At 64.6% G+C, this 54653-nt stretch carries 55 protein-coding genes and 1 tRNA gene (2 of these 56 only partly in view); 22 read left to right on the forward strand and 34 right to left on the reverse strand.

The genetic code is table 11. The features are described 5' to 3' along the window. Nucleotides 1–401 carry the 3' end of a polyamine aminopropyltransferase gene (gene speE, locus AC5P8R_RS17745; RefSeq protein WP_008268330.1) on the forward strand. 454 nt of this gene lie to the left of the window's left edge, so only the last 401 of its 855 coding nucleotides appear in the window; the start codon falls outside the window, past its left edge; its stop codon occupies nt 399–401. A gap of 124 nt (nt 402–525) precedes the next feature. Here speE and AC5P8R_RS17750 read toward each other — a convergent pair whose 3' ends face one another. After that, entirely contained in the window at nt 526–1431 is a 906-nt protein-coding gene (locus AC5P8R_RS17750; protein ID WP_032954620.1) for an aspartyl/asparaginyl beta-hydroxylase domain-containing protein, read from the reverse strand. A gap of 436 nt (nt 1432–1867) precedes the next feature. On the opposite strand from AC5P8R_RS17750, the gene AC5P8R_RS17755 reads away from it, so the two are divergent. Then, a complete protein-coding gene (locus AC5P8R_RS17755) occupies nt 1868–2527 on the forward strand; it encodes an RIO1 family regulatory kinase/ATPase domain-containing protein (RefSeq protein ID WP_032958814.1) in 660 nt (219 codons plus the stop codon). A gap of 125 nt (nt 2528–2652) precedes the next feature. Here AC5P8R_RS17755 and AC5P8R_RS17760 read toward each other — a convergent pair whose 3' ends face one another. Continuing rightward, nucleotides 2653–2991 (reverse strand): P-II family nitrogen regulator, encoded by a 339-nt coding sequence (locus AC5P8R_RS17760; protein WP_005411374.1) that lies wholly within the window; start codon nt 2989–2991, stop codon nt 2653–2655. Nucleotides 2992–3145: 154 nt separating this feature from the next. On the opposite strand from AC5P8R_RS17760, the gene ubiK reads away from it, so the two are divergent. Both ubiK and arr read left to right on the forward strand, forming a co-directional pair. Beyond that, nucleotides 3146–3397 (forward strand): ubiquinone biosynthesis accessory factor UbiK, encoded by a 252-nt coding sequence (ubiK, locus tag AC5P8R_RS17765; protein WP_169411303.1) that lies wholly within the window; start codon nt 3146–3148, stop codon nt 3395–3397. A 132-nt stretch (nt 3398–3529) separates the two neighbouring features. After that, entirely contained in the window at nt 3530–3958 is a 429-nt protein-coding gene (arr, locus tag AC5P8R_RS17770) for an NAD(+)--rifampin ADP-ribosyltransferase (RefSeq protein WP_212577309.1), read from the forward strand. Here arr and AC5P8R_RS17775 read toward each other — a convergent pair. Together AC5P8R_RS17775 and AC5P8R_RS17780 are read right to left on the reverse strand one after the other, a co-directional pair. Continuing rightward, nucleotides 3951–4397 (reverse strand): DUF4279 domain-containing protein, encoded by a 447-nt coding sequence (locus AC5P8R_RS17775; protein ID WP_495223680.1) that lies wholly within the window; start codon nt 4395–4397, stop codon nt 3951–3953. The two genes, arr and AC5P8R_RS17775, sit on opposite strands and share 8 nt — an antisense overlap. Before the next feature lie 145 nt (nt 4398–4542). Continuing rightward, nucleotides 4543–4908 carry a hypothetical protein gene (locus AC5P8R_RS17780; RefSeq protein ID WP_134971920.1) on the reverse strand — a complete coding sequence of 122 codons (366 nt, stop codon included), beginning with the start codon at nt 4906–4908 and terminating at the stop codon, nt 4543–4545. Nucleotides 4909–5217: 309 nt separating this feature from the next. Here AC5P8R_RS17780 and AC5P8R_RS17785 point away from each other — a divergent pair, with 309 nt between their 5' ends. Both AC5P8R_RS17785 and AC5P8R_RS17790 read left to right on the forward strand, forming a co-directional pair. Further along, nucleotides 5218–5805 (forward strand): hypothetical protein, encoded by a 588-nt coding sequence (locus tag AC5P8R_RS17785; protein WP_329855483.1) that lies wholly within the window; start codon nt 5218–5220, stop codon nt 5803–5805. Nucleotides 5806–6108: 303 nt separating this feature from the next. After that, complete coding sequence (locus tag AC5P8R_RS17790; protein WP_329890578.1) at nt 6109–6567, forward strand: hypothetical protein; 459 nt, start codon at nt 6109–6111, stop codon at nt 6565–6567. Between the two features lie 283 nt (nt 6568–6850). Here the strand turns inward: AC5P8R_RS17790 and AC5P8R_RS17795 are convergent, their stop codons facing one another. The 4 genes from AC5P8R_RS17795 to AC5P8R_RS17810 all read right to left on the reverse strand — a co-directional run bounded on the left by AC5P8R_RS17795 (nt 6851) and on the right by AC5P8R_RS17810 (nt 10503). Continuing rightward, the gene (locus AC5P8R_RS17795; protein ID WP_134971912.1) at nt 6851–7144 is read right to left on the reverse strand and encodes a hypothetical protein; all 294 of its coding nucleotides are present in this window, start codon (nt 7142–7144) and stop codon (nt 6851–6853) included. A gap of 703 nt (nt 7145–7847) precedes the next feature. Next, entirely contained in the window at nt 7848–9254 is a 1407-nt protein-coding gene (locus AC5P8R_RS17800) for a hypothetical protein (RefSeq protein ID WP_197561252.1), read from the reverse strand. A 225-nt stretch (nt 9255–9479) separates the two neighbouring features. Further along, the gene (locus AC5P8R_RS17805) at nt 9480–9845 is read right to left on the reverse strand and encodes a hypothetical protein (protein ID WP_134971908.1); all 366 of its coding nucleotides are present in this window, start codon (nt 9843–9845) and stop codon (nt 9480–9482) included. A 55-nt stretch (nt 9846–9900) separates the two neighbouring features. Then, on the reverse strand, nt 9901–10503 hold the full coding sequence (locus AC5P8R_RS17810) for a DUF998 domain-containing protein (protein WP_329890579.1): 603 nt from the start codon (nt 10501–10503) through the stop codon (nt 9901–9903). 771 nt (nt 10504–11274) lie between these two features. On the opposite strand from AC5P8R_RS17810, the gene AC5P8R_RS17815 reads away from it, so the two are divergent. From AC5P8R_RS17815 to AC5P8R_RS17830, 4 genes are all read left to right on the forward strand, one after another. Continuing rightward, on the forward strand, nt 11275–12330 hold the full coding sequence (locus AC5P8R_RS17815) for a radical SAM/SPASM domain-containing protein (RefSeq protein ID WP_329890580.1): 1056 nt from the start codon (nt 11275–11277) through the stop codon (nt 12328–12330). Beyond that, the gene (locus tag AC5P8R_RS17820; RefSeq protein WP_154582516.1) at nt 12327–13367 is read left to right on the forward strand and encodes a hypothetical protein; all 1041 of its coding nucleotides are present in this window, start codon (nt 12327–12329) and stop codon (nt 13365–13367) included. Before AC5P8R_RS17815 ends, AC5P8R_RS17820 begins: the two co-directional genes overlap by 4 nt. A gap of 17 nt (nt 13368–13384) precedes the next feature. Then, complete coding sequence (locus tag AC5P8R_RS17825) at nt 13385–13900, forward strand: hypothetical protein (protein ID WP_053495272.1); 516 nt, start codon at nt 13385–13387, stop codon at nt 13898–13900. A gap of 276 nt (nt 13901–14176) precedes the next feature. Continuing rightward, complete coding sequence (locus AC5P8R_RS17830; protein WP_014648717.1) at nt 14177–15682, forward strand: YifB family Mg chelatase-like AAA ATPase; 1506 nt, start codon at nt 14177–14179, stop codon at nt 15680–15682. A gap of 25 nt (nt 15683–15707) precedes the next feature. On the opposite strand, the gene AC5P8R_RS17835 is transcribed toward AC5P8R_RS17830, so the two are convergent. The 4 genes from AC5P8R_RS17835 to yidA form a co-directional block, all read right to left on the reverse strand. Continuing rightward, nucleotides 15708–16142, reverse strand: coding sequence for an NUDIX hydrolase (locus tag AC5P8R_RS17835; protein WP_032958800.1), 435 nt, complete (start codon nt 16140–16142; stop codon nt 15708–15710). A gap of 93 nt (nt 16143–16235) precedes the next feature. Beyond that, nucleotides 16236–16625 carry a hypothetical protein gene (locus AC5P8R_RS17840; RefSeq protein ID WP_041863926.1) on the reverse strand — a complete coding sequence of 130 codons (390 nt, stop codon included), beginning with the start codon at nt 16623–16625 and terminating at the stop codon, nt 16236–16238. 177 nt (nt 16626–16802) lie between these two features. Continuing rightward, on the reverse strand, nt 16803–19121 hold the full coding sequence (locus tag AC5P8R_RS17845; RefSeq protein WP_169411291.1) for a TonB-dependent receptor: 2319 nt from the start codon (nt 19119–19121) through the stop codon (nt 16803–16805). Nucleotides 19122–19546: 425 nt separating this feature from the next. After that, a complete protein-coding gene (gene yidA, locus AC5P8R_RS17850) occupies nt 19547–20380 on the reverse strand; it encodes a sugar-phosphatase (protein ID WP_014648720.1) in 834 nt (277 codons plus the stop codon). Nucleotides 20381–20529: 149 nt separating this feature from the next. Here yidA and AC5P8R_RS17855 point away from each other — a divergent pair, with 149 nt between their 5' ends. After that, complete coding sequence (locus AC5P8R_RS17855; RefSeq protein WP_014648721.1) at nt 20530–21192, forward strand: exopolysaccharide biosynthesis protein; 663 nt, start codon at nt 20530–20532, stop codon at nt 21190–21192. 131 nt (nt 21193–21323) lie between these two features. Here AC5P8R_RS17855 and AC5P8R_RS17860 read toward each other — a convergent pair whose 3' ends face one another. The 3 genes from AC5P8R_RS17860 to AC5P8R_RS17870 all read right to left on the reverse strand — a co-directional run bounded on the left by AC5P8R_RS17860 (nt 21324) and on the right by AC5P8R_RS17870 (nt 23706). Beyond that, nucleotides 21324–22634 carry a PQQ-dependent sugar dehydrogenase gene (locus AC5P8R_RS17860; protein ID WP_014648722.1) on the reverse strand — a complete coding sequence of 437 codons (1311 nt, stop codon included), beginning with the start codon at nt 22632–22634 and terminating at the stop codon, nt 21324–21326. Continuing rightward, the gene (locus AC5P8R_RS17865; RefSeq protein ID WP_041863928.1) at nt 22627–23067 is read right to left on the reverse strand and encodes a DUF2231 domain-containing protein; all 441 of its coding nucleotides are present in this window, start codon (nt 23065–23067) and stop codon (nt 22627–22629) included. The genes AC5P8R_RS17860 and AC5P8R_RS17865 overlap by 8 nt, the downstream gene beginning before the upstream one ends. A gap of 108 nt (nt 23068–23175) precedes the next feature. Beyond that, nucleotides 23176–23706, reverse strand: a complete 531-nt coding sequence (locus AC5P8R_RS17870) for a hypothetical protein (RefSeq protein WP_239504080.1) — start codon at nt 23704–23706, stop codon at nt 23176–23178. Between the two features lie 129 nt (nt 23707–23835). Here AC5P8R_RS17870 and AC5P8R_RS17875 point away from each other — a divergent pair, with 129 nt between their 5' ends. Next, nucleotides 23836–25602 (forward strand): S8 family serine peptidase, encoded by a 1767-nt coding sequence (locus AC5P8R_RS17875; protein ID WP_169411287.1) that lies wholly within the window; start codon nt 23836–23838, stop codon nt 25600–25602. Then, nucleotides 25602–26180: a DNA breaking-rejoining protein gene (locus tag AC5P8R_RS17880; protein ID WP_069117696.1), complete on the forward strand. Its 579-nt coding sequence runs from the start codon at nt 25602–25604 to the stop codon at nt 26178–26180. The genes AC5P8R_RS17875 and AC5P8R_RS17880 overlap by 1 nt, the downstream gene beginning before the upstream one ends. 259 nt (nt 26181–26439) lie before the next feature. Here AC5P8R_RS17880 and AC5P8R_RS17885 read toward each other — a convergent pair whose 3' ends face one another. The 5 genes from AC5P8R_RS17885 to cyoA are packed head-to-tail and all read right to left on the reverse strand — an operon-like array spanning nt 26440 to nt 30985. Next, on the reverse strand, nt 26440–27120 hold the full coding sequence (locus AC5P8R_RS17885; protein ID WP_169411285.1) for an SCO family protein: 681 nt from the start codon (nt 27118–27120) through the stop codon (nt 26440–26442). 11 nt (nt 27121–27131) lie between these two features. After that, nucleotides 27132–27464: a cytochrome o ubiquinol oxidase subunit IV gene (gene cyoD, locus AC5P8R_RS17890; RefSeq protein ID WP_006399830.1), complete on the reverse strand. Its 333-nt coding sequence runs from the start codon at nt 27462–27464 to the stop codon at nt 27132–27134. Between the two features lies 1 nt (nt 27465). Continuing rightward, nucleotides 27466–28101, reverse strand: coding sequence for a cytochrome o ubiquinol oxidase subunit III (gene cyoC, locus AC5P8R_RS17895; RefSeq protein ID WP_080281857.1), 636 nt, complete (start codon nt 28099–28101; stop codon nt 27466–27468). Next, nucleotides 28098–30074 carry a cytochrome o ubiquinol oxidase subunit I gene (gene cyoB / locus AC5P8R_RS17900; RefSeq protein WP_032958781.1) on the reverse strand — a complete coding sequence of 659 codons (1977 nt, stop codon included), beginning with the start codon at nt 30072–30074 and terminating at the stop codon, nt 28098–28100. The genes cyoC and cyoB overlap by 4 nt, the downstream gene beginning before the upstream one ends. Before the next feature lie 5 nt (nt 30075–30079). Then, nucleotides 30080–30985, reverse strand: a complete 906-nt coding sequence (gene cyoA, locus AC5P8R_RS17905) for a ubiquinol oxidase subunit II (protein ID WP_495223681.1) — start codon at nt 30983–30985, stop codon at nt 30080–30082. A gap of 182 nt (nt 30986–31167) precedes the next feature. On the opposite strand from cyoA, the gene AC5P8R_RS17910 reads away from it, so the two are divergent. The 4 genes from AC5P8R_RS17910 to AC5P8R_RS17925 are packed head-to-tail and all read left to right on the forward strand — an operon-like array spanning nt 31168 to nt 35040. Next, on the forward strand, nt 31168–32583 hold the full coding sequence (locus AC5P8R_RS17910) for an aminotransferase-like domain-containing protein (RefSeq protein ID WP_014648732.1): 1416 nt from the start codon (nt 31168–31170) through the stop codon (nt 32581–32583). A gap of 55 nt (nt 32584–32638) precedes the next feature. Beyond that, on the forward strand, nt 32639–32917 hold the full coding sequence (locus tag AC5P8R_RS17915) for a hypothetical protein (RefSeq protein WP_169411283.1): 279 nt from the start codon (nt 32639–32641) through the stop codon (nt 32915–32917). Further along, the gene (locus AC5P8R_RS17920; protein ID WP_046432980.1) at nt 32917–33516 is read left to right on the forward strand and encodes a DUF6436 domain-containing protein; all 600 of its coding nucleotides are present in this window, start codon (nt 32917–32919) and stop codon (nt 33514–33516) included. The genes AC5P8R_RS17915 and AC5P8R_RS17920 overlap by 1 nt, the downstream gene beginning before the upstream one ends. A gap of 9 nt (nt 33517–33525) precedes the next feature. Continuing rightward, the gene (locus tag AC5P8R_RS17925; RefSeq protein ID WP_495223682.1) at nt 33526–35040 is read left to right on the forward strand and encodes an aminotransferase-like domain-containing protein; all 1515 of its coding nucleotides are present in this window, start codon (nt 33526–33528) and stop codon (nt 35038–35040) included. Between the two features lie 367 nt (nt 35041–35407). Here the strand turns inward: AC5P8R_RS17925 and AC5P8R_RS17930 are convergent, their stop codons facing one another. The 3 genes from AC5P8R_RS17930 to AC5P8R_RS17940 all read right to left on the reverse strand — a co-directional run bounded on the left by AC5P8R_RS17930 (nt 35408) and on the right by AC5P8R_RS17940 (nt 39730). After that, nucleotides 35408–36709 carry an aminotransferase class V-fold PLP-dependent enzyme gene (locus AC5P8R_RS17930; RefSeq protein WP_014648736.1) on the reverse strand — a complete coding sequence of 434 codons (1302 nt, stop codon included), beginning with the start codon at nt 36707–36709 and terminating at the stop codon, nt 35408–35410. Continuing rightward, a complete protein-coding gene (locus AC5P8R_RS17935) occupies nt 36709–39111 on the reverse strand; it encodes a TonB-dependent receptor plug domain-containing protein (protein WP_014648737.1) in 2403 nt (800 codons plus the stop codon). The genes AC5P8R_RS17930 and AC5P8R_RS17935 overlap by 1 nt, the downstream gene beginning before the upstream one ends. A 217-nt stretch (nt 39112–39328) precedes the next feature. Continuing rightward, a complete protein-coding gene (locus AC5P8R_RS17940; RefSeq protein WP_014648738.1) occupies nt 39329–39730 on the reverse strand; it encodes a hypothetical protein in 402 nt (133 codons plus the stop codon). Between the two features lie 186 nt (nt 39731–39916). On the opposite strand from AC5P8R_RS17940, the gene AC5P8R_RS17945 reads away from it, so the two are divergent. Genes AC5P8R_RS17945 through AC5P8R_RS17955 form a run of 3 tightly spaced genes read left to right on the forward strand, consistent with a single transcriptional unit; the run spans nt 39917 to nt 42563 of the window. After that, on the forward strand, nt 39917–40744 hold the full coding sequence (locus AC5P8R_RS17945) for an AraC family transcriptional regulator (protein WP_014648739.1): 828 nt from the start codon (nt 39917–39919) through the stop codon (nt 40742–40744). A 13-nt stretch (nt 40745–40757) separates the two neighbouring features. Continuing rightward, a complete protein-coding gene (locus tag AC5P8R_RS17950; protein WP_495223683.1) occupies nt 40758–41837 on the forward strand; it encodes an alpha/beta hydrolase family protein in 1080 nt (359 codons plus the stop codon). 54 nt (nt 41838–41891) lie between these two features. After that, nucleotides 41892–42563, forward strand: a complete 672-nt coding sequence (locus AC5P8R_RS17955; protein ID WP_014648741.1) for a VOC family protein — start codon at nt 41892–41894, stop codon at nt 42561–42563. Between the two features lies 1 nt (nt 42564). On the opposite strand, the gene AC5P8R_RS17960 is transcribed toward AC5P8R_RS17955, so the two are convergent. From AC5P8R_RS17960 to AC5P8R_RS17970, 3 genes are all read right to left on the reverse strand, one after another. Further along, nucleotides 42565–43965 (reverse strand): TPM domain-containing protein, encoded by a 1401-nt coding sequence (locus AC5P8R_RS17960; RefSeq protein WP_041863931.1) that lies wholly within the window; start codon nt 43963–43965, stop codon nt 42565–42567. 2 nt (nt 43966–43967) lie between these two features. Then, complete coding sequence (locus AC5P8R_RS17965; protein ID WP_495223684.1) at nt 43968–45806, reverse strand: M3 family metallopeptidase; 1839 nt, start codon at nt 45804–45806, stop codon at nt 43968–43970. Between the two features lie 73 nt (nt 45807–45879). Next, nucleotides 45880–46392, reverse strand: coding sequence for a hypothetical protein (locus AC5P8R_RS17970; protein WP_032958753.1), 513 nt, complete (start codon nt 46390–46392; stop codon nt 45880–45882). 82 nt (nt 46393–46474) lie between these two features. Between AC5P8R_RS17970 and AC5P8R_RS17975 the strand changes: the two genes are divergently transcribed. Beyond that, on the forward strand, nt 46475–47101 hold the full coding sequence (locus tag AC5P8R_RS17975; protein ID WP_495223685.1) for a YiiX/YebB-like N1pC/P60 family cysteine hydrolase: 627 nt from the start codon (nt 46475–46477) through the stop codon (nt 47099–47101). Nucleotides 47102–47155: 54 nt separating this feature from the next. Here AC5P8R_RS17975 and AC5P8R_RS17980 read toward each other — a convergent pair whose 3' ends face one another. The 3 genes from AC5P8R_RS17980 to ubiA form a co-directional block, all read right to left on the reverse strand. Then, nucleotides 47156–47338, reverse strand: a complete 183-nt coding sequence (locus AC5P8R_RS17980; protein WP_495223686.1) for a hypothetical protein — start codon at nt 47336–47338, stop codon at nt 47156–47158. Between the two features lie 273 nt (nt 47339–47611). After that, the gene (locus AC5P8R_RS17985) at nt 47612–49036 is read right to left on the reverse strand and encodes a short-chain fatty acid transporter (RefSeq protein WP_495223687.1); all 1425 of its coding nucleotides are present in this window, start codon (nt 49034–49036) and stop codon (nt 47612–47614) included. 477 nt (nt 49037–49513) lie between these two features. Then, complete coding sequence (gene ubiA / locus AC5P8R_RS17990; RefSeq protein WP_495223688.1) at nt 49514–50407, reverse strand: 4-hydroxybenzoate octaprenyltransferase; 894 nt, start codon at nt 50405–50407, stop codon at nt 49514–49516. A gap of 149 nt (nt 50408–50556) precedes the next feature. Here ubiA and AC5P8R_RS17995 point away from each other — a divergent pair. After that, nucleotides 50557–50633: transfer RNA gene (locus tag AC5P8R_RS17995), tRNA-Arg, on the forward strand. 126 nt (nt 50634–50759) lie between these two features. On the opposite strand, the gene AC5P8R_RS18000 is transcribed toward AC5P8R_RS17995, so the two are convergent. The 5 genes from AC5P8R_RS18000 to AC5P8R_RS18020 all read right to left on the reverse strand — a co-directional run. Further along, nucleotides 50760–51209 (reverse strand): adhesin, encoded by a 450-nt coding sequence (locus tag AC5P8R_RS18000; RefSeq protein ID WP_495223689.1) that lies wholly within the window; start codon nt 51207–51209, stop codon nt 50760–50762. Next, the gene (locus AC5P8R_RS18005; protein ID WP_495223690.1) at nt 51206–51640 is read right to left on the reverse strand and encodes a hypothetical protein; all 435 of its coding nucleotides are present in this window, start codon (nt 51638–51640) and stop codon (nt 51206–51208) included. The genes AC5P8R_RS18000 and AC5P8R_RS18005 overlap by 4 nt, the downstream gene beginning before the upstream one ends. A gap of 959 nt (nt 51641–52599) precedes the next feature. Then, on the reverse strand, nt 52600–53097 hold the full coding sequence (locus AC5P8R_RS18010) for a hypothetical protein (protein ID WP_495223691.1): 498 nt from the start codon (nt 53095–53097) through the stop codon (nt 52600–52602). A 563-nt stretch (nt 53098–53660) separates the two neighbouring features. Next, the gene (locus AC5P8R_RS18015) at nt 53661–54041 is read right to left on the reverse strand and encodes an ankyrin repeat domain-containing protein (protein ID WP_495223692.1); all 381 of its coding nucleotides are present in this window, start codon (nt 54039–54041) and stop codon (nt 53661–53663) included. 286 nt (nt 54042–54327) lie between these two features. Next, nucleotides 54328–54653, reverse strand: partial view of a hypothetical protein gene (locus AC5P8R_RS18020; RefSeq protein WP_141098646.1) — the 3' portion only. It continues 79 nt past the right edge of the window; the window shows 326 of its 405 coding nt (coding positions 80–405); the start codon falls outside the window, past its right edge; the stop codon is at nt 54328–54330.

Genomic DNA, 54653 nt, shown 5'->3' on the forward strand with positions numbered 1-54653 from the left:
GCAGCGTGGACGTGGTGATCGTCGATTCGACCGACCCGGTCGGCCCCGGCGAAGGCCTGTTCAACAAGGCCTTCTACGAGAGCTGCTTCAAGGCCCTGAAGGACGACGGCATCCTGGTGCAGCAGTCCGAATCGCCGCTGATGCAGCTGGACCTGATCAACGAAATGCGCACCGAGATGGGCAAGGCCGGCTTCGGTTCGTTCAAGACCCTGCCGTTCCCGCAGCCGTGCTACCCCACCGGCTGGTGGAGCGTGACCATGGCGCGCAAGGGCGACAGCAGCTTCGACTTCCGCCAGGCCGACTCGGCCGCCAAGACCTTCAACACCCTGTACTACACCGCCGCGCTGCACACCGGCGTGCTGGTGACCCCGCCGTTCGTGCAGGCGGCACTGAAGGGTTGATCCAAACAAAAACCCGCGCTGGCGACAGCGCGGGTTTTCTGCTTTCTGTAGAGCCGAGCCCACGCTCGGCTGCTCTTCGGACAGGTTGCGGTAAACCCAGCCGAGCATGGGCTCGGCTCTACAGTCAAAGCGCCCAGATACCGGCGATCACCGCCACCACCAGGCCCCACTTGATCAGCTGGTAGGCCACCACGCTGCGCTCGCGCAGCGCCTTGGCCTTCAGGCGCACCTTGTAGACACTGCCGAACGCCTTGTTGACGCCACCGGTCGGGTCACCCGGCAGGTTCGGCGATGCACCACCGGCCAGCAGCGTGGCCGCCACCGCGCGGTTGAACAGGCCCGGCAGGCCGAAGCGCAGCGGGCGGGCGATGTCGCAGAACAGGATCACCCGGTCCTGCTGCGTCTCGTTGTGCGCATGGTGGATGTAGGTCTCGTCGAACATCATCCACTCGCCGTCGCGCCAGCTCTTCTTGATGCCGTCCACTTCGATGTAGCAGGCATCGTCGTTGGGCGTGCTCAGGCCCAGGTGCAGGCGCAGCGAGCCAGCGAACGGGTCGCGGTGCGGGCGCAGCTCACTGCCCGGTGGCAGCTGCGCGAACATCGCCGCACGCACGTCCGGGATCGACTCGATCAGCGCCGTGGTCTTCGGGCACAGCGTCTTCGCCGACGGGTGCGACGGGCCGTACCACTTCAGGTAGAAGCGCTTCCAGCCACGACGGAAGAACGAATTGAAGCCGGCATCGTTGAACGTGCTGGAGGCAGCGATCTTCTGCGCGTCGCGCAGCGCCAGCGCCTCGTCGCGGATCATCTGCCAGTTCTGGCGCAGCGGCTCCAGCTGCGGGAACTCCTTGCCCGGGTCCAGGAACGGCGTGGTCGGCACCTTCGAGAACATGTACATGACCACGTTGATCGGGGCCATGAAACTGGAGTGGTCCAGCAGCTGGCGCGACCAGCGCGCGCGGACCTTGCCACGGAAGTGGATGTACAGCACGCAGGCCACGAACAGCGCTGCAATGACGATTTTGATGATCAAAGCACTTTCCTCCAGCCGCGGCCGGAACGGGAAACGGGGCGATGCACGGCCAGGCGGCCAGCACCGGTTCGGAACGCGGCAGGGGACGGGGACGTGCCGGAGGGGGGCGGCCGCCGATGTCGCGGGTTAACAGCTTATGGTCGGCAGGGCGTGCGCCGGGGTCAAGCTGGACGTGCGTGGCGTTCAGCGCGCCGCCGATGAATGGGCTGGAAGCGCGCCCAACTCATTGATCCAGCGGGGCAATCCTTATAAGTGAGACGTAATTGTCCGATTCTGCGTGACGAACTGTTCCAGCCACGACCCCGACATTTCTCCGACAAATCGTGGAATAGCGAACTGGCGAGTACTAAAATTAACGAAAACTTAGTAACTCCCTGTAACACCGGTTCGCTTGACGCTTTGCGCCACCCACCGGGTCGTCCGAGACCCCGACATGCATCTTCCTGCTCTTCCCCCCTCCTCCTGCGGCAATGATGCCGCCTCCCCGCTGCTGCTCAAGCGCGGCGAGCGCTTCCTGGCCCCCGATGTCTACCGCACCTGCCTGGACGGGCGCGAGGCGGTCATCAAGGACTACTCCCGCTACCGCGGCACTCCCGTTTCGCTGATCGCGCGGCTGATGGTGCGCCGTGAAGCACGCATGCTGCAGCGCCTCGGCGGCTGGAAGCATGCCCCCGCGCTGCTCGGCACCCTGGGCGGCCTGGCACTCGGCATGGAGTTCATTCCCGGCCAGACCTTGAGCACCGCGCAGGCCGTCGGCAATGACGTGTTCGAGCAGCTGCAACACGCGCTCAGCCGCCTGCATGCCGCCGGCATCACCCACAACGACCTGCATGGCACCAACGTGGTGGTCAGTGGCGGCGTGCCGGTGCTACTGGATTTCACCTCCGCCTGGCGCGTACCCCGCTGGCTGCGCCGCGGCCCGCTGAGCCGGCAGATGCGCCGCAGCGACATGAAGAACCTGCTGAAGATCCGCCAGCGCGTGACCGGCCAGGCGCCGAGCGCCGCGCAGGCCGCATTGGTGGCCGACCCGGGCTGGGTCGCCGCCGTGCGCCAGGGCTGGAAGCGGTTCTACAAGTGGGCCAAGCGGCGGTAGGGGTCGAGCTCGCTCGACCGCTTTACCGCTCTTTGTAGAGCCGAGCCCGCGCTCGGCTGCTGTTCCTGCATCGCGCGAAATGCAGCCGAGCATGGGCTCGGCTCTACAACATCCCGCCGAGCGGGTTACAACGCGTCCGCGTCCAACTCGCCGGTACGGATACGCACCACGCTGCCCAGGTCGTACACGAACACCTTGCCGTCACCAATCTTGCCGGTGCCGGCGGCCTTCACGATGGCCTCAACCACCGCCTCCACCTGGTCATCGGTCACCGCCACTTCCAGCTTCACCTTCGGCAGGAAATCGACCACATACTCCGCGCCACGGTACAGCTCGGTGTGGCCCTTCTGGCGACCAAAGCCCTTCACTTCCGTCACCGTGATCCCGGTAACCCCACGCTCGGCCAGCGCTTCGCGCACGTCGTCGAGCTTGAACGGCTTGATCACCGCCATGACCATCTTCATCGTCTATCTCCTGTCTTCCGGCGTGGAGGATAGCGCCTGAACGCGGCCCGTGCGAAGCCGCTGCGGCCTGTCCGGGCAGTGGGTGCCGGCAGTATCCTTGTGCCCGAATGGCCTGCCCGCGCCGGATGCACGGGCCCACCCCACGGAGCACCCCATGATCGACCTGAATCAAATCGATGACCTCGCCCGTCGCCTCAGCGACCTGGTGCCGCCGGGCCTGCGCGAATCGCGCGAGGAACTGCAGGCCACCTTCAGGAGCGCGTTGCAGGCCGGCCTGGCCAAGCTGGACCTGGTCACCCGCGAGGAGTTCGAAGTGCAGCGCGCCGTGCTGCTGAAGACCCGCCAGAAGCTGGACGCGCTGGAAACCGCCGTGCGCGAGCTGGAAGGGCGCGGCGCCGCAGAATGAAAAAAGGAGGCGCACTGCGCCTCCCGTTTACAGATTATTTCCTGGATGGGGCCTTGCAGCAAGGCCCACCGGGCGCCCTAGACTCGCCGGCCTGCCGATCCGGCAGCACAGAGAGGGGCAGCAGCGATGGCGCTGGACACCGAATGGACACCCGTTTCGCATGACACCTGCGACCAGATCGCCGGGCCGTTCTATCACGGCACCCGCGCTGACCTGGCGGTGGGCGAGTTGCTGAGCGCGGGCTTCCGCTCCAACTACCGCGACAGCGTGGTGATGAACCACATCTACTTCACCACCATTGCCAAGGGCGCCGGGCTGGCTGCGGAGATGGCTCGCGGTGAAGGGCGGCCGCGCGTGTATGTGGTGGAGCCGACCGGCCCGTTTGAAGACGATCCGAACGTGACCAACAAGAAGTTTCCCGGCAACCCGACGCGATCGTATCGGAGTGCGCAGCCGTTGCGGGTGGTTGGGGAGGTTACGGAGTGGGAAGCCTACGACGCGGAGTTCGTTCGGCAGTTGAAGGCGTTTGTTGCTTCGGGGAGTGGGGAGATCATCAACTGATGGCCTGCTGGCGCTGGGCGTTGCGCACTTCTTCATCGGCTTCATAGATGTCCAGCCCGAGCTCAATGCCGCGCTCACCCAAGGCGAGTAGCGCGCGAGGCGAAAGCGAGACACCACCGTTGCTGCTGCCCATGAAAAGACCGCAGAACAGATCAGGTCGGAAGCGTGCCAGAGACTGCCATACGGCGAGATCGCCGGTGAGCTGATCGAGGATTTCGAAGATCTGAGCGTCCAGATCTTCAGGCTCACGACGCTCCGCATCAAGTTGCCAGCTTCCAGTCCTGGCGATACGCACGGTGCCTGATGGGTTGCCTCTGAGTTCCTGGCCCTTGTGATGCGATGCGGTCGGGGTCGCCCCGAGCAAGCCACTGACTTCTTCGGGCAGGAGGTCCTCCCCGAAGAATCGGAGGGTTACTAGGCAATGATCGAATGCGGCCATTGGGATCCAGTTGTCCTTTTCGGAAGGAACTCCAGTACGTAGGCCTCGTTGATGTCAGATTCCAGCCGGAACCGGACGACAGCAGCTTCAGAATAGTCTGAAGCGCGGGAATCGGCTTGCGCTTAAACGGAGAGCTGGCCGGACCCTACTTGACCATATCCAACAAGTCCTTGTCTTCATGCCGCTGCTCCCACGTGGAGAGCAAGCAGAAGCTCACCCCACTGCGCATGGCAACCGTCTGGAACCCCGCGAGCTCTTCCTTCGTGATCGGATACTCGACCGGATCAAAGTGCAGGAGCGCCCACGGCTTGAGGAGTGAGAACCCGGACGCGAGTTCCGAGAAGAGTTCCTTCAGCATGGGTCGCATGGCGGAGAAGTCTTTGATCGGCCCCGCGCGATTGCCAAGGGCGCGGCACTGGCGACGAATGGTTCTGTCACCACCTGCCAAGCGAGCGATGAAGTGATCCTGGTGCACTTGAACGTAGAACAATTGCCGGCGAAATATCTTCATTCCCCGCACCGCCCCCCAAAAGCCCAGCCGTGCAAATCATCAAGCGCCATCCGGAAGCCGGACCTGCGCCGCGCATTCTGCCGCAACGGACCCAAGCGCTGTGCCCTTCATCCGTGAAAGTGCTGCAAGAGTACGTCGTTCATACGCGAGGAAACCGCAGGGCTGCGGGAGAGGTATACCGCAGCCATGCAGCCTGTCCTCGATGCCTCCCATACTCTACCGACCATGCTTCGCGGTACTGGCGCTACGATTCGTCCGTTTGTTGTAAAGCTTAACGAAGCTCGCTCCTCACTCGAGGGGATAGGTGCCATGATCAAAGAATCGAATTACATGCTTCGAGACGGCATCCGCGGCATCGTACAGCAAGGCTGGTTTATCGATAGCGACATGGATCTTCCGTCGGTCATACACCTCGACAATGACTATTCTTCAGGCCAAGAGGCGGAGGCAGAGGCCGCGTTGATTGCATACTATCAGGCTGAAGGTGACACCATCGTCTCTCGGATGTGCGCCAACGCACCGGATCGTGCCCAGCACATCCAAGACGCGTGGGAGGCTCACAAGGCAGGTAAGTACGCGCTCAGCGTCCCTGTTTTTCTGATCCAAGCTGACGGTATTGTCTACGACCGAAGAAGCGGACGACAGCTCTTCACGAAGAGCAAAGATCGGGGTATTAGGACCCTGGCCAAGACAGCAGAAGACGGTTCTGCGGACTGGGTTTTTCTAGCCCCATATGCAGAAGACAGCCCTTTTTCTAAGGATACGAAGGATCTGCCTGCCGATTTTGACGGGCGGAATCGCCATGCAGTTCTGCATGGCATCAGCACAAAATTTGCCACGGAGGTCAACAGCCTTCGTGCGTTGTCAGCACTCGGTTACGTGAACTTTGCGCTATGAATAGGTCAGCAGCCGAAGAGCTCAAGTTTCTCACTGGTACGGATAGCGATGGCAGCGTCTGGCTAACGGTGGAAGTCAAGGAGTCCACACGCTATGAAATATGCGTGTTCCGGAATCATGGTGAGGATCGTTACGACTGGACCATAACACGGAACCGCCGGACCATTGTAAAAGCGCCGACCACTGCCTTCGACGTGCCGCAAGCACTACAATCCGCACTCAATCACTACTGGGGAACCGACCTGGTGGAGCAAAAACCATTTGGCCCGTGAGGCTCGGGTTCTGAAAGTAAGGAAACGAAACATGTCTACCCGAATTGTCAGTCGCTTGCTCCTGTTCCTTGTAACGGTCACCGGCCCGCTCGGCGCGTCAGCAGCGCCTGAGAAATCGGAATCTACCCCAACGGTCCAAATGCAGTTGCGTGACATGATGAAGGGCAACGAGGAGCGCAGCATGATCAGCATCGCTTGCCTGAAGAGCTCAGCCGCGGCTTTGGAAGCACAAGAAGCGGGGCAGTTGGGGAGCATCACCAACCAGGCGGCGAAGTATCGGAAAACAGGTTCCAGCGATGATCCGTATTTCAAGGTGTTGGTTGATCGATACAAGCTCGATCCAGCTCAGGATTTTCTATTTGCTGCATTCATGAATGCGCAAGCGGATATCGCATGGCTGGAGGAGAAGCGCCGCTACAGCCCGGGGACGGAATCGTTCTTCATGGGATACCTGACCGCATCCTGCGCACAGCTGGCCACCGTCCAATGAGCTCAGTTGAACAGACGAGACAACGGCGTCAGACGGCTTGTGCTGAGTAGTTTCTTCAAATACGAGGCGGAGCGACGACTCAGAACCAGTTCCAAGCGCAGCATCAGTCCCAATATTAGATAGCAGCCCCTAGCCTAAGCTTTTGGCAAATGTCCGCCTCCGGCCAAGAGCGGACGGCCATCGGTGACCGCTTTCAGGTATTCGAGCGGCGGACGATTGTGCGCCCGGCGTCTCCCGACGCCGGATGCCAAATGACAAAGAGACGCTACCTTGGCGGGGCTCGTCAGGCGTCGCTGTTGTTTGAGCGAGCGATTTTGATCGAATTTTTGATGATTTTTTGGAGATCTGCGGCGATTGCGCTGCGCGTCGCCGCGTCACCAGCAGCTTCGAGCTTCTTGACTTGATGGCTTGCAGTCTTGAGCATCGCCTGCAGCGTCTTGTTCTCCTTTAGGTACTCGGTCACCTCCCTGATCTCGGCACCGTGATCCTTGATCATCGTCTGCATGATGTCAGGGGCCTTCTTGTTCTTTCCGATCAGCTTGTCGATTTCAGCGATCTGAGCTTTGGTCAATGCCATGGTTTTCTCCATTGAAGAGGCGGGCTAGGGCTCGTACTGAGGCAACTTGAACAAATTGAGAACTCAGGTGACCTGCAGATATGGCAGGCTGCACCTTCTCTATCCACAGCAGACGAGTTATGTCAAGCGATCTGACGAGATCTCGGCGTACCCGCAACTTATTCAAGGTTTTTGGGAACGCGCCGTGATCATACTCCTGCCCGGCGTCGGGCGCTGAGAGGAAATGTCCGCAAGGGCCGGGTGCAGCGTGATGTGATCGCATGGGCGCAAAGCTTTTGTATAGGGGCCGGGCTCAGCTACAAGGAGAGTTTGACTTCGTCTTGGTGCCGGGGCCTTGCGTGTTTCTGCATTGCACCGACGAGACCCGCGGCCAGCGCGATAAGGAGCTGTTTTGTGGCCGCCCCAACGGGCCGAGCGAGGTCTGCTTTAGGTTGAGGGCGGACTCTAGCATTCTTGACGCCGTTGCCTGGTGCCGGCACGTCTGCTGTCGACCATAGCAGGCGTAAACCAGTGTCTGCTTATGAAGCCGATCAACTGCGGACTACCGATCCACATCTCCTCCTGAAACTGACCCACTTGGCAGACCAACCAGTCTCGCTCAGTACCGCCCAAGCGCCTCGGTCGGACACAAAATGAGTGACTGAAACGCTAATGCCGAGCCCGCCAAGCCAGATCTAGAGACGTCAAGGTGGCCAGAGCCATCTCAAGCGAGCGGAGGCTGCCAACCCGCAACTGGCCCGACGTGAAGTGCAATACCGGCCGCGAAGCTGTCCTGCTCGTACGGTGCTCCCCGATACAGGATCACGTCGACCTTTGAAGCAAGCTCGCGATAGAGCTCGTTCGAGGTCGCGCAGCTGTAAAGCAGAGCGACCTCGAGACGCCTTTTTTGAGTTGTAGCGATTGCAATGACAAAGAGCGCTGCCGGATCTGGCTCGGTGACCGTTACGCTCCAGCCGGCATCTCGCAGGGGACGGACCAGGTCATTGATGGCATCTTCCGAAAGCACGGCCTTCCGCAGAGTCACGCCATTGTCGGTGGGCAGTTCCGGCACTAAGCGACCATGAGCCTGGAACTCGGCTTGCTCATGCCGGTTCAGCGCCATTTGGAGCTGACCTCTTATCAAGGCCTGCTGCCACAGCAACTTGCTGTCTTGATTCATCTCCGGGAAGAGCAAGGGAACGACGTTGGTTTCATCGTGCCAAGCTTCGATAACGCCGAGCATCGTGATGGCTACTACCAAGCGAGAAAAATTTGATGATTGCTGCCAGTCGGTGGACTTGCCGTGAGCGAACAAGTGTCGATTGAGAGATGTCGTCCCGCTGTAGCTATCGATGTTCTGGAAGAAGCAGGTCTGGAGCCACCGACGGAACGTCTCGAAAACCATAACCCGCTCGTCCTGACCAAACAGGAAATCGATCGACCGGTACTCCTGCGGCACCCACATCCTTTCAAAATACAAATCGGCTGCCAGACTGCAGGCGCGTTCAATTGTGTGGTCGATCGCATCGTGGGGACTTAGAAGGGGAGCCGCGCCGGCGATCCGTTGAACACCACCTTCAATGACCGGGATCAGCGCGGCCACGCTTGCGGCACGTTGTCCGCTGTAGAAGGCGAGATATGCCTCGCGTGCGAGCGGAGCGAATGGCGCCAAGCTGCGCGCTCGAGGCAGGAGCTGCGCGATGCAAACAGACTGGAAGGGCAAGTTGTACACCGTCGACAGGTGATAGTCGAACTGACTGATGGCGTCGGCGCCATGCCGATGCTCCACTGCGGCCAAGAGCTTCGACATCTGCTGATTGCTCACCCAGAGCGGAACGAACCATTCGACCCGCGCCCATAGATCGGCAGTGCGATCAGCGGCCGAGCGGTTGGCCCGCCACTCATGGCTGTCCTTGGAGATCAACGGGAAGCACGCCTTGGCATCGTTTGCGGTCAGAACCACTGCAGGAATCGGCCGGAAGAGACCGACCCGGCACTCTTGGACATCGGAGACGTCGAGGCCCCTCTCCATCGCCCACGCCTTGATGGTCACGGTGGAGATGGCTGGAGCGTTTGGCGCCTGAGCACGCCGCCAAAGCCCCTGAAAATGTGTCTCCACTGCCGTCTTCAAGCGCTCGAACTCCCATACTTGTTAAAACGAAATCATGCAAGGTGCCTTTTGAAAGCCATTCTGCACGCCACCCAGCGAATGCCTCCAAATTTCCTTAGTTTATCGCGTTGAATGTCCGGTTAAGAGGGGAGCTCGGTGTCCGCTTTCGGTCAAGGGCGGACTCTCGCAGTGCCTCGAACCGGCCCAAGAATCTGCGTGTCCTAGAACGAAGTATCGGGCCGAACCCTACTTGAACATCTCCAACAGATCCCTGTCTTCATGCCGCTGCTCCCACGTGGAGAGAAAACAGAAGCTCACGCCACTTCGCATGGCAGCCTTCTGAAATCCGGCCAACTCTTCCTTCGTGATCGGGTACTCAACCGGATCAAAGTGCAGAATCCCCCACGGCTTGACGAAAGAGAACCCGGGCAGGAGTTCCAAGAAGATCGCCTTGAGCAGGGGCCGGATATTCGAAAAGTCCTTGATCGGACCCGCGCGATTGCCAAGGGCATGACACTGGCGACGGATGGTCCTGTCTCCACCCACCACGCGCGCAATGAAGTGGTCCTGGTGCACTCGAACGTAGATCAGCTGACGGCGAAAAATCCTCATTCCCTTCTCAACCCCACACGCTCAATGGTCGTCCATGTGCCGGCACGCCTGCCCATCAATGCGTCGGCTGCGCCTTCAGCGCGCTTGAACCCCGGCGCAGCAGATACAACGCAACCAGGAATGGCCACAGCGAGTTGATCGACGAGAACACGCGCTGTGTCAGCCCCCGGTAGCCCTCCGGGTCCGCGCCCACCACGTTCAACCAGAGATAGACGATGCCCGCGATGCTCACCATAGCAGTCACGGCATACGCCCTTCGGTTTGCAGACCACGCGCTCAGTTCGATGTGCGACATCGCCGGTGCAATGATGTTTGCGATACCGATGGTGTAGAAGCCGTGCATCGGATGGCCCATGGGCCAGAGCCCGTTGGTCAGCATGGAGATGCCAAAGATCATCCAGCAGATCGCGCCTACGGCAATCCGGCGGCCGGACTCCCGCCATACACCGATGGCAAACGCCACGAAGCCCACGCCGGAGCCGAGGGCGGCGATCCTGCCGCAGATGCTTGCAAGCGTGGGCGCCTGCAGCAGCTCGCTGGCGTGCTGCGCAAGCGGGTTGTAGCCCGGCGCGAACACGGCGGCAACGCTGGTCCAGAACAGGAACCACGGAAGCGGGAGCAGACCCGCGCAGAGAAGCAGTCGGCTGCGGCGTGACACGTACAGTGGTCCTTGTTTGGCCTGCGCCAGTGGGTGGAATCCAGACGAACGCTGCAGAACCTTCCTACTGCGGGCAGGACGATCGTGAGTGACTACAACAGTAGTCAGATTGCGCGCGACACTCGGTAGGTTCAATAGGCAAGAAGTCATTTAAACCATCCAGCGGGTGTCGCAGCGGTTCGGTTGCATGAGCGATCACGCATGCCCGATGGGCGAGTGCTGTCGCATTTGCCGCGCCTTACATCTCTGACTAAACGTTCTGACGAATCCGTTCCAGAAGTGCCGTTCCGCCAGGCATGCCAAGGCTCTCGCCTCTTCCAGTGCGATGCGCCAATACCGAGAACGTCTTGGGTTTTGGCGGCATTGACCCCTACCCCTTGGCATTCCGCATAACAGCAGGTAATCGTTACTGCGCCACCGTGCATCGGTGGTTGGAACTCAAAAACCGGATTGCTAGACGTAAGTTTGCGCTTGCCAGGCGGCTATGGCGGGCGCGGCGTGGGGGCCTCATGCCCGCCGGCTTTGTCTAGCAACCGGTCTTCGAGCCACGCCCCGTCCAGCGCGAACGGTCAAGCCTTTCCCGATCAAGCCATCCGATCCGTAGGCCGGTCAGACCTGTCCCCCTCTCCTGCACCCCTCTATGGAACAGGCACCTGGATCGTGCAGAACGCCGCGCTGACGGTGCTGAAGTAGTCGACCGTAGTAGAGACGAACCAATGCTTCTGCACTCCCTTGAACTGCGTACTTTCTGTCCGAAAAGGAGGCTATGACGTGTTACTCGATCAGCATCTTTCTCCCCGCACCATCACGATGATCACGACCTATGGCTGCACCGCTGAGTGTCGCCAATGCTGCTTCGAGTCCAGCCCACGAGTCAAAGGCCGCCTATCTCTTGAGGCGATGACGCAGGCCATATCTGAAGCCAAACGGAGCTTTCCATCCCTGCTCATGGCTGTGTTCAGCGGCGGCGAGGCTACGATGCTCAAAGCGGATCTGACGGCCGCCATCGCGCATGCAACCCAGGAGGGCCTCTCCACCAGAATCGTCAGTAACGGTTCGTGGGGAAAGACGCTCGCAGGCGCACGCAGAATGATCGCCGAACTGGCACGTGCTGGGCTTAGAGAGCTGAATCTGAGCACGGGCAAGGACCACCAGGAGTGGGTTTCAGCCAAGAGCATCATGCATTGCGCCGTTGCCGCCGCCGAGCATGGACTGTTCTGCCTGATCACTATCGAAGCAGATGTTGAGGGGAACCCACACTTCCGCGCGGTGGTGGAGCAGAAGGAGGTTCAAGCGCTGGTTCGGGACAGGAGGATCGTCATTCAGTCCAACTCATGGATGCCATTCCAGGGAAACAGTGACGTACGCGTCGGCACAGTCGCGAAGGAAGCGCTGCGCAAAGGATGCAATCAGATCTTCGACAACATCGTTGTTACGCCCTATGGAGAGGTCTCTGCATGCTGTGGTCTGGCACTGGAGCACATTCCCGAAATGAAGCTTGGCAACGTCCAGCACGCGTCGGCCTCGGAGATCTATCGGCGACAGACAGGCGATTTTCTCAAGTACTGGATTCATGTGGACGGTCCGTACCGGATTGTCGAGCAGCTTCTTCCCGGCGACACCGTAGGGAATCTTCTGAAGGATGTTGTACATATCTGCCAGGCCTGCGTGATCCTCCACAAGAACGAGAACGTGCGCGCATGCCTGCGGGAAGGGCACAGGAAATTCATGTCCTCAGTGATGACCCGCTTCTTCCTGGCCAAAGCCGTTGATGCGGCCGGCCTGAAACTCACCACAAGCGAACCTGCCAAGGAGGCATTGCAATGAAGCGTCGTCGTTTCATCCAGTCCGCCCTCGTTGCCGCGACAGTGGCACCCGCTACAGCCGGAGCAACTGTGTCCAGCGCCGGCAAGCGGCTCTATGGAAAACCCGGGAGCCTGACAGGTGGGTCCCACGGAGCGGACCGGCTTTTGCTGCCCATTTCGCGGGCTGGAGTTCCAGCTGAGGGTTGGCTTGAGTACGCTCGATTCAGCGCGCTCATTGAAGATCTGCTTCTGGATCGCACGGCCAGTGCCGACTTCAACCGAGATCCTTCTGCGTTCCTGAAGACTCGAGGAATGGATGGCTCAGAGCTGGTGAAGAGTGATGTCAACGTGGCGCTGTTGGTCGCGATGTCTCAATCTGAAGTCAAGCAAGCGGTCCAAGATAGGGACTATCGCGCAGTAGTTTCCTATCTTCAGGCAGCCGGGACGTTCTCTCCTGTGTCCACTGATGCACTGACACAGAGGGTCGGTCAGATCATTCAGCGGAATAGGGATTCGATTGCAAACGAGCTGGAACTGACACCAGGCGCCAAGCTGGATCTGAAGACCTACAGGACGTTGCTGGCCACCTCGGGAGGCGGCGCCACGCCATTGGACACTGCTGCGCTGGCCTCTCTCAGTGACAGCAGCAGCACGCCCGAGGTTCTCGGCGCTTTCGCCGTGGTCGTCGCTGCCGTCGTCGCCGCCGTGGGTGTCCATTCAGCTGTTGTGGCGTTCACGCTTGCGGCCATCGTATCCAGCGTGTTGGTCAACGGTGGCGGCGAGGATAACGAGGAGAGCAGGACGGCTCGCCCGTACGGCGAGCTCCTGCAACGCACGGATCCGGGAGCCCGGCAGAACCTCGAGGTCGCGGCCCGCTTGGCGCGGCTTACTGGTTCGGCAGGGATATACGAATTGACCAAGGACGACTTGGCCAGAGCCGAACTTAGTGCGTTCTTTGCCGCGATGAAGGAACAGCATCTGCTCGACTACGACGACGGAGAATTGCCTGATCTGGTTGAAGCAACGCTGCTCCATACCGAAAAGTCAGTGGGGCGTTAGCTAGGAGATCCGAACCGATGCAATGTACGATTCCCATCTCATTGTTCACCCGCGGCGTGCTCTTTCAGGAACTTGTTCCCGCCGCTTTCCTCTTTATCTGCGCAGTAGGCTTGGCATTCTACGGCGGCCTGGAACCCAGGAAGAAGGCATTCGGAATTGCCGTCCTTTGCGCTATCGGCTTGGCGATGTCAGCCTCGACGGTCATGCTGGCCGTGCGCTCGAAGGTGGTGGTCGACAGAAGTGGTGTCAACCTGCATGCAGGCTTCTGGAGCGCTCATCTCCAACGTGGCTCACTGATTGATATCCAGGCAACCGACCAGATTGGTGCTTCCTTGCGCAAACGCACCAACGGCATGAGCTCGCAAGGAATCAATGCAGGCTGGTTCCAGGATCCAAGCGGGCGGAAGACTTTTGCAATATCTTCTGGCGCCACGCCTGTGCTGGTGCCGACAACCGCCGGGTTCAACCTGGTGCTGGATCGGTCGACATACGATGAGCTGAAGCGGTGTGGGGTTACCGCAAGCGACCGCTAGGCGTTGCATCATCGTCATCTGACTACGTGGCTATCGTACCAGGGCGAGGGGATGGATACTCATCCCCTCATCCGCCTTCCGGCACTCTATCACTTTCCACCGACAGCTCGAGCAAATGCAGTTCCCGCAGCCTCGGGATGGACCCAGATCGCCAGCCGGAAGGACACCGTCAAAGACCCCATTGGGAATCCCCCTAGCCGCTTCACCCACAATTCCCGATGGTTCGCCACAACACACCTGCAGCACCATCAAGCGTCCCTCTGCAGGAATCCACACATGAGCCTGGCGCTGGTCCACAGCCGTGCCCGCGCCGGGGTCGATGCCCCACTGGTGCGGGTGGAAGTGCACCTCTCTGGCGGCCTGCCTGCCACCCAGATTGTCGGCCTGGCCGAGACCAGCGTGCGCGAATCGCGCGAGCGCGTGCGTGCCGCCCTGCTATGTGCGCGCTTTGACTTTCCGCAGCGGCGCATCACCTTGAACCTGGCACCCGCCGACCTGCCCAAGGAAGGTGGGCGTTACGACCTGGCGATTGCGCTGGGCATTCTTGCCGCGAGTGGCCAGGTCGATCCGCAGTCGCTGCTGCAATACGAGTTCCTGGGCGAGCTGGGGCTGACCGGCGAACTGCGGCCGGTGGCCGGAGCGCTGCCTGCTGCGATTGCGGCGGCTGATGCCGGCCGCATCCTGGTGGTGCCGCCCGGCAATGCCGCCGAGGCGGCGCTGGCCGAGCACGCGGATGTGCGCGTGGCGCGCACGCTACTGGAGTGCTGTGCCGGTCTGGGCAATCCGCGCCTGCTGCCGCCCGTGGAGCGCGTGGACACGACACCGTTGCCCCTACCCGATCTGGCCGACGTGCGGGGGCAGGCGCATGCACGGCGCGCGTTGGAAGTGGCGGCCGCCGGTGGGCACCATCTGTTGTTGATCGGCAGCCCTGGCTGCGGCAAGACGCTGTTGGCTTCGCGCCTGCCCAGCCTGTTGCCGGATACCGAGGAAGCCGAGGCGTTGCAGCTGGCCGCGATTGCCTCGGTGAGTGGCGAAGGGCTGGACCCAAGACGATGGCGGCAGCGGCCCTTCCGGGCACCGCACCACAGTGCGAGCGCGGCGGCGCTTGTGGGTGGCGGCAATCCGCCCTGCCCTGGCGAAATCTCGTTGGCCCATCACGGCGTGCTGTTCCTGGATGAGCTTCCGGAGTGGAACCGCAGTGCGTTGGAGACCCTGCGAGAGCCGCTGGAATCCGGCCACATCCGCATCGCCCGCGCGGCACGCAGCGTGCAGTATCCAGCGCGATTCCAGCTGGTGGCGGCGATGAATCCCTGCCCCTGCGGCTGGGCCGGCGACCGCAGCAACCGCTGCCTGTGCAGTGATGAGCGCATCAACCGCTACCGTGCGCGCGTGTCCGGCCCGTTGCTGGACCGTATCGACCTGCATATCAGTGTGGCCCGTATGGACGCAGTGGAGTTGCGGGAGAGCACGCCGCTGGGGGAGCCCAGTGCGGCGGTACGTGCACGGGTGGAAGCCGCCCATGCCAAGCAGCAGGTGCGTGGCGGGCTCAACGCGCATCTGCCGCCGGCGGCACTGCGGGCCTGTACCCGACTGAGCGAGGCAGATCAGGACATGCTGGAACAGGCCATCGAGCGCCTGCAGCTGTCGGCGCGGGCGATGCACCGGATTCTGCGGGTGGCGCGCACGATTGCCGATCTGGCGGGTTGCGAAACGATCCAGACGGCGCATCTGGCCGAGGCCATTGGCTACCGGCAGCTGGACCGGGGGAAGGCGAGCACGTAATCGCAGCGGGCAGAATCAGGCCGCGTCATGCGGGCACACGTTCAAAAAGATCCGGCAGCCATTCCGGCTTGAACAGGGAAGCAGGCTGTTCTCTCATCTCTTCTACGCGCCACCATTTCCACGCCCTGATCGTGGCATTTTCCTCCTCCGTCCACCCGTCACGCTGGATGTCGGGCTGGTTGGGGCTGCGGACCAGAAAATATTCTTCCAGCCATCGCGCGGGCGTTGATCGGGCGACCGCGTAGACGGCATCGCGCTTTTCCAGCCGCACGCCTATCGGCAGATCCAATCCGGTCTCCTCCCTGAGCTCACGCCGTGCGGCGTCCGCATATCCCTCCCCGGGCAGAAGCTCCCCGCCCGGTGTAGCCCAGAAGGGAGCGTGGTGTTCATCGTGATACCGGAACAGCAACACCGCATCCTCAGCAACGATCACAAGGCGTGCAGATCGTCTGATTTCCATCGTTTCCCGTCCTTACCAGCCCGCCCCAGAATAGGCCAAAAGCAGGCGGACCAAGAGAAAGCCATCAACGCGTGTCGATTCCTGGCCAGTGATTCACTTTCCCAGGATGGGCGCCTGTCGCCGGACGGCAACGGACGCCATGCGGCGGCTGACAAGGCCGAAGAGGTCCTGCAGTTCGGCTGCGCGCTCGGGCGTGCTGTTGCTGCCGAAAAGCACACGCGCCAGCGCGGCTTCACGGGTGTCATGCGGGAACCGCAGGCGGTCCCGGTACACCTTCTGGCACACCAGCCAGGCCCGGCGCAGCCCACCGCCGGGCAGCGGGCGGACCACGCGTTCGTAGACCTGCCAGAACTGGTACTCGCCCTGCAGATCGATCGCCGGCGCCACGGACAGCGCCTGCCGGGGCCGTCCTGGGCCCCGGATGCCGAACAACGGGGTTCGCGGGTTGTGCTGTGCCATGCCAACAGGATGACCCAGCAACATTGTGGGAACCTTGCGTCGCCGCCAGAAAACCCCTGTTGTTTGCGCAAGGCGGGTTTCTAGGCGGGTTTTGGGGGTCAGAGCCCTTTGCTGCGCAAAGGGCTCTGACCCCGATCACGGGGTGGCTGCGGGGTCGGATCCCTTTGCGCAGCAAAGGGCTCTGACCCCACCCTCATCGCCTCAGAACGCCATCGAGGTACTGAACATCAGCTGCCGTGGCGCGCTGCGCTGCAGGGTCTGGTAATCCCCCGAGAACGACGAGCCGGCGATGGTGGCGGTGCCGATGTTGTGGCGGTTGAACAGGTTGCTCACGTCCAGCCGCAGCTCCAGGCCGGGCACCGCGCTGTCCGTACCGAAGCGGTAGGCGGCATAGGTATTGACCTGCCAGAACGTCGGCACGCGGATGTCGTTCTCGTAGGTGAAAGGTTGGCGCAGGTACGAGGTGCTGGTGGCACCGAAGCGCCAGTCACCGAAGTGGGCGGACAGGTCGCTGACCAGCGAGATCTGCGGGTAGCCCGGCTGGGCGTTGCCCTTGATCGGGTACACCGTGTCGCCCACCACGAAATCGCTGTCGTAGTACGAACGGGCCACGGCCACGCCCTGGTAGAACTGCAGGTGGTCAGTCAGGTCGGCGGTGATGCCGAGGTCGGCGCCGATCACGTGCATCTTCGGCATCAGCCGCACGGTGTTGATCTGCGCGAACTGGGTACCGATGGCGGCCGACAGCAAGCGGTTGCGGATGTCGTTGTAGAACACGTCGCCGGTGATCGTCAGCCGGTCGAAACGATGCGATGCGCCCACGGTGAGGTTCCAGTTCTTCTCCGGCCGCAGCGTGCCGGCCACGCGGTCGAACTCCTCCTGGTCGGTGATGGTCCACGCCGAGGCGGTGTAGCCGATGTTGCCGCGCTGGGCCACGCGGTAGCCGTTCATGGTATTGGCCAGGTCGATGAAGGCATCGGTGGATTCGGTCGGGCTCCAGAACAGCGAGACGTGCGGCAGGAAGTTGCTCTTCGCGCGCAGCGTGCCGTTCACCGGCCGGTCCTTGGCGTCACCGAGGCCGCCGCCGCGGGTGCGGAAGTCCACGGCCTTGAAGCCGACACCCAGCTTCAGCGTGTCGTTCAGCACGATGTCGTCCTGCAGGTAGAACTGGCGCGAGCGGGTCACCCAGCTCGATGCGTTGTCGGTCTTGAACGCGGGGCCGTACACATCGAACGGACCGGTGGCCTTCAGCGGCGGGCCCTCGCCCAGCAGCGGCTGCTGGTACCACTCGGTCTTGGCCGCGGCCTTGCTCTTCTCCTGCCAGAAACCGGCGGTGAAGGTGTGCGCGCCGGTCTCGAACTGCAGATTGAGCATGCCGCCCAGCCGGTTGAGGCGCGGGGTCTGCACCTGTTCGGAGAACGGCGCGCCGTTGGGCGACGGCACGTTCGGGTCGGTCAGCGTGGCCTGGGTGTGGCTGTTGGCGTTGTACAGCTGCACGTTGCCGCTCAGCGCCGGACTGATCTGGAAGCGGTGGTTGATCGAGGACACGCGGTCACGCGTGCTCTGGCCGGTGTCGTAGGGAATCAGCCCGGACAGTTCACCACAGGTATAGGCGCCGCAGGATTTGTCTGCGTTCTCCGGCGAGGCCACGTAGTACGCCCAGGCGTAGTCCGGGTAGAAGATGTCGGCCTTCCAGCCCAGCTTGCGGATCATGTCGAAGGAAATGTTGTTGTAACCCCAGACCTTGGCCTTGCTGTCGGACAGGAACACGGTGACATCGCCCCAGGCGACGTCCTGCTGCAGCTTCAGGTCGCCGCGCAGGAAGTTCTGCGTGCCCTCGCCCTGGTACTTGTCGGCGGACACGCGCTGCAGGTCGACCAGCACTTTCGGGCCATGCTCACCGAGCTGGCCGCTCTGCCCGGATACGGTGGTGACCAGCGTGCTGTTGCTGCCCACGCCCTGCTTCACGCGCAGGCTGGGCGTGTCCTGCAGCTCGCGCAGGTGGTATTCCAGGCTGCCGCCGTTGACGCTGCTGGAGAACACGCTGACCGGTGCGCCACCGGGGCTGACCGTGATCGCGCCGATGCCATCGGGCACGCCCACGTTCACCACGCTGGTGCCGGTGAGCGAGAGGAAGCCGTTGTCGTTCAGCGGCACGCCTTCGAAGGTGATGCCCATTTCGTTCATGCGGAAGCCGCGCACGAACAGGCTGGTGGCGGAGATATCCAGGCCCAGCCCATCGGTGGCGGTATAGCTCGCGCCCGGCACCTGCTTCAGCATGGCCAGGCCATTGTTGCCGGTGACCATCGCGTCGAGGTCCTCGGCCTTGATGATGTAGCGGTTGGGACCGACCACCTGGGTCGGTGCCACGGCCGCGCCGCGCGGCGTGGCGATGACCTGCAGGGCGTTGAGCGTGGTGGGCGTGTCGAGCGCGGCGTCGTGCGTTTCTGCGGCGTAGGCAGGTGCAGTGGTGGCCGCGATGATGGCCAGGGCGAGGCGCGTCGTGGGTGGGGTGTTCATGGCAGTAGATCCAGGGTGCAGGGAGAGAGCCGCGCAGGCGCACGCCCAGCGCGTTGCAGCGCCGGTGTCGGCGCCCTGGCTGGCGATGCGGTTGCGTTGAAGGCGTGACGGCGCGGTGCGTGCCGGTCAGTGGCAGACGAAGACGATCATCTGCCGTGGGATTCGGTGGGGTGATTTCGACGTGCGGAATTCTTGCATCGCACTGCCGCATCCGCCATTGCACCGTGGTACAGCGCCAATGGCGGTGGGGATGGGTGGGTTATACGTGGGTATAGACCCTGGTCGGCGCTGGCCGCCTGCGTGTGCCAACCAAGGTTGGCACCTGCCGGGGCGAATGGGGCCTGGTAGAGGCCGACCTTGGTCGGCGCTTGCCGATTGTGTGTGCCAACCAAGGTTGGCACCTACCAGAGCATAGGGACGCGCGGTTACTGCAGGACGAAACGCTCGATCGCGCGCGCCACGCCTTCGTCGGCATTGCTGCTGGTCTCAAACCGCGCCACCGCCTTCACCGCGTCGATGGCATTGCCCATCGCCACGCTGGTGCCGGCATACTGCAGCATGGTCAGGTCGTTCTCCTGGTCGCCGATGGCCATCACGTTGGCGCGGTCGATGCCCAGGTGCTCGGCCAGTCTTTGCAGGCTCGGCCCCTTGCCCGCGCGGTGGTCGAACACTTCCAGGAAGAACGGTGCGCTTTTCAATACCGCGAAGCGCTCGGTCAGCGCGCCGGGCAGGCGCGCGATGGCAGCGTCCAGCACCTCGGGTTCGTCGATCATCATCAGCTTGATGAAGGACATCGACGGGTCCATGTCTTCCACGCGGCGATACGACAGTGGCATCCGCGAAAGATGCGAGTCGGCCACGGTGTAGTAGCTGATGTCCTGGTTGGGCGTGTACATGCGCTGGCTGTCCAGCGCCTGGAAGTGCACGCCCAGGTCGCGGGCCACCTGCTCGCAGAACAGGAAGTCGTCGAAGCTGAGCGGGTACTCGACTACGGTTTCGCGCGTGCCGATGCGCTGCACCAGGCCGCCATTGCAGGCGATGCAGTAGTCGTCGTTGCCGGTGATGCCGAGCTCGTGCAGGTACGGCGCCAGGCCCGGAACCGGGCGGCCACTGGTCAGCACGATGTGCACGCCCAGTGCGCGCGCCTGCGCGATGGCCTTCCTGGCGCGGGGGGTGAGCTGGTGCGACGGGTCCAGCAGCGTGCCATCCATGTCGATGGCGACCAGTTCGATGGTCGATTGCCTGCGGCCCATGTCCATTGCGTTCAACTCGTGCGGGGCACGCCAGTTTACCCCCTCATGCCCGGTTCACCTCTTTGCCCACGTTGGCCGGGATACTGCAGGAGCCTGTGCGTCCCCCACCGCAGGACGGCCCGCTGACCGCCCTTCCCTGGAGAACCTTGCGACGCATGACCTACCGTGCCCCCGAAACCAACGACAGCGCACCCCTGGCCCAGCAGATCGAGCAGATGATCGACGAGCTGCCCGGCGACCAGGTGAGCGTCGGCACCCTGCTCAGCGCGCTGGGCGATGAGGGCCTGCTGCTGATCGTGATCCTGCTCTCGGCCATCTTCATCATTCCGGTGTCGATTCCCGGGCTGAGCACGGTGTTTGGCGCCTCGATCCTGCTGATCGGCCTGAGCCGGGTGCGCAACCGCCCGCTGTGGGTGCCGCAGAAGCTGGCGCGCCGCGGGATCGCCACCGAAAAGCTGAAGGCCAACCTGGGCCGTGCGCTGAAATGGGTGCACCGCATGGAGCGGCTGTCGCGGCCGATGCGGCTGGCGGTGATGGTGCGCTCGAAGAAGATGATGCGCCTGAACAACCTGATGCTGGTGTTTGCGACCCTGCTGCTGATGGCGCCGGCCGGGCCGATTCCCTTCAGCAACACGCTGCCGGCGCTGGCGCTGATGTCGTTTGCGATTGGCTTCATCCAGCGCGATGGTGCGGCGGTGGCAGCCGGCTACGGCTTCGTGGTGGCCACGGTGGTGTACTTCGGCGTGCTGCTGGGCGGCGTGGGATTTGCCGCCGAATCGGTGTTCAGCGGGTTCCGCAGCAGTACCGCCGAACTGTAGAGCCGAGCCCATGCTCGGCTGCTGTTCGCTCGGTGCACGGAAACCCGCGCGCTGCGCGCGTAAGCCGAGCAAGGGCTCGGCTCTACAAAGGCCGGATCCACAGCAGTCGAGCGTGGCTCGACGCTACACAGCTATTTCGCCGACACCCGCCACACCACGTCGCCCACGTCGTCGGCCACCAGCAGTGCGCCCTCGGCATCCATCGCCATGCCCACCGGCGCACCCATCAGGGTCTTCTCGTCCTTCGAGGTGAAGCCGCTGACCACGGTCTGCGGCCGCCCGGTCGGCTTGCCGTCCTTGAACGGTACGTAGACCACTTCGTAGCCACTCAGTGGCGAGCGGTCCCAGCTGCCGTGCTCGCCGATGAAGGCGCCGCCGTGGTACTGCGCCGGCAGTGCCTGGCCGGTGTAGAACAACAGGCCCAGCGGTGCCACGTGCGAGCCGATGGCATAGTCCGGCACGATCGCCTTGGCCACCAGGTCCGGCCGCTGCGGCTGCACGCGCTCGTCCACGTGCTGGCCGTAGTAGCTGTAGGGCCAGCCGTAGAAGCCATCTTCCTTCACCGAGGTGAGGTAATCCGGCACCAGGTCGGCACCGATCTCATCACGCTCGTTGGCCACGGCCCACAGCTGGCCAGTGCTCGGCTCCCAGTCCAGCCCGGTCGGGTTGCGGATGCCCGACGCAAAGATGCGGCTGCCACGGCTAGCTACGTCCACCTCCAGCACGACCGCGCGGCGATATTCGACGGCCAGGCCATTTTCAGTAATGTTGCTGTTGGAGCCGACGCCCACGTACAGCTTGCGGCCGTCGCGGCTGGCCAGCAGTTCCTTGGTCCAGTGGTGGTTGATGGTGCTGGGCAGGTCGGTGAACTCGCGGCCCTTGTCGGACATGCGGGTTTCGCCGGGCACGTAGTGGTACTGCATGATGTTGCCGGTGTTGGCCACATACAGCGTGTCACCGATCAGCTGGATGCCGAATGGCGAGTGCAGGCCTTCGATGTAGACGTGCTGGGTCCAGGTGTTCGTGCCTGGCGAGCGGCGCAGCAGGGTGACCCGGTTGCCGCCCTTGCCAGCCTTGCCCGAGCGCGCCTTCACCTTGCCGGCGATCCACTGCTTGGGTGTGGTGACCGGCTCTTCGCCGGGGCCATTGCCTTCCACCACCAGTACATCGCCGTTGGGCAGGGTCAGCAGCCGGCGCGGGTGCTGCAGGTTGGCGGCGATGCGCTCGATCTTCAGGCCTTCGGCCACCGTGGGGGCCTGGCCGTCGGCCCAGCCCACGCCCTTGGGCACCTGCATCGGCGGCATCAGGAAGTTGGCCGGCTTGGGCAGTGGCGGCTGCGGTCCCGACTGGTCGGCCGGATGGTATTCGGCCTTGCCCGCGCAGGCCGACAGGGTGACGGCCAGTGCCAGCGCGGCGACGGTGGGCAGGATGTGCTTAGCCATGACGACCTCCCTGCAGCACCGGCGGCTGCAATGACAACAGGATCAGGCCCAGGGCGATCAGGGCCACGGTCAGCGCCGACAGGATCGTGCCCGGCACAGCAACGGCATACGCATCGCGGCTGTGCACGAAGGCGTTCCAGATGGCCAGCACCACCGCGACCAGGTTGAGGAAGAAGTCGATGCGGTCGATGCGGGTGGCCGTGCCGTTGCGGCGCCAGACCGCGAACAGGTTGATCAGGCGCGGCACGATGGCGATCAGCAGGCCGAACGTGATCAGCCAAGCGGCGGCCTTGCCCCACATCACCTCGGCGCTGTTGAGATAGATCGCGTCGAAGATCAGTGCACCGACGAAGAAGCCGAACGGTATCGGGTTCAACAGGCTGAACAGCGTGGTGCCGAGGCCGCGATGGGCCTGGGCGAGCGGATTGACCATCATCGTGCTCCGTGCGGAAGGGTGCACGGGCTGTAGTAGCACAGCGCGATGTGAGGGCGCGCGATGATGCCCCGGCGGCGCTGCCACACCCACCGGGCAGGCACCGCACTACGCGGGTTCGTCCTCGCGCACCTCGTGGAAGGGCAGCATCGTCTCGAAGCCGAATTCGTGTTCCATGCTGGTGCGGACCAGGCCGCCGATGGCGTAGCGGCTGGTGTTTGCATGCACGTCTATGCCACCGTGCCGCCACTCGGTGCGCAGATGCAGCGTCTCTGCGCGTCGCATGACGGTCCGTTCCTCCTGCAGCAGCGCGCGCCGGTGCTTCTTCATCAACAGCCGCAGCGGTTTCACCATGGTGATGCCGAATGCGGCCAGCTCGGGCAGCAACTCGCTGATATCGGCATCGTCGCCATAGTCGTGGCTGCGCGTATGCACGGATAGCACCACCTTGCGGATGGCGGCGACCGAGAGCGGGGTCTGGTCTGCGCGCGCACGTGCGCGCTGGCGTCCATTCTTCATGCGTGTCTTCACCTGCATGTGATTACCACGTTTCCGGCCCTCGAAGCAGACGCGCGAAGATGGCGTGAAGGCATTCGCGCGCCCTGTCATAACCTGACGTACTAAGTGTTTGTGACGCAATTTGCATATTCGTACATTGCGGATGTGAAGAGGTAGGGGGTTCTCCGTTGTGTCGCGTTTGGCTCGTTGCGATGGGGCAGTTCCGCCCCGCCGTCCTGCCATGCCGATTCACAACAGAAGGATTCGTGTATGAAGCGACACACGCAACGCTCCGCGCCACCGCGCTCTGCGCGCCTGGCCCTTGCCACTGCCCTGGTGCTGGGCAGCCTGGCCGTCACCGCCCAGGCCCAACAGGCCGATCCACTGGCGGGTATCCAGTGGCACCTGCTCAACACCGGGCAGACGGTCCCGGCTGACACCCTGCCGGTGGCCGGCAACGACCTGAACGTGGATGGCCTGTTCCGCAACGGCATCCGCGGCCAGGGCGTCACCATCGCCATCGTCGACGATGGCCTGCAGATCGCGCACCCGGACCTGGCCGCCAACGTGGCCGCGGTGGCCGGCAAGAACTTCATCAACGGCTCGAACAACCCCACCCCGACCAACCCGGATGTCGACAACCACGGCACCATGGTCGGCGGCATTGCGGGCGCGGTGGGCGCCAACAACCTGGGCGTGCGCGGTGTGGCCCCGGCGGCGACGCTGAAGGGCTTCAATCCGATTTCGCGCTCAGCCCTGGGCAACCAGCAGAGCAACATCGAGTACGCCTGGTGGGACGGCGCGGAATCGGCCGACGTGCAGGTCTTCAACAACAGCTGGGGCGCCGGCCCGGGCAATCCGAACCTGCCGCTGGCGTACAGCGAAAACACGATTCGTTCGTATGAGCAGGCACTGTCGGGTACGCGCGGTGGCCGCGGCGGCATCTACGTGAAGTCGGCGGGCAACAACTTCAACAATGCCTCGATCAGCCAGACCCAGGATGTCTGCACCACCGACACCAAGAACCGCAACACCGGCTGCGTGCCGGCTGGCCGTGATCCGCGCAACAACCTTTTCAACGTGATCACGGTAGGCGCGGTGCGTGCCGATGGCGTGCGCTCGTCGTATTCCTCCACCGGCTCGGCGCTGTGGGTGTCGGCCTTCGGCGGCGAATACGGCCTGCAGGCCCAGTACGCCCCCGGCCTGGTGGCGCGCGCCTACGACCCGGCCATCGTCACCACCGACGTGACCGGGTGCGCGCAGGGCAGCAACAAGAACACCAACCGCCAGAACACGCTGGACAGCAACCTGTCGGCCATCGACAGCACCTGCAACTACACCGCCAAGATGAACGGCACCTCGGCGTCAGCGCCGATGGTCTCGGGCGTGGCGGCACTGGTGCTGGAAGCCAATCCGAACCTGTCCTATCGCGATGTGAAGTACATCCTGGCCACCACCGCCACCCGCAACCACCCGAACCAGCCGGCGGTGACGCTGGCCGACGGGCGCACGCTGGTGCCAGGCTGGACGGTGAATGCTGCCGGCCGTGCCTACAGCAACTGGTATGGCTTCGGCGTGGTCAACGCTGCACGCGCGGTGCAGGTGGCCGAGAACTTCCAGCCGCTCGGTGCGCTGGTCGACAGCGGCTGGCGCAACACCACGCGTACCGTGGCCATCGGCAACACCTCGGCCGCCGCTGCACGCCTGACCTTCCAGTTGGCCAACGGCGCGCGCAACATCGAAAGCGTGCAGCTGGGCTTCCGGGTCAACCACCGCAACACGCGCCAGCTGCAGTTCGTGCTGGTGTCACCCAGCGGTACCCGCAGCGTGGTGCAACCGGCGTTCACCGCGATCGGTTCGGGCACGGGTGGCGCGCAGAGCAACTTCACCAGCTGGGACCTGCTGTCCAGCAATGCCTTCCTGGATGAGAACGCCACGGGCACCTGGACGCTGGAAGTGACCGACATGGGGCAGGCCGCGACCGCTGCATCGCGTGGCAACCTCGAATTCTTCAAGATCCGCGTTCTGGGGCACTGATGATGAAGACCACCATTCTGTTGAGCACGCTCGCCTTCGCGGCGATGACCTTCCCTGCCTGGGCACAGAGCTCGGGGCAGACCCCTCCGGCCAGGACCCTGTCGACCGTGGATGCTCAGGAACTGAAGGCGTCCGCTACCGGCCGCTCGTTCGATGTGGGCGGCACGCGTTTCCAGCTGTCGCCCTCGGCAACGGTAAAGCAGGCCAGCGGCGGCCAGTTCACGATCACCCCGCAGGCGGCGGCGACCACCAGCGCGCGTACCAAGCGTTCGCTGGATGGCGCCGCGGCGGCGCCTGCTGATGCCGGTGCCGGCAAGTTCGCGGCGGCGGTCTCCCGTGACGGAGCGCCGGTGGTGGCGACCTCGCGGGTCAAGGTGTTCTTCACCGATGCAGCATCGGCCCAGCGCGCGGCTACGGCCACCGGTGGCACCGTGGTGAAGGTCTCCAAGGCGTCGGGCCAGGCGATCGTGGAGTACCCGTCGGTGAACGCGGCGCTGGATGCGAGCACCAAGCTGCTGTCCACCGCCGGTATCCGCGCCACCGAGCCGGACGTGGTGCAGTGGGAAGAGACCAAGTAAGGCGTTGAGCGGTGCCCCGGCCGGCTGGCTCTCCTGGCCGGCCGGGGATTGGTGTGGGGGTGTGCCGACCAACGGTCGGCACCCACTGGGGCCGCGCGCGTGTAGAGCCGAGCCGATGCTCGGCTGCTGTCTATGGGGTGCCGCAGGCGCGGTGCGCGCGGCGCCGAGCATGGGCTCGGCTCTACAGCTGTGCCAACCAAGGTTGGCATCTACCAGGAGCAGATTCGGACGTGCCAACCAAGGTTGGCACCCACCGGCGTTACCGCGCGGCCAGTGTGCCGCTGTGCTTGAGGTGGCAGCTGGCCAGTGCGTCGTTGCCGGCGGCCGGATGGCCGGGCTCGAGCAGCAGGCGCTGCACGTCCGAGAACAGCTTTTCCACCGGCATGCCGTACGGCGCGAACAGGCGCAGGCGGCCCTGGCGGTCGAACACGTAGCCGCCGGCAATGTGGCTCATGGTGTAGGTATCCGGTACCTGACCGGGTTCCTTTTCGTAGAACGCCTTGAAGTCGCTGGCCATCGCGGCCAGCTGCGCATCGTTGCCGACCAGCGCGATTGCCTTGGGATCGAACGCTTCCACATAGGTGCGCGCGACCTCGGGCGTGTCGCGGGCCGGGTCGACGCTGACGAACACCACCTGTAGCTGATCGGCATCCTTGCCCATCAGGTGCTTGACTTGGCTCAGCTCGACCATCGTGGTCGGGCACACGTCCGGGCAGCTGGTGAAACCGAAGAACAGGTAGGTCACCTGCCCCTGCAGGTCCTTCGGGCCGCGCACGGTGCCGCGGCTGTCGGGCATCGACCACTGCTGGCCAAGTTCTTCGCAGGCGATGTCCTTCGCATAGAAGTCCATGCGCGACTGCGCGCTGCAGCCGGCCAGCAGGCCGAGCAGCAGGCCTGCGGCCAGGCGCAGGCCACGATGGGGGAACGCAATGCCTTTCACGGTTCGCAGGCTCAGTTGATCATCATGTGGTAGTGCATGCTCCAGATGATCCAGACCGACAACGCGACGACGATGAACAGGATCACCAGGGTGAACACGAAGCTGGCCAGGTTCCAGCCACCTTCGGACTTGCGGTCCATGTGCAGGAAATAGACCAGCTGCACCAGGATCTGCGCCACTGCGAAGCCGACCAGCAGGAACAGCGTGAGCGGCCGCGACAGCACCGGATTCATCACCAGTGCGAACGGCACCACGGTCAGCAGCGCGCACAGCACGAAACCGATCAGGTAGGACTTGGTGGAGCCGTGCGCATTGCCGGCGCGCGAGGTTTCGACGTGGGCCATGTCAGAAGGCTCCGATCAGGTAGACGAAGGTGAAGACGCAGATCCACACGAGGTCCAGGAAGTGCCAGAACAGGCTCAGGCACGACACGCGGGTGATGTTGGTCGGGGTCAGGCCACGGCGGTAGACCTGGTGCATGACCACCGCCATCCAGATCAGGCCGCTGGCCACGTGCAGGCCGTGGGTGGCGACCAGCGCGAAGAACGCCGACAGGTAGGCACTGGTGCTCGGGCCCGCGCCTTCGTGGATCAGGTGCGAGAACTCGTAGATCTCCATGCCGATGAACGAGGCACCGAGCACGAAAGTCACGCCCAGCCAGCGCAGCACCGCCGAGGTGTCGTGGCGATGCATGGCCAGCACGGCCTGGCCGTAGGTGATGCTGGAGACCAGCAGCAGGAAGGTCTCGGCCATCACGAACGGCAACGAGAACAGGTCCTTGCCGGTGGGGCCGCCGGCGTAGGCGGTGCTGAGCACCGCGTACGAGGCGAACAGGGAACCGAACAGCACCAGGTCGGACATGAGGTACACCCACATGCCGAACACCTTCATGCCGCCCTGTTCGTGGCCATGGTCGTGCTCGTGGTGGTCCTCGTGCGCCTGCGTGTCGCTGGCCAGCTCCGGGCGGGTCAACAGGTTCATGCGCGTACCTCCTTCAGCTTGGCAAGGTTGGCCGCTTCGGTGCGCGCCACCTCTTCGGAACTGACGTAGTAATCCACGTCCTCATCGTAGGACCGCACGATCAGGGTCACGATCATCGCGATGAAGCTGGCCGCGGCCATCCACCAGATGTGCCAGACCAGGGCGAAGCACAGCACCAGGATCCAGATGTTGAGGATCAGCGGCACGCCGGTGTTCTTCGGCATGTGGATCGGGGCGTACGTCTTCGGCGGCGGCGGCAGGCCGCGCTTCTTCGCTTCGTGGAAGGCATCCAGCTCATCGGCCTTGGGCACCACGGCGAAGTTGTAGAACGGCGGCGGCGACGGCGTGGCCCATTCCAGCGTGCGTGCGTTCCACGGGTCGCCGGTCAGGTCGAGGTTGCGCTTGCGGTCGCGCACGCTCACGTAGATCTGCACCAGCATCAGGATGATGCCCGCGAACACGAACAGTGCACCGATGAAGGCGGCGATCAGGTACGGCGTCCACGCCGGGTTGTCGTACTGGTTCATGCGGCGGGTCATGCCCATGAAGCCCAGCATGTACAGCGGCATGAAGGCCAGGTAGAAGCCGATCACCCAGCAGGCGAACGACCACTTGCCCAGGCGCTCGTTGAGGGTGAAGCCGAACACCTTCGGGAACCAGTAGGCGAAGCCGGCCAGGTAGCCGAACAGCGCGCCGCCGATGATGGTGTTATGGAAGTGGGCGACCAGGAACAGGCTGTTGTGCAGCAGGAAGTCCGCGCCCGGGATGGCCAGCAGCACGCCGGTCATGCCACCGATGGTGAAGGTGACCAGGAAGGCGATGGTCCACAGCATGGGCACGCTGAACTCGACGCGGCCACCGTACATGGTGAACAGCCAGGTAAAGATCTTCACGCCGGTGGGGATGGCGATGATCATCGTCATGATGCCGAAGAAGGCATTGACGCTGGCACCCGAGCCCATGGTGAAGAAGTGGTGCAGCCAGACGATGAACGACAGGATGCCGATCGCCAGCGTGGCGCCCACCATCGACTTGTAGCCGAACAGCTTCTTGCGCGCGAACGTGGCGGTGACTTCAGAGAAGATGCCGAACGCCGGCAGCACCAGGATGTACACCTCCGGGTGGCCCCAGGCCCACACCAGGTTCACGTACATCATCGGGTTGCCACCCAACGTGTTGGTGTAGAAGTTGAAGTCCAGGTAGCGGTCCAGGGTGAGCGCACCCAGCGCCACGGTCAGGATCGGGAAGGCGGCGATGATGATCACGCTGGTGACCAGCACGGTCCAGGTGAACACCGGCATCTTCATCAGGGTCATGCCCGGCGCACGCATGCGCAGGATGGTGATGAACAGGTTGACGCCGGTCAGCAATGTGCCGATGCCCGAGGCCTGCAACGCCCAGATGTAGTAGTCCACGCCTACGCCCGGACTGAACTCGATGCCCGACAGCGGCGGATAGGCGACCCAGCCGGTCATGGCGAATTCGCCAACGCCCAGCGAGATCATCATCAGCGCAGCGCCAACCACGAAGATCCAGAAGCTGAAGGCGTTGAGGAACGGGAACGCCATGTCGCGTGCGCCGATCTGCAGCGGCACGATGATGTTCATCAGGCCGACCACGAACGGGGTGGCCACGAAGAAGATCATGATCACGCCATGCGCGGTGAAGATCTGGTCGTAGTGCTCCGGTGGCAGGAAGCCATCACTGCCTGGCCCGGCCGCGGCCAACTGCGCGCGCATCATCAGCGCGTCGGCGAAGCCACGCACCAGCATGACCAGCGCCACTACCACGTACATGATGCCGATCTTCTTGTGGTCCACGGTGGTGAACCAGTCGCGCCAGAGCACGCCCCATAGCTTGAAGTACGTCACCGCGCCAAGCAGCGCGAGGCCACCCAGCACCATGGCCGCCAGCGTGACCACGACGATCGGCTCGTGCAGCGGCACGGCCTCCCACGTCAATTTACCCAACATGTTCGTTACTCCTGGGAAACCTGGGCACCACCGGCAGCACCCGCCGGGGACGCAGCAGCGGTGTTCTCACCGACGCCGATGAACTGGTCGATGACCTTCTTGAACAGCAGCGGTTCGACGCTGGAGAAGTGCTGCACCGGCGCGTTCTTCGACGGTGCGGCCAGCGCCTTGAACTGGTTGAAGTCCAGCGCCTGTGGTGCGCTGCGTACCTCGGCCACCCAGCGCTCGAACTCCTCGTTGCTGCTGGCGGTGGCAATGAACTTCATGTTCGAGAAGCCATGCCCGCTGTAGTTGCCGGACATGCCACGGAACTGGCCGGGCTCGTTGGCGATCAGGTGCAGCTGCGTGCGCATGCCGGCCATCGCGTAGATCTGCCCACCCAGCTGCGGGATGAAGAAGGTATTCATCGTCGAGTTGGAGGTGATGTTGAACGCCAGCGGGCGGTTGGCCGGGAAGTTGAGCTGGTTGACCGTGGCGATGCCCAGGTCCGGGTATACGAACACCCATTTCCAGTCGGTGGCGATCACGTCCACGTGCAGCGGCTCACCGGCCACGTCCAGCGGCTTGTACGGGTCCAGTTCGTGGGTCGACTTCCACACGATCACGTCCAGGCCGGCAATGATCAGCAGCGGCACGCCCCAGACCACGATCTCCACCTTGGTGGAGTGCGACCAGTCCGGCGTGTATTTCGCCTTGGTGTTGCCGGCGCGGAAGCGCCAGGCGAATACGAAGGTCAGCACGATGGCCGGTATCACCACGATCAGCATCAGGCCGATGCAGATCAGGATCAGGTCGCGCTGGGCGAGCCCGACCATGCCCTTCGAATCCAGCAGCACCCAGTCACAGCCCGACAGGCCGACGCAGGCCAGGGCGACCAGCGCCAGGCGGATGCGGTTCCAGCAGATATTCATTGGAGGTCAACCCTGTTGAAGAAGCGCGCTTGACCGGCTCGCCTGCGCGCAGCGCCCGGGCGTGGAGCGGCTACACTGTGGGTACGAGGTCGCCTACAAGAGAGCGATCCACTCCAATCAAGCCCATACAAGATACATCATTGTATGGACTTGTGCATCTGCACGTATGGAAAAACTGACCGATGACGCCACCTGCCGCCGGCCGCCGCCTGAAACACCCCAATCGCACCTGGGTTCGCCCCTTCCGCGAGGGCGCTGGCCCGCTGTACCTGCAGATCGCCCAGCAGGTGCGCGAGGCAGTGGATGACGGCGTGCTGCGTCCGGGCGACCGGCTGCCGCCGCAGCGCGACCTGGCCCAGCAGGTGGGCGTGGACCTGACCACGGTCACCCGGGCCTTTGCCGAGCTGCGCCAGGCTGGCCTGCTGGATGCGCAGGGCGCCGGCGGCACCTTCATCGCGCTGTCGGCCGGCAACCGCAGCACCTCGGTGGACCTGAGCATGAACATCCCGCCGCTGCTGGGCAGCGCGCCGTTCGCACAGGGCATGGAGGCCGGTTTCCAGCACGTGGGCCAGCAGCTGGGCCAGGGCGAACTGATGAGCTACCACGTCGGCGCCGGCACCCGCGAGGACCGCGCCGCCGCCGTGCAGTGGCTGTCACCGGTGCTGGGCACGGTGGGTGCCGACCAGGTGGTGATCTGCCCCGGCGCGCAGACCGCACTGTGCGCACTGATCCTGGCCCGCACCCAGCCGGGCGAGCTGATCGCCGCCGAGCAACTGACCTACCCGGGCCTGCTGGCCGCCGCGCGCGTGCTGCAGCGGGGTGTGGTGCCAGTGGCAATGGACGCCGAAGGCATGCTGCCCGACGCGCTGGAAGAGGCCTGCCAGCTACGCCGCCCGCGCCTGCTGTACTTGGTACCGACCATCCAGAACCCGACCACGGCGACGATGTCGGCACAACGCCGGCAGGCCCTGCTGGCGGTCGCGAAACGCCACGATCTGACCGTGATCGAAGACGATCCCTACTGGTTGCTGGCCGGGGACGCCGCACCGCCGCTGGCCGCCCACCGCGACGCCGGCTGCCCGGTGTATTACATCTCCACCCTGTCCAAGTGCCTGGCACCGGGCCTGCGCACCGCCTACCTGGTGGTGCCGGGCGGCGAACCGATGGAACCGGTGCTGGACGCCCTGCGTGCGATCGCGCTGATGCCGACCCAGTCAATGGTGGCGGTGGCGTCGCAGTGGATCCGCAGCGGCCAGGCCCAGGACATGGTGCAGCGCTTCCAGCAGGAGCTGCGCGAGCGCCAGGCGATTGCCGCGCAGTACCTGCCGTCCCGCGCGCGGGCGCACCCGGCCGGCCTGCACGTATGGCTGCCGCTACCGCCGCGGCTGGACCAGTACCGGCTGATCCAGGCCGCACAGGAACAGGGGCTGGGCATCGCCAGTTCGGACGCCTTCAGCGTGGAGGAACCGCCACCGGGCAACGCCATCCGCCTGTCGCTGGGCGGCGCAGTTGACCAGGATGCGCTGGCCGGGGCGCTGGCCAAACTGAACGAGATCCTGTCTGAGGCCCCCGGGGCCCGGCACAACGCCATCGTCTGAACCGGGCGCATGGCGCCGCATCCATACAAGATGATATTTTGTATGCAATGTATGGATGAAGGGACGTGCGTCGATGCGCGCCGAGAGACTGAAGTTCCACCTGGTAATGGCCGGCTGTGGTGGCTTTGTGGTGTTGATGCTGGCTGCGCTGGCCTGGGTCTGCCTGCAGCCGCAGACCGTGGATGTGCAGGCCGCCGAGCGCCACGCCATCGAGCAATGCGTGCAGCGCAGCGAGGATCCGTCGCGTAGCGAGATCCAGCGTCGCGCGCAGGCCGACTCCTGCCGCGAGATGCGCAAGCAGTACGTGCACAAGTTCGGCGGGGACGCGTCCTGATGGGCGCAGCCGCGCCGCGCCGCCGCTGGCTGCTGCCGACGATGATCGCCCTCGCCTGCCTGTTCATGGCCGGCGTGGCGGCTGCGCTGTGGCAGTACTTCGGCTACAGCGCGCAGTCGACGTTCACCGAACAGGCCATCGTCTTCGACGACTCGCAGCTGCGCCTGCCGTCCGATCTGGCCGGCGATACCGGCCGCATCCGCGTGGTGCACTTCTGGGACCCGGCGTGTGCCGTCTGCAACCGCGAAACCGGCGCACACCTGAGCTACCTGATCAGCATGTACCGCCGCGCCGGCATCGACTTCTATGCGATCCGCCGCCCCGGTACCCAGGGCGAACTGCCTGAGCCGCTGCGCAACAAGGTGATCAACCTGCCGACCATCGACGGCATCGAACACATCCCGGCCAGCCCTGCCGTGGCGATCTGGGACCGGCAGGGCCACCTCGCCTATGCCGGCCCGTACAGCATCGGCATGGTCTGCAACTCGGCCAACAGCTTCGTCGAACCACTGCTGGACAGACTGGTGCGCGGCGAAACCGTGCGCCCGAAAGGACTGCTTGCCGTGGGCTGCTACTGCCCCTGGCAGGCCAAGCGCTGAGGACGCGCAATGACACCACTGACGCTGGCCGCTGTGGCCGCCACAAGCAACAACGGCGGTCACCTGTCCGAACCGACCGATGGTTATGGACAGGCTCCCGCCGTTGGAAGCAACGATACGCCCCGACATGCTCCGTACATGCCGCGACCGGATGTCGCAGCCCGCGAATGGGTGCAGGACGTGCTCGCGCACAACGGGCCGATCTACCTGCGCATCGTCAATTCGCTGGAGCGCACGGTGCGTCGCGGTGGGCTTGCACCAGGACAACGCCTGCCCTCGCAGCGTGCGTTGGCGCAGCAGCTCGGCGTCGACCTGACCACGGTAACGCGGGCGTTCGACGAAGCGCGCAAGCGCGGCCTGATCGAGGCGCGCGGGCCACAAGGCAGTTTCATCGCACCACCCAAGGCCGGCTTCGACCAGGTGGTGGACCTGAGCATGAACGTGCCGCCGGTGCCCGATGCCGATGCGCTGGCCGAAACCCTGCGCCGCGGTGCCGCCGCCGTGCTTGCGCGCAGCAACGCGCCGAACCTGATGACCTACCACCTGGGCGGCGGCAATCCCACCGACCGCCACGCGGCAGCGCGCTGGCTGCAACCGATGCTGGGCGCGGTGGAGGATGCCAGCCTGTTGCTGACCGAAGGCGCGCAGGTGGCGCTTGCCGCGATCCTGGTCAGCCAGGGCCGCGACGATGATGCGATCCTCTGCGATGCGCTGGTCTATCCGGGCCTGCTGCAGGCCTCCGCCGCACTGGGCCGGCGGCTGCTGCCGGTGGACAGCGACGAACACGGCATGTGCCCCGATGCGCTGGCCCGGCTGGCACGCGAAAGCGGCGCGCGGTTGGTCTATCTCAACCCCACCTGCCAGAACCCGACCGCGCTGAGCCTGCCGCTGCAGCGGCGCGAAGCGCTGGCGCGTGTTCTGGAGAGGGAAGGCCTGCTGGCGATCGAAGACGATCCTTACTGGCACCTCGCCGAGGATGCACAGACACCGCTGGCGGCGCTGGCACCGCGCCATGTGTTCTACGTGGCGACGCTGTCGAAGGTGATCAGCCCCGGCCTGCGCACTGCGTTCGTGCAGTGCCCAAGCGCTGCGCACGCCGAGGCGATGGCTTCGGCCTTGCGCGCCACCCGGTTGATGGGGCATCCGCTGGTGGCGGCGCTGGCCAGCCAGCTGCTGCTGGATGGTTCGGCGCAATCGCTGCTGGCGCAGGTGCGCAGCGAAGCGCACGAGCGCATGCGCATGGCGCGCTACCTGCTGGCGCCTTCGCTGCTGCTGCGCGCCGAAGGCCTGCATGCCTGGTGCCGGGTACCAGCGCCATGGACTGACGCCACCCTGGTGCGTACCGCACAGCTGCAGGGGCTGGCGATCGCGCCCTCATCGGCGTTCTGCCCGCCGGGGGTGCAGCATCAGAACGGCGTGCGGCTGTCGCTGGGGCTGGCGGCCGATCGCCGGCAGCTGGAAAGTGCGCTGCAACGGATTGACCGGTTGTTGTTGTCGGACGCGTTGCCGGCGATCGAGCGGTAGCCCTGGAATGGGATGTGCCGACCAACGGTCGGCACCCACCCGACCGGTAGTGCCGGCCGCTGGCCGGCGGAAGATTCCTCAGCACGGTTGGAATGTGCCGACCAACGGTCGGCACCCACCCGACCGATAGTGCCGGCCGCTGGCCGGCGGAAGATTCCTCAGCACGGTTGGAATGTGCCAACCAACAGTTGGCACCCACCCGACCGGTAGTGCCGGCCGCTGGCCGGCGGAAGATTCCCCGGTACGGTTGGAATGTGCCAACCAAGGTTGGCACCCACCCGATCGGTAGCGCCGGCCGCTGGCCGGCGGAAGATTCCCCGGCACGGTTGGAATGTGCCAACCAAGGTTGGCACCCACCAAAGCAGGGTCAGGCCAAGGCGGAGAGGGCCTTCACCAGCGCATCCATCTGCTGCGGCCGGGTGAACACCGACGGCGTCACCCGCACGCAGGCGCCGGAGTCCAAGCCGTCGCGATGGGTGGTGAACACGCGATGCTCATCCAACAGGCGCTTCTGCAGCGCGATGTTGTCAGCCACGCTGGTGCGCCCGCTCAGGCGGAAGCTGGCCAATGCACTCGCCAACGCCGGATCCGGCGAAGACAGCACTTCGATGTGCGCCATCTGCCGCGCCGGCAGCGTCCAGCGCTCGCGCAGGTAACGCAGGCGCGCCTGCTTGTTGTCCGCACCGATGCGCTGGTGCAGGGCAATCGCCTCCGGAAGTGCCAGGTAAGCGGCGAAGTTGACCGTGCCGGTGTGTACGCGGCTGCCCACGCGGCCGTCGTCGGTCTCGCCCATGTACGGGTCGAGGTCCGCAACGCGGCCCCTGCGCACGTACATCGCGCCGACACCGACCGGTGCGCCGATCCACTTGTGCAGGTTGATGCCGACGAAATCGGCCTTGAGCTGCGGCACCGCGTAGTCGATCTGGCCGAACCCGTGCGCCGCATCGACGATCACGTCGATACCGCGTGCGCGTGCACGCTCGGCGATCTCGGCCACCGGCAGCACCAGCCCATGGCGATGGCTGACCTGGGTCAGCAGCACCAGCTTCAGGCGTGGCAGCCGCGCGAACGCGGCCTCGTAGGCCTGCAGGATCTGCGCATGGTCGGGCACCACCGGCAGCGCGATGCGCTCGACCTGCACGCCACGGCGCTGCTGCAGCCAACGCATCGCACCGATCATGCTGTCGTAGTCGATGTCGGCGTACAGCACCTGGTCGCCGGGCCGCAGGCGGTTGTAGCCACCGATCAGCGCCAGCATCGCTTCGGTGGCGCCACGGGTCAGTGCGATCTCGTCGGCGCCCACGCCCAGCAGTTCGGCCACCTGCCGCTGCACCGCCATGTACTGCGCCGGGAACTCATGACGGCCGTACCAGGCGTTGCCACGGTTCACCTCGGCGGTGTGGCGCTGGTAGCTGGCCAGCGTCTCGCGGCCCATCGCGCCCCAGTAGCCGTTCTCCAGGTGGTTCACTTCATCGGTGATGTCGAAGTGGCTGGCCACGGCGGCCCAGTAGCCTTCATCGCGGGCCAGCGCGTCCGGCGCTACGGTCGTTGCGGGAATCTGCATGGGCGCAGCGTAACCCGCGGCAGCCATGGCGGGCAGTGAAGACAGCGCAGCTGCAGCCGGCAACAGTGCACCGGCACGCAACAGGACGCGGCGGTTGCGGTCCATCAGAAGCTCAGCCGGTACTGTGCGTACAGGTTGGCACCGTCGGTGTCGTACGGCGCGTTGCGCGAGTAGACCAGGCCGCGACTGGCCTGGAAGGTGGCTTCGTCCGGATAGCGGTCGAACACGTTGTCGGCACCCACGCGCAGGCTGTGATGTTCGTTGATGCGATAGCCGACGGCCAGGTCGAGGAAGCTCATCGCACCAAAGCGCTGGTAGATATCGCCCACCGCATTGCCGCTGGAATCGGTCCAGGCACCGTAGTAGCGCATGCGCGCCATCAGCGACCAGGCACCGATGTCCCAGCTGCCGGTCAGGCTGCCCTTGTGCTCGGGCAGGCGGTCTTCGAACAGCACGCGCTGGGTCTCGTTGGTTGCCACCGAGGTGCTGCCGTTGTCCACGCGGGTGCGGTTGTAGTTGTAGGCCAGGGTCAGCGTCATGCGGCCCGCGCCGAGGTCGCGCAGGTAGTTGCCGACCACGTCCACGCCGGTGGTGGTGGTGTCGAAGTCGTTGGTGAAGTAGTTCACCGAGGTATAGCCCAGCGGATTGGGCGTACCGGCCGGAATGGCGAAACTGGCCGACTGGCTGAAGCGGTCGGTGAGCTTGATCTGGTAGACATCCACCGAGCCGGACAGGCCCAGGTCGGTGCGCCAGGTCAGGCCCAGCGATGCGGTACGCGATTCTTCCGGCTTCAACGGCCTGGCACCGAGCAGCTGCGCCAGCGGATCGTTCGGCGACAGGCGGCCGCTGGTGAAGATCTGCAGCGTGCGCGTATCCAACCCCTGGGTGGTGCTGGTGGTGTTGAGCTGCGCCGGCGTCGGCGCGCGGAAGCCGGTGGACACGGTGCCGCGCAGGGCGACGTCCGGGGTGATCGCGAAGCGCGCCGACAGTTTGCCGTCCAGTGTGCTGCCGAAGCTGGAGAAGTCCTCATAGCGGCTGGCTGCACCGATGCTCCAGCGCTCGCCCAGCGGCACTTCCATGTCCACGTAGGCGGCCTTGCTGCGCTGGCTCCACTGCCCGGCCTGGCTGGCCGAGAAGCCCGGCGCGCCATTGGAGTTGGCCTCCAGGCCCGCGGCCGCGCCCGGACCCACCGCGTACGAGGCCGGATCACCGGCGCGCACCTGGTAGGTTTCCTGGCGGAACTCGCCACCGAAGGCGACGTTGATCGGCTTGGACAGCGCAGCCACGTCCCATTCGTAGTTGAAGTCGGCGTTGGCGTTCTTCTCGGTCTGGGTCAGGCGGCCGAGATCGAAGTCGGTCGGGCTGGCCGGGCCGAGCGAGGCGTTGATCGAGTTCTTCAGGCGATAGTCGATGGCGTTGCGGCCATACGAGGCGCTGACATCCCAGCGCAGCTTCGGCGTGATCTCGCCGCGCAGGCCACCGACCAGCTGCAGGTCGTTCTGCACGTTGCCGTACTGCGGGCTGAAGCCGACCGGATACAGCGAGCGCAGGTTCCAGCCCGGGAAGATGGCGGTGGTGCGGTACGCGCCGGTGGTGGTGTCCGGGTTGCGCCAGTTGAAATCGCTGACGCCATTGCTGTGGCTGTACAGGCCAAAGGCATAGAGCTCCAGCGTATCGCTGGCGTTGGCCTTTACGTTGAAGCCGACGCGGCGGCTTTCCAGTTCCGGCTGGCCCCAGCGCTGCACCGGGTTGGGCACCTCCAGCTCCGGATGCGCGGCCTGGTAGGCGATGGCATCGGGGCGCTGGCGGGTGCGCGAGGTGGCGTCGGAGGTGGACGATTCGGCGAACAGCACCAGGCTGCCATAGTCGCCCAGCGACCAGCCGGTGCGCGCACTGAAATCGCGCGAAGCACCGTCGCCCTGCGCGTACTGCGAGTAGCCGGCGGTGATCTCGCTACCCGGCCCATCCTCCAGGATGATGTTGATGACGCCGGCGATGGCGTCCGAGCCGTACTGCGCCGACGCGCCATCACGCAGCACCTCGATGCGCTTGATCGCGCTGGTTGGAATCTGTGCCAGATCAGCGGCCTGTGCACCACGGTTGCCGAGCAGCGCGCTGCGGTGGAAGCGGCGACCGTTGACCAGCACCAGGGTCTGGTCCGGCGACAGGCCACGCAGCGTCGCCGGACGCACGAACACCTGGCCGTCCGCCATCGGCAGGCGCTGCACCACGAACGACGGCACCAGCTGGGCCAGCACGTCCTTCAGGTCGGTGGATTCGACGGACCTGATGTCTTCCTTGCTGAACACATCCACCGGCGCCAGCGTTTCGAACTGGGTGCGGTTGGACGCGCGGGTACCGGTGACCAGCATCGCGTCGAGCTGGGTGGGCGCGGCGCGGCTGCCGCCGGCGGCATCGACCGCATCGGCCTCCGTTGCGATCGCGCCTCCTGCGCTGGCCATGGAAAGGGCAAGGAGGATGGAACGCGAAAGCTTCGAACGATGCACGGCAGGGCTCCGGGAGGACGCGACAGGGCCAGCACCTGTGCGCACACAACAGGCCTGGACAAGGCGCGCAGTCTCGGCGCGATGTGTGAAGGAGGCATGACGTCAGTACGACAGCTTGATGCGCCAACCAAGGTTGGCCCCTGCCAGGGCTCATCCGTAGATCCACGCCATGCATGGGTGGCAATGCAGACCCACGTCCCATCCCCGCACACAGCGGCTAGCCGTTGGCGTCGTCGCCAAAGCCGAAACGGGCTGGCCGTGCCGTTCGCAGCGGAACGAACATCATGGCAGCGAACACCACCAAGGCGGGGGTGGACATGATCCAGATGCCCCTGTTGCGAATCCCGATCCCCATGAAGTCGACCTGCAGATCGCCGATCCATTGCAGCTGCGTCAGTATCATCACCAGCCCGCCGATAGTCGCGCACGGCAACCCACCGTGACCGGCCCCCAACAACGTCGGTGTCAGAAACCCGCCCAGCAACGCGAAGCCGACACGGTACACCCAGGGATTGCCGCGCCACCGTGGTGCGCCGAACAACATCAGCAGCATCAGCGCCAGGGTCAACAGACTGGGAAGTACCCAGAGGGCAAGCAGCATTTCGATCATCTCGATCATCGTCCGGGCTCCGCTGGCCTGGCATCCCCCGTCGTCGATCGCATCTCCCTGCCCCCCATCACGTCCATGAAGCGCGCATTGTTGCCGGTACGCAGGCAGACGCAAAGCCCCGGCAGCGCAAGAACTGCTAAACGCCGTGCCTGCCGATCCGCTACTGTGCCGGCATTGGATGCGGGGAACGGCAGGATGAGCGCGGCAGGCAAGGCGTTGTGGTACATCGAAACCCATGCGGACCAGCCATTGGCGCTGGCCGACATCGCCGCTGCGGCCGGCCTGTCGCCGTTTCATCTGTCACGCCTGTTCCAGGCCCGCACCGGCACCTCGGTGGTGCGCTACCTGCGCGGGCGCCGCCTGACCGCTGCCGCGCAGCGGTTGGCCAACGGCGCGGGCGACATCCTGCAGGTGGCGCTGGGGGCCGGCTACACCACCCATGCTGCCTTTACCCGTGCCTTCAGCGAACAGTTCGGGCAGACACCGGAACGGGTACGCGAACAGGGCACCGATGGGCTGACGCTGGTGCAGGCGATCCGCCTGCACGAGGCCCCGTCAGCCTGCATTGAAGCCCCCCGGCTGCTCGATACGCCCGCGTTCCAGGTGGCAGGCGTCGGCATGCGGCATACCCGCGACAGCAGCGGCGCGATTCCGGGCCAATGGGCCCAGCTCAACCGCGAGTGGCCGACGCCGGCACCGGTCAGCTTCGGCGTGTGCTGCAACAGTGATGACGATGGTGGCTTCGACTACATTGCGGCACTACCGGCAAGCGCGGTGCCGAGCGTGCCTGCGCACTGGCGACGCGTGGACATCCCGGCGCGCCGCTACCTGGTGGCTTGGCACGGCGGACACATCTCGGCCATCCGCTCTACCTGGTTCTGGTTGCTGGATCACTACCTGCCCGGCTCCGGCCTCAGCCTGGCCGATGCACCCGATCTGGAACGCTACGACCTGCGTTTCGATGAGCACAGCGGCAACGGCGGCGTGGAGATCTGGCTGCCGGTGGAAGAACGTCCCCACTGACAAGGAGTTGAAGATGCGCATGACCGCTGCTGTGCTGGGAGGAATGCTGCTGGCGTTCGCGAGCGTCGGCGCCGCCCGCGAAAGCGGCGTCGCCGGCGAGCGCCACGGCACGACGACGCTGGCCAGCGCCGCCGTGCGCGACGCAGGGCACCGCGACGCGCTGCGCTACACGGTCTGGTATCCGGCACAGGCCGGCAGCCGCGAAAACGCGCTGACCATCGGTCCACCCGACGCGCCGCTGTTCGACGCCGGCCAGTCGGCCAAGGATGCGCCGGTCGCGGGTGATCGCCTGCCGACCCTGCTGCTCTCGCATGGCAACGGCGGCAGCGCGCGCATGATGGGTTGGCTGGGCACGGCGCTGGCGCGGGCCGGGTATCTGGTGATTGCGGTGGATCATCCAGGCAACAACGGCGTTGACACCATGACCCTGCCCGGCAGCCTTCTGACCTGGTTGCGCGCCGATGACCTGCGTGCCGCACTGGCGGCCGTGCAAGCTGATCCGGTGCTGGGCCCGCATGTCGATCCTGAGCGCCTGGGGGTCGCCGGCTTCTCGGCCGGTGGCTACACCGCGCTGCTGGCAGCCGGTGCGCGACCGGACCTGCAGCGATTGCGGGACTTCTGCACCGCACATCCGGATGACGGCGTCTGCCGGCCCCAACAGGAGGCGGCAACGCACACGATGGAGGCGCGCGTTGCCGCTGCGGCGTCGCCCGAACTGTCGCCATGGATGTCCCACGCCAACGACGCACGCGCCATTCCCGGCGTGCGCGCGGTGTTCCTGCTGGCGCCGGCAATCGTGCAGGCCTTTGCGCCCGAGCAGCTCTCCTCGCTGAAACAGCCGGTGTCGATCGTGCTGGGCCAGGCGGACACGGTCGCGCCACCACAGACCAATGGCGAGGCTGCGCGTGCGGTGATTGCGGGCGCTGCACTGCAGGTGCTGCCCGGTGTCGGCCATTACGATTTCCTCGCCGCATGCACCCCGGCCGGACAACAGCGGCTGCAGGACCTGTGCAGCACATCGGTGCCGAAGGCGCAGACCCACGCGCAGGCAGCGGACGCGGCAATACGGTTCTTCAACCATTCGCTGCGCTAGTGGCCGCCGGGCATCGCCCGGCGCTACAGTGGGCGCGTCCACGGAGAATCGATCATGCGCCTGCTGCACCTCACTCTGCCGGTATCCGACGTCGCTTCCGTGGCCACATATTTCCACGATGTGCTGCAGCAGCGCGTGGTCGGCAACCATGTGCACGTCGGCTGGAGCACCCTCGAACTTCAGCCTGCGGCGGGACGTCCGGTGGGTGGCGTGCATCTGGCCTTCAACGTGCCGGACAACCGCTTCAGCGAGGCAATGACGTGGTTGCGTGAGCGCACGCCGCTGCAGCGCAATCCGGCGGGGCTGGACTACTTCGCGCTGGAGAGCAGCTGGCAGTCGCAGTCGGTGTACTTCACCGGCCCGGACGGCCTGATCCTTGAACTGATCGGCCGCCGCCGCCTGCCGGCCAGCGCTCGCGAAGGCGTGTTCCATGGCAGCGAGCTGACCTGCCTGAGCGAAGTCGGCCTGCCCAGCCGCGATGTCGAGGCCGTACGCGAACTGTCCAACCAACGTTTCGGCCTGCAGCCGATCAGCCCGGCTTCGCCGCAGTTCGCACCGATGGGCGACGACGAGGGCCTGTTGATCGTGGTCGCGGCCGATCGACGGTGGTTTCCCGAGCAGAAGGACCTGCCCAATGCGCAGGGGCTGTTGCTGCAGGTCGGCGACGTGGCTGGCCCCGGTGTCGTGGAGGACGTTGTGCTCGGCTGGCGGGTACAGGCAGCCTGAACTACCAGCTGCCCGACGCACCACCTCCGCCGCTGCGGCCGCCGCCTCCGGACCAGCTGCTGGAGCTGCTCGCAGACGAACTTGATGACGGGGAGCTGGACGCACCGCGGTGGCCGACGGATGATCTGCGGCTGCCGCGTGCCTTCTCACCGGGCAGCATGGTGAAAATCCAGGCGAAGTACAGCACGAGCGTGCCGGCACTCCACCCGATCGTCGCGGCAAGGCGTGCCACCGGGTCGGCGCGATCAATGGCCAGCAGTGCGAAGAGCACGTAGCCAGCGGTCAGCAGCAAGAGCACTGCGAACCTCACCCCGAAGCTGCGGCGGTCCTTGTGCCAGCGCGCGCGGCACGCCTGCACGAGGAAGAACAGCAGCATGGCTACGATGCCTGCCGCCAGGTCCAGCAACGTGTGCAGGGCCAGACTGGGCGGCAACTGGCCACGCAGCATCATCATCACCAAGAACCCCGAACTGACCCCGAGCATGCCGAGCAGCACCACGCGCACACCTCGGCTGCGGCGCCAGCACCAGCCAAGCAGGCTCGCCACCGGTACGCACAACGCCAATACGAGGCAGACCGCTGCCAATGCCTGGCGTGGCGCCCACATAGCCGCCGACAGCAGACCCGCGGCTACCACAGCCGTCACCAGCAGCGGGCGACCCCAGGCCGGCAATCGCTTCGGGCGCGCCTGCGGCGTGGTGACCTCGCGTGGCGCTCCACGCTGGCGCTCGCGGTGCCTGCGTACGAGGTCGTCCGGCATCCTGGCCGCGGGCGCCGAGGGCGGTGAGCGCCACAGACCCGCAAGGAAGCCGGCCAGCAGCGTCATTGCAACCACGGAATCCGCGCTGCGCCAATCGGCCGGCAACACGTTGCGCATCGATGGCGCTTCCCAGGCCGGCAGGTCCTCGCCATCGATCAGCGCGACCACGACCTTCGTTCCATCCAGCAGGCCCTGGTCAAGGTCGCCATCGCGGAAACGCGGCACGATCGCCTTGTCGATGATGCGGGCGGCATAGGCATCTGGAATCGCGCCCTCCAGACCGTAACCGGTCTGGATGCGTACACGGCGGTCCTGCACGGCCACGAGCAGCAGCACGCCATCGTCAACGCCTTCCCGGCCCAGCTGCCACTGGTCGAACACCCGCTGTGCGTAGGCCTCGATGCCCTCGTCGCCAGCATGGTCGACCACCAGCACCTGCAGCTGCGCGCCGGTGCGCGCCTGCAACTTGAAGGCCTGCGTGCGCAGTATGTCGCGGGTATCCGCCGAAAGTGCGTTGGCGGCGTCCACCACCGGGTCATCCAGCGCAGGGACCGCAGCACCGGCCATCACCCTCATCGGCAACAGGCACAACAGCATCAACAGCCATGCCGTGACCCGGGTGCACGTCGTCCTGCGCAGCATCTTCACGTGCCCTGCCCTGCCTCGATCCGCGCATGCAGCGCCTGCAGCTGCGCGACCGCCTGGTTGAACACCTGCAGATCGGCATCAACCAGCGCCGGCCAGTCGGGCGCGTGCCCCAGCAACTGCGCCACCTGCTCGGTCGGCGCACGATCAAAGCCTTCACCCAGCACCGCGAGATAGCGTTCACGGAACCCTGCCGGGTCGCGTTGATCCTGCACGAACAGCTGCACGGCCAGCAGCCCTGCATAGAGGTAGTTCACCAGATAGTTGGGGTCGTCATACATCAGGCGCTTGCCGATCCAGCCGTTGCACAGCTGCGGATAGCGCTCCGGGTCCTGACCGAAGCGCTCCAGCACCCGGCCGGTCAACGCGTCCAGGTCATCGGCGGTACCCAGCGTGTTGTCCGCCACGCCCTCGTAGATCGACTGCTCCAGCTGCGCCTCTTCGGAAGACGTGAACAGCTGCAGCACCATATCGTCCAGCAGTGACTTCAGGTAATAGGCCTTGGCCCGCGGGTCCTCTGCCTGCTGGTACAGCTGGTCGCGGAAGCGCAGTTCGTTGTAGATGGCAAAGGCCTCGGTCAGCCACTGGCTGCCATTGCGCTGCAGCGGCGAGGCATGGCCGCGCTGCATCCACTCACCGTGCATGGCATGACCGGCTTCATGGGCGATCTCGACATCGCTTTCCAGATCACCACGGCGCACGCCAACGAACAGCATTGCCGGCACGCCGGGAGCGCTTACCGAGAACGCGTCCTGGCTGCGGTCACCACGTTCGGTGGCCAGATCCATGCGCCGGTTGGCCGGATCGAGCAGCGCACGCAGCTCACTGACGTATGCCGGCCCCAGGTGCTGCATGGCATCGGCGGCATTGTCGCGCAGCTGCGCCAGCGTCAGTACCGGCGGCATATAGCCGGCATCGGGCAACGTGGTATCCCAGAGCTGCGGCGCATCGATGCCTGAACGCGCGGCGTGGCGCAGCAGCATGTCCTGGTAGGCGCGACGGTCCCGTGCATGGCGTTCGATCGCCTGCAGCGTAGCATCCACCGCCGATGCATCCAGGCCCATGCGCTGGTAGCCCCGCGCCGGTGCAGAACCATCGCCCTGCAGGCGCGCGGCGGCATCGTTCACCTGCACCAGGCCCAGAAGCACCGAGGCCATCGGCTCGCGGCGCGAGTGCAGGCCCTGCCAGTAACCCTTCCAGCCCGCTTCCCGCAACGCGCGGTCCCGCTGCTGGGCCAGTGCCTGCTTGTCGTGCCCGGTGTCCCAGTGCCGACCATCACGCTCGATCTGCGGGTACTCGGCACTGCGCAGGATCTGCCCACGCAGCCGTGCGAAACTGTCCAGCGCCGGATCGGCCAGGGCCTCCACGGCCTCATCCAGTGCGGTACTGGCCGGTGCTGCGGCGTCCTTCAGCGCACGCGCGCGCAGGAAGGCAAACGGTGCCGCCCACGCCGCGTCTGCGGGCGCTTCGCGCAGCGCCGCGCGGCCGGTGTGGGCGATGCGGCTGCACAGCCCCATCACCTGGTCCAGCGCCTGCGTCGGGCGATGGTCACGGGCGTTGCGTGCAGCCTGCAGATGCAGATAGCTGTGATGGCGCAGGCACTGCGCCTGCAGCGCCTCGGCCTGATGGAAGCGTTGCGCAGGTGCAAGCGCGGAAGCCTGCTGCAGGGCCTCGACACGCTTGTCCAGCTCGCCGCGCGCGGCCTGTTCGGCTGCCGCACTGGCGAAGTAGGCGCTATCGTCGGCCGGCAGCGACTGCGCCTGGACGCCGGTGAAGGGTGCCATCGCCAGCATGACAGTCATGGTGGCGGTGATGGTGCACATCCTGCGAGCCTGCATCGGCGTCTCCCTGCCTGGATCAGGCTCCGAGCCTAGCAGCCCCCGCCCGGCCGCGCCTGTGCCGGGACAGGCATCAGATCGACTCATCCTCGCGCTTGACCAGCGTCCAGCAGGGCGACTGCGCGAATGTGTAGGTCTGCTGGTCGCTGCTGTCCGGCGTGCGGATCTGTACCTGTCGTTGCCCATCGGCCAGCGTGCTGACCTGCATCTCGCGGCCCTGCCCGGCCAACGCGGCGGGATCGGGCATCACCGGCCACTCGACATCGGCCAGCGCCAGGCGGCTTTCCACCTTGCGCGGTTCCGGCTCGGCCTCGGCATCGATGTAGCTGTCCAGCAGCGGATCGGCGGTGGCCTTTTCCTGCAGCGCGATCTCGTTGCCGAAGTGCTTCAGGAACGCATCGAACTGCGAGTAGGGGCATTCACCGCTGGCAGGCACCGGTGCGGGCTGGACCGCTGCCGCCGTGGACGACGGCGCGGGATGTGCAGGCGCCACTTCCGTGGGCGTCACCTGGGGCTCGGGCGTGCAGGCAACCAGGGCCACGCCACAGGCAAGCATCAGCACGGCAGCGGAACGGTTTCGACGCATGGGCTCATCCTGAATCCGGTTGGGTCGTCCCATGCTACCGCGCGCCCTACAATTCCGGCACTCCGCCTGTCCGAGACTCTCCATGCGTCGCCTCCTGCTCATGATCTGCCTGCTGTTGCCCGCCCTGTGGCCAGCGCTGGCGATGGCCGTCGATGTCCACGAAGGCGATCTGCTGTTCGTCACCGCCGGCCGCAGCGGCCTCAGTGCGGCCATCGACGATGCCACCGGCAAGCAGGGCGCGCCCAGCTTCGATCACGTCGCCCTGGTCGCTTCCACGCCGAAGGGCTGGGAGGTATTGCATGCGGACGAGAAAGGATCGCGCCGGCAATCGCTGGTCGAGTTCCGCCAGGACGCCCGGGCCAAGCAGCGGCAGATCGTGGTCTATCGCCTGCGGGCACCGCAGCAGGCGGCGATCAAGGATGCGGTCGCCACCGCGCGCATGATGCTGGGCAAGCCGTACAACACGTCGTATGTGTTGAACGAGGACAGCTACTACTGTTCCGACTTCATCGAGCGTGCGTTCCGTGCGCACCATGTGTTCGCGCTGCAGCCGATGAACTTCCGCAATCCGCAGACCGGGCAGATCGCCCAGCACTGGGTCGATCTGTACCGCGGCATGGGCATGGAGGTGCCGCAGGATCAGCCCGGCACCAATCCCAATGACATGTCGGCCGCACCGGCGCTGCAACGCATCGGCGTGCTGGAATAAGCGAAGCCCCGCGCGCGGCGGGGCTTCGGGGGTTGCCCAGGGTGGGTACCGACGTCACTCTTCCTCGTCCTGCCCACCTTGCTGCTGATTGCGCTGGTTGCGCTGCTGCTGTTCCTGCTGTTGTTGCTGCTGCTGGTCGCGGCCACGGCCCTGCTGCTGATCCTGCTGGTTCTGCTGGCCCTGCTGGCCCTGCTGGCCCTGCTGCTTCTGGTTCGGGTTCTGGTTCTGCTGTGCCATGTCCGATCTCCAAAGCCACGCGCGGAATGCGGTGGACGGGGCCATCGTCTGCAGCGAAGAGTTAATCGCGCGTTGGCGGACGGCTACACCTGTGTGTACGCGCGTGAATGAACGCGCGAAAGCCCTTGCGGCACAAGCCGCTGAAGGATTCATGCGGGTTCCGCATGTCCTCATGCCATCCCCAGCGTTGCTCGTATTCATGGCGCTCGCAGCCGGAAACACGCGCTGAACGAGGCTGGTTTCCCGGCGCATGCAGGGAAGCCAGCTCTGCATTCATGGCATCACCGGTGGCACATACGCCAGGGTCATGCCCAGCAGCCACAGCAGGCCCAGCACCAGCGGGATGTGCACCAGCAGCTGGATGAAGGTGAAGCCCACGATGTCGCGCGCCTTCAGGCCCAGCACGCCCAGCAGCGGCAGCATCCAGAACGGGTTGATCAGGTTGGGCAGGGCTTCGGCCGCGTTGTAGACCTGCACCGCCCAGCCCAGGTGCGCCTTCAGTTCGTTGGCGGCCTGCATCACGTACGGCGCCTCGATGATCCACTTGCCGCCACCGGACGGCACGAAGAAGCCCAGCACGGCCGAATAGACGCCCATCACCAGCGCGAACGAATCGGTGCTGGCCACGTGCACGAACAGGCTCGACAGCCGGTGCGCCAGGGTCTGCCCGTCACCGCCAGCGGCGTGGGTGAGGATCATCGCGATGCCGCCGTACAGCGGGAACTGGATCAGCACGCCGGTGGTACTCGGCACCGCCTTGGCCACCGCGTTGAGGAAGCTGCGCGGGCGCCAGTGCAGCAGCAGGCCCAACGAGATGAACAGGAAGTTGTAGGTATTGAGGTTGGCGATGGCGGTGATCACCGGCTTGTTGGCGAACTCGTTGAACAGCCAGCCGAACGCCAGCAGCGAGAGCAGCACGGTCAGCAGCGGGCTGTATTCCAGCCATTCGCCCGGGCGCGTGCGTCGCTGCAGCGGTTGCGGCTCGGCCTGTGCAGCACCGGGGAACTCCTCGGCGGTACGCGCACTACCCGCCGCGGGTGCCGTCAGCCAGGCGATCAGCAGCGAGACCAGGATCAGCACCGAGGTCAGCGCGATCGACTGCCACAGGAAGATGGTTTCGGTGAACGGCAGCACGCCGGTGATCTCCACCAGCCCCGGCGGCATGCTGGCCGGGTTGGCCTGCAGCTGTGCGGCCGAGGAACTGAGCCCCATTGCCCACACCGCACCCAGGCCGAGGTACGCCGAAGCACCGGCGGCGCGGTAGTCCATGCGCAGTTCGGTACGACGGGCCAGCGCACGCACCAGCAGGCCACCGAACACCAGCGAGAACCCCCAGCTGAGCAGCGAGGCGAGCATGCTGACCAGGCCCACGTACACCACCGCACCGCGGCCGGTACGCGGCACCCGGGCGAGGAAATCGATGAAGCGTGCGACCATCGGCGCCGTCGCCACGGCGTAGCCACCGATGACCACGAAGGCCATCTGCATGGTGAAGGGAATCAGGCTCCAGAAGCCGTCACCGAAGGCGCTCGCGGTGGCCTGCGGGGTCGAGCCGAAGCCCATCGCGGCCAGCGCGACGATGACCACGCCCAGCACCGCGAACACATACGCGTCGGGGAACCACTTTTCCGCCCAGGCGGCCGAACGCAGCGCTGCGCGCGCCATCCAGCCGTCCTGTACTGCTGCCGTAGAGGCCATCGCCTACCCTCCCAGGTTCGATGGATCGATTCTGGGCGGTGGGGTGCGGGCTGTCAGCCACCTATTGGTCGTAGGCGGCACAGAACGGTAGTGCCGGCCGCTGGCCGGCAACCTCGGGATCGCGCACGGGTGCAGCCGGCCAGCGGCCGGCTCTACCAGATCCAGGCATCATCGCAGGTGGTGGAAGGCGGTGGTGCCGGCCGCTGGCCGGCAACCTCGGGATCGCGCACGGGTGCAGCCGGCCAGCGGCCGGCTCTACCAGATCCAAGCATCATCGCAGGTGGTGGAAGGCGGTAGTGCCGGCCGCTGGCCGGCCACTTCGGGATCGCGCACGGGTGCAGCCGGCCAGCGGCCGGCTCTACCAGATCCAAGCATCATCGCAGGTGGTGGAAGGCGGTAGTGCCGGCCGCTGGCCGGCAACCTCGGGATCGCGCACGGGTGCAGCCGGCCAGCGGCCGGCTCTACCAGGCCTTGGGATCAACGCAGCGCCAGGTCCGCGGCGATGCCGGCAAACAGCGCGGCACCCACCCAGTTGTTGTGCAGGAACGCCTTGAAGCACGGGCCGCGTTCGCGGTTGCGGCAGATCCAGAACTCGTACACCACCAGCGCGGTGGCCACGGCCACGCCGGCCAGGTAGTACCCGCCCAGCCCGCCGCGCACGCCGACCAGCGCCATCGTGGCCAGGAACAGTGCGTACAGCACGCCCTGGATGACCAGGTCGAGATCACCGAACAGGATCGCGGTGGAGTGCGAGCCCATCTTCAGGTCGTCCTCGCGGTCGACCATGGCGTACCAGGTGTCGTAGGCGGTGGACCACAGGATGTTGCCGGCATACAGCAGCCAACCCAGCATCGGCACCTCGCCCTGCACGGCGGCGAACGCCATCGGGATGCCCCAGCCGAACGACATGCCCAGGTAGACCTGCGGCAGATGGGTGTAGCGCTTCAGGTACGGATAGCTGGCAGCCAGGAACACGCCGATGAAGCTCAGGCCGATGGTCAGCCTGTTCAGGGTCAGCACCAGGCCGAACGCCACCAGCATCAGTACGGCGAACAGCGCCAGCGCGGCGCGGCCGCTGATCGCACCGGTGGCCAGCGGCCGCGCCTTGGTGCGCTCCACATGCGGGTCGAGCCAGCGGTCGGCGTAGTCGTTGATGACGCAACCGGCCGAGCGGGTCAGCCACACGCCGGCGGTGAACACGAACAGCGTCCACAGCGGCGGCAGGCCGCCCGCGGCCAGCCACAACGCCCACCAGGTGGGCCACAGCAGCAGCAGCGTGCCGATCGGGCGATCAGCGCGCATCAGACTCCAGTAATGCCGCCAACGCGGCGTCGCCGGCGACTGCGGCGAAGTGAGGGGGGTATCAGCCATGGCGATAGGATACTCCTGCCCCTCTGGCAGGGCTTTGCCCGTGGGGGGAGATTTGTTCGGCGAAACTGGATAGAATGCCGGTCCCGCACCGCTTCATGGCGTTGCGATGCCCGCCCCGGCACCGGCCGACGGCGCGGCGGTTCTACAACGCGCCCGTAGCTCAGCCGGATAGAGTAGTGGCTTCCGAAGCCATTGGTCGGGGGTTCGAATCCCTCCGGGCGCGCCATTTTTCCTTCATTGCCTGTACGCAGCGTCCCAACTGGGCGATGCTGCGATGTCGCGAGGAATCCGGCTCGCCTGCGGCGGAAGCTAGGGCGATGGTGGCCATGCATCCGGCACGCCGCCAGGAATGTCAGGGAATGAACGTTGCCGAGCGATGCTCGCAACCGGCTGCATCCCGTACCACCATGGAGTACTCCTCACCCGCGCTGGATTGCCCGGGCAGGAACAGGCCATCACCGTCGAAAAAAACGCTCTGCTGTTCACCCTGTCCGATCGACAGCCCGATCGCTCCCGGCGTGATTTCCTCAAGGATCACGTTGTGAGGCCGCCAAGCATCCTCGCCTGTGCGCCTCATCTCTGCGCGAGCGGTCCTTGAGTTCAACCTGCGTCTCTCATCCACCCACAGCTGAAGCGGCTGATCAGCATTGTGGGTGATCTGGAAGCGCCCGTAGGTCAGTCCGTCGACTCTCTCGGTGCCGACGTAGGTGAGATGGGCCGGCGGACACTTCGTGGTGCGGTTCGGATGCGCCGCACAGGATGTCAGTGCAACCACGAGGCAAAAGGCAGTCAGGCGCTTCATGGGTTCGAGGCCTGATGTGGGTTGTTGTCGCGGCGGCAAGCGGCAGTGAGGGCAACCAGCACTGCGCCCCAGAGCGGCGTGAGCAGCACGACGCTCATCACCGTCAGCGAAACCGGTACCTGCCAGAGCAGCGATGGGCTGAATCCGCTGAATCTATAGGCTTCCAGTACAAGCACCACGACCTGGGCCAGAAGGCCCGCGAGCAGCCCCAAGCCAGCCCCCTTGGCAAGCCGCCTGATCGTCAGGCGGTCAGCGGCAGGAACCCGTACGCCAATTCCCAGCAACAGAAGGCTGACGGCATACAGCCAGAAGAAGACTTGATGTGAGTCGAAGGCGTAAAGCGCCCTGCCCACAAAGTGCAGGAACAGCCAGAGTGCTCCACACGACACCGCGTAGGCCAGCCCGTACCGAAGAATCTGCCTGGCTTTCATCTTGTACCTCTCCGAGGGCGTGCAGACCGATCGCGTTCTTTTGTGGAGGAGTGCGGGAGCTCATGCACCTTGCCTCCCGCTTGGCGCCCTACTCGCGCAACGCATCGCGCAGCGCTCGAGAGTACCTGCCTGCCTCCAGCGTTCGCAGCTGGGCCAGTGGAATCCGATACCTCCTGAACAGTGCGGCCAGTTCTCTTGCAAGCCCCTGGAGCGGAGCGCGTCGAACAATATTGATGAGACCTTTTCCAAGGTATCCAAATTCATCTTCATACTAGACGCCGAATTCGAGTTTCTTAAGGCCAGGCTGGCACTGAGAAGAAGATTGCGACTGCCGGCCCACAGCGGGCATCTGCGCCCCCCCCCAACAGTGGAGGTCATACGGAGAATATCTGAAAATCACTATCTGCATATTTCCCGCGCCCTGCCGAGAACTGCCGCACTTGCCCGTCCGACTTCGAGCTTCCGTATCAATCCAGCACATTCAGGCCGATCCCCAGTTTTCGCTCCATAGATCACGGGCTCACCCTTCCTATCTACTCCGTCCAAATAGAGCACTGCGCAATCACCAGCGATCGTACCAATGCGCACCGCACGAACCTTCTCGATACTGGCGTCTGGACCGGCTGCACCCTCGCACATCCCACCGTAATACGCACTACTCAGTTCCGCGTAGATGGGTTTCAGCTGCAGCTCCCCTAAGCGGTCATTCTCGCATGCGCTCAGGGCGAGCACACAGACGGACGCGACAGACAAAGCGCGCAGGAAGAAGCCTTTGGCATCGAGAGAACTCCTGAGCAACCCCGATTTCCTTTGACTGTTTTCCATTACCTCCCCAGAACGATCTGCTCGAACGCATTGGTCGCGCTGCGCCGATCTCCCTTGCGGTTGCCGAGCGCGCCATTGGTCGCACACCTGGCGTCATCCGCCAGGCAGTAGGCGGAGCTCGGCGCTTCAGCGCACTATAGCGCCGCCGAGCATCGACCGAATACGTTGGCGGGCTTCTCCCGAAGGCTCACGGTAACCACCCGTTGCTTCCGCTCACCGCAGCCCCCCATCACCCCATACATGATGAGAAGTCCCTTGTCGTTGACGTAGCCGATGAACTTGCCCCTACTTTCATCCGAAGCGGCCCTGACGAAGTAGACGCTCTCCCCGGGCGCTGGCTTCAGGTCACTCAACGGCATTGGACCGATCTTCCCTTTAACCTCTGATGCCGATACCACGGCCAGCGAATGCTTCAACATCCACTCCGCAATGGCTGCTTCACTATCAGGATCAAGCGTGGAAATGCGGTCAAGCGGCAGAGTCGTTGAATTGCCAGGGAAAATCGCATCGGACGAAACATCTACCCAGTCCGACTTCCATTCCGTATGTTGAAACTGGTGAATGCTGCAGCCCCCTAGCATTGGCAAGAGCAGCACCGCTGCACGCAAGATACCAGCCTTCGGCATAGACATGAAAGCCCCAGAAAGGGCCGGCCAAATGCTAATTATCATCTGCAACCCGTTCTGCAAAATGATCTATGATTTGTACCTCGTGCCCAAGATGGCATGTCATTTCTTGACTTCCCTATCATGGGCTGGCGCTTGGCGTGTCGCTACTCTGCCCCGGGTTTGCGGCAGCGTGCGTAGTCGAAACACCCGGCCTGCGCGCATAACTGTAATCGGGATCCCGGCAAGCGCGCACGATTGGACTTCGTGCGTGCCTGATCACGCCCGGGAACCAGCACAGCACCAGCACTACCAGACAGATCGTTCCCAGCCGTACCCATTCACCCGCGACACTGGCCCCGATCAGCGGCAATGCCGCCACCAGGATGACGACCTGTGTGTACAGAAGATAGAGCGTGTACGTGCCCAACCGCGGGTCTGAACGAAGCTCGACGCGACACCTCCGGCAGGACATCTTTGCTTGACGCCTTCCAGCAAATCGCAGGGGAAAGCGCTGCCCGCTGGCGCCACAAAGTGGACAGATGAAGGTCATCAGGCGCATCGGTAAAACCTCTTTTCAGAAGTTTCCATCAGCAGGTTCCATCTGCTGCGTCGACCATACGCACCACATCATCAAACCTCGGGTCCTGGCACATCATTTCCAGTGGTGTCCGATCAAGCTCATTCCGTGCGTGTGGGTCTGCACCACACCATAGGAGATAGGCCGCAGCCGCGACGCTGCCATGTGCCACCGCGCTTGCCAGCGGCGTCAGATCAAGATCACCACGCACATCGATGGTGGTCACGAAGGGCATCAATGCGCTGAGGAGGGCCACATCGTTGTAATAGGCCACCACATGCAGGGGCGTGTCCTCATAGGCCCCTTGGGTCTCCGGACAAGTCAGCACCGTATCGCCGAAGTCAGTGCCGACACCGAGCCGGGAAAGCAGTTCGCTGAGTACAGGATCCATGATGTTCATCGGGCTGCACGCACGGTAGAGCCCATTGCGTTGGCCCGATGGTGGTCCGTCCTGTAATCCATCTCTCCGTCAGCTCCGTGTCGACCTAGATGCCCCGCAGCCCGCACCCACTCAAGCCAGGCGGAGCGTGCGTCGTGGAGCGATACCCTCAACAGATCACTCCGCACCCACGATGGATTCGCGTGGAAATGAAAATTCCGTCCCCATCCGGCGTATCCGTCTGCTGTTGCCCCCGGTGATCGATAGCTCGATCGCCCCGGGAAGCTCTGCTCAGGAATCATGATTTGACAGGAATCAACCGGCCTTCCCAAGTGCCCTCTACTAGAAGTGCAATCTCTGCGCCGACAGAGGCCTCAATGAAGACCAAGGTGTCACCATCGACAATTTCCCGGGCAGCCACTGGGTCTAGACCAAGGAGGAAGCAACACCGCTGGAATTCAAAGGAATCATCCTTTCGATTGAAGACCTTAAGATCGAGCACGACATTCTGGCTAGAGAAACCATCAATGCTCGCCTTCCTGACTCGACCAAAGACCAAATCATAGGATCCCTGCACAGAGTCATCGAACAGAGAAACAGTCACTCCGGACACCGGATCAAGAC

The organism is Stenotrophomonas sp. YJH_SMC_73, assembly GCF_059370155.1.

What these genes read in the sequence shown, in the direction of transcription:
- AC5P8R_RS17945 (WP_014648739.1), top strand. Translation starts at nt 39,917, where the DNA reads ATGAGCGCGGCAGGCAAGGCGTTGTGGTACATCGAAACCCATGCGGAC.
- AC5P8R_RS18000 (WP_495223689.1), bottom strand. Translation starts at nt 51,209, where the DNA reads ATGAAGCGCCTGACTGCCTTTTGCCTCGTGGTTGCACTGACATCCTGT.
- AC5P8R_RS18015 (WP_495223692.1), bottom strand. Translation starts at nt 54,041, where the DNA reads ATGGATCCTGTACTCAGCGAACTGCTTTCCCGGCTCGGTGTCGGCACT.
- AC5P8R_RS17930 (WP_014648736.1), bottom strand. Translation starts at nt 36,709, where the DNA reads ATGGACCGCAACCGCCGCGTCCTGTTGCGTGCCGGTGCACTGTTGCCG.
- ubiK (WP_169411303.1), top strand. Translation starts at nt 3,146, where the DNA reads ATGATCGACCTGAATCAAATCGATGACCTCGCCCGTCGCCTCAGCGAC.
- AC5P8R_RS17880 (WP_069117696.1), top strand. Translation starts at nt 25,602, where the DNA reads ATGATGAAGACCACCATTCTGTTGAGCACGCTCGCCTTCGCGGCGATG.
- AC5P8R_RS17965 (WP_495223684.1), bottom strand. Translation starts at nt 45,806, where the DNA reads ATGCAGGCTCGCAGGATGTGCACCATCACCGCCACCATGACTGTCATG.
- AC5P8R_RS17855 (WP_014648721.1), top strand. Translation starts at nt 20,530, where the DNA reads ATGACCTACCGTGCCCCCGAAACCAACGACAGCGCACCCCTGGCCCAG.
- AC5P8R_RS17980 (WP_495223686.1), bottom strand. Translation starts at nt 47,338, where the DNA reads ATGGCACAGCAGAACCAGAACCCGAACCAGAAGCAGCAGGGCCAGCAG.
- AC5P8R_RS17820 (WP_154582516.1), top strand. Translation starts at nt 12,327, where the DNA reads ATGAAGCGTCGTCGTTTCATCCAGTCCGCCCTCGTTGCCGCGACAGTG.
- AC5P8R_RS17915 (WP_169411283.1), top strand. Translation starts at nt 32,639, where the DNA reads ATGAAGGGACGTGCGTCGATGCGCGCCGAGAGACTGAAGTTCCACCTG.
- AC5P8R_RS17805 (WP_134971908.1), bottom strand. Translation starts at nt 9,845, where the DNA reads ATGAGGATTTTTCGCCGTCAGCTGATCTACGTTCGAGTGCACCAGGAC.
- AC5P8R_RS17955 (WP_014648741.1), top strand. Translation starts at nt 41,892, where the DNA reads ATGCGCCTGCTGCACCTCACTCTGCCGGTATCCGACGTCGCTTCCGTG.
- cyoC (WP_080281857.1), bottom strand. Translation starts at nt 28,101, where the DNA reads ATGAACCTGTTGACCCGCCCGGAGCTGGCCAGCGACACGCAGGCGCAC.
- AC5P8R_RS17860 (WP_014648722.1), bottom strand. Translation starts at nt 22,634, where the DNA reads ATGGCTAAGCACATCCTGCCCACCGTCGCCGCGCTGGCACTGGCCGTC.
- AC5P8R_RS17840 (WP_041863926.1), bottom strand. Translation starts at nt 16,625, where the DNA reads ATGTTGCTGGGTCATCCTGTTGGCATGGCACAGCACAACCCGCGAACC.
- AC5P8R_RS18010 (WP_495223691.1), bottom strand. Translation starts at nt 53,097, where the DNA reads ATGTCTATGCCGAAGGCTGGTATCTTGCGTGCAGCGGTGCTGCTCTTG.
- AC5P8R_RS17760 (WP_005411374.1), bottom strand. Translation starts at nt 2,991, where the DNA reads ATGAAGATGGTCATGGCGGTGATCAAGCCGTTCAAGCTCGACGACGTG.
- AC5P8R_RS17950 (WP_495223683.1), top strand. Translation starts at nt 40,758, where the DNA reads ATGCGCATGACCGCTGCTGTGCTGGGAGGAATGCTGCTGGCGTTCGCG.
- AC5P8R_RS17790 (WP_329890578.1), top strand. Translation starts at nt 6,109, where the DNA reads ATGTCTACCCGAATTGTCAGTCGCTTGCTCCTGTTCCTTGTAACGGTC.
- AC5P8R_RS17785 (WP_329855483.1), top strand. Translation starts at nt 5,218, where the DNA reads ATGATCAAAGAATCGAATTACATGCTTCGAGACGGCATCCGCGGCATC.
- AC5P8R_RS17845 (WP_169411291.1), bottom strand. Translation starts at nt 19,121, where the DNA reads ATGAACACCCCACCCACGACGCGCCTCGCCCTGGCCATCATCGCGGCC.
- AC5P8R_RS17755 (WP_032958814.1), top strand. Translation starts at nt 1,868, where the DNA reads ATGCATCTTCCTGCTCTTCCCCCCTCCTCCTGCGGCAATGATGCCGCC.
- cyoB (WP_032958781.1), bottom strand. Translation starts at nt 30,074, where the DNA reads ATGTTGGGTAAATTGACGTGGGAGGCCGTGCCGCTGCACGAGCCGATC.
- AC5P8R_RS17960 (WP_041863931.1), bottom strand. Translation starts at nt 43,965, where the DNA reads ATGCTGCGCAGGACGACGTGCACCCGGGTCACGGCATGGCTGTTGATG.
- cyoA (WP_495223681.1), bottom strand. Translation starts at nt 30,985, where the DNA reads ATGAATATCTGCTGGAACCGCATCCGCCTGGCGCTGGTCGCCCTGGCC.
- AC5P8R_RS17875 (WP_169411287.1), top strand. Translation starts at nt 23,836, where the DNA reads ATGAAGCGACACACGCAACGCTCCGCGCCACCGCGCTCTGCGCGCCTG.
- AC5P8R_RS17910 (WP_014648732.1), top strand. Translation starts at nt 31,168, where the DNA reads ATGACGCCACCTGCCGCCGGCCGCCGCCTGAAACACCCCAATCGCACC.
- AC5P8R_RS17920 (WP_046432980.1), top strand. Translation starts at nt 32,917, where the DNA reads ATGGGCGCAGCCGCGCCGCGCCGCCGCTGGCTGCTGCCGACGATGATC.
- AC5P8R_RS17925 (WP_495223682.1), top strand. Translation starts at nt 33,526, where the DNA reads ATGACACCACTGACGCTGGCCGCTGTGGCCGCCACAAGCAACAACGGC.
- AC5P8R_RS17940 (WP_014648738.1), bottom strand. Translation starts at nt 39,730, where the DNA reads ATGATCGAGATGATCGAAATGCTGCTTGCCCTCTGGGTACTTCCCAGT.
- AC5P8R_RS17825 (WP_053495272.1), top strand. Translation starts at nt 13,385, where the DNA reads ATGCAATGTACGATTCCCATCTCATTGTTCACCCGCGGCGTGCTCTTT.
- cyoD (WP_006399830.1), bottom strand. Translation starts at nt 27,464, where the DNA reads ATGGCCCACGTCGAAACCTCGCGCGCCGGCAATGCGCACGGCTCCACC.
- AC5P8R_RS17865 (WP_041863928.1), bottom strand. Translation starts at nt 23,067, where the DNA reads ATGGTCAATCCGCTCGCCCAGGCCCATCGCGGCCTCGGCACCACGCTG.
- yidA (WP_014648720.1), bottom strand. Translation starts at nt 20,380, where the DNA reads ATGGACATGGGCCGCAGGCAATCGACCATCGAACTGGTCGCCATCGAC.
- AC5P8R_RS17970 (WP_032958753.1), bottom strand. Translation starts at nt 46,392, where the DNA reads ATGCGTCGAAACCGTTCCGCTGCCGTGCTGATGCTTGCCTGTGGCGTG.
- AC5P8R_RS18005 (WP_495223690.1), bottom strand. Translation starts at nt 51,640, where the DNA reads ATGAAAGCCAGGCAGATTCTTCGGTACGGGCTGGCCTACGCGGTGTCG.
- ubiA (WP_495223688.1), bottom strand. Translation starts at nt 50,407, where the DNA reads ATGGCTGATACCCCCCTCACTTCGCCGCAGTCGCCGGCGACGCCGCGT.
- AC5P8R_RS17985 (WP_495223687.1), bottom strand. Translation starts at nt 49,036, where the DNA reads ATGGCCTCTACGGCAGCAGTACAGGACGGCTGGATGGCGCGCGCAGCG.
- AC5P8R_RS17780 (WP_134971920.1), bottom strand. Translation starts at nt 4,908, where the DNA reads ATGAAGATATTTCGCCGGCAATTGTTCTACGTTCAAGTGCACCAGGAT.
- AC5P8R_RS17975 (WP_495223685.1), top strand. Translation starts at nt 46,475, where the DNA reads ATGCGTCGCCTCCTGCTCATGATCTGCCTGCTGTTGCCCGCCCTGTGG.
- AC5P8R_RS17795 (WP_134971912.1), bottom strand. Translation starts at nt 7,144, where the DNA reads ATGGCATTGACCAAAGCTCAGATCGCTGAAATCGACAAGCTGATCGGA.
- AC5P8R_RS17830 (WP_014648717.1), top strand. Translation starts at nt 14,177, where the DNA reads ATGAGCCTGGCGCTGGTCCACAGCCGTGCCCGCGCCGGGGTCGATGCC.
- AC5P8R_RS17775 (WP_495223680.1), bottom strand. Translation starts at nt 4,397, where the DNA reads ATGGCCGCATTCGATCATTGCCTAGTAACCCTCCGATTCTTCGGGGAG.
- AC5P8R_RS17835 (WP_032958800.1), bottom strand. Translation starts at nt 16,142, where the DNA reads ATGGAAATCAGACGATCTGCACGCCTTGTGATCGTTGCTGAGGATGCG.